This is a genomic window from Mucilaginibacter sp. (assembly GCF_039935595.1).
GTDB lineage: Bacteria > Bacteroidota > Bacteroidia > Sphingobacteriales > Sphingobacteriaceae > Mucilaginibacter.
On the sequence record NZ_JBDTJZ010000021.1, the window covers coordinates 1 to 42,634 of the forward strand.

At 41.2% G+C, this 42,634-nt stretch carries 42 protein-coding genes and 1 tRNA gene; 23 read left to right on the top strand and 20 right to left on the bottom strand.

Going from position 1 to position 42,634, the window contains the following annotated elements; all coding sequences use genetic code 11:
• From ABI367_RS01095 to ABI367_RS01105, 3 genes are all read left to right on the top strand, one after another.
• The coding region (locus ABI367_RS01095) for a DUF4270 family protein (protein ID WP_462226616.1) at positions 1–611 on the top strand (611 nt) is incomplete at its 5' end.
• An 84-nt stretch (positions 612–695) separates the two neighbouring features.
• Positions 696–2,537, top strand: coding sequence for a glutamine--fructose-6-phosphate transaminase (isomerizing) (gene glmS, locus ABI367_RS01100; RefSeq protein ID WP_462226618.1), 1,842 nt, complete (start codon positions 696–698; stop codon positions 2,535–2,537).
• Positions 2,538–2,652: 115 nt separating this feature from the next.
• On the top strand, positions 2,653–3,588 hold the full coding sequence (locus ABI367_RS01105; protein WP_462226620.1) for a LysR substrate-binding domain-containing protein: 936 nt from the start codon (positions 2,653–2,655) through the stop codon (positions 3,586–3,588).
• A 207-nt stretch (positions 3,589–3,795) separates the two neighbouring features.
• Here the strand turns inward: ABI367_RS01105 and ABI367_RS01110 are convergent, their stop codons facing one another.
• The 4 genes from ABI367_RS01110 to ABI367_RS01125 all read right to left on the bottom strand — a co-directional run bounded on the left by ABI367_RS01110 (position 3,796) and on the right by ABI367_RS01125 (position 8,208).
• Positions 3,796–4,449, bottom strand: coding sequence for an HpaII family restriction endonuclease (locus tag ABI367_RS01110; protein WP_462226622.1), 654 nt, complete (start codon positions 4,447–4,449; stop codon positions 3,796–3,798).
• Positions 4,450–4,693: 244 nt separating this feature from the next.
• Entirely contained in the window at positions 4,694–5,476 is a 783-nt protein-coding gene (locus ABI367_RS01115; RefSeq protein ID WP_462226624.1) for an HNH endonuclease, read from the bottom strand.
• Positions 5,477–6,157: 681 nt separating this feature from the next.
• On the bottom strand, positions 6,158–7,516 hold the full coding sequence (locus ABI367_RS01120) for a sensor histidine kinase (protein ID WP_462226626.1): 1,359 nt from the start codon (positions 7,514–7,516) through the stop codon (positions 6,158–6,160).
• Positions 7,513–8,208, bottom strand: coding sequence for a response regulator transcription factor (locus ABI367_RS01125; protein WP_462226628.1), 696 nt, complete (start codon positions 8,206–8,208; stop codon positions 7,513–7,515). The genes ABI367_RS01120 and ABI367_RS01125 overlap by 4 nt, the downstream gene beginning before the upstream one ends.
• A gap of 123 nt (positions 8,209–8,331) precedes the next feature.
• Between ABI367_RS01125 and ABI367_RS01130 the strand changes: the two genes are divergently transcribed.
• Positions 8,332–9,156: an N-acetylmuramoyl-L-alanine amidase family protein gene (locus tag ABI367_RS01130; protein ID WP_462226630.1), complete on the top strand. Its 825-nt coding sequence runs from the start codon at positions 8,332–8,334 to the stop codon at positions 9,154–9,156.
• Between the two features lie 61 nt (positions 9,157–9,217).
• On the opposite strand, the gene ABI367_RS01135 is transcribed toward ABI367_RS01130, so the two are convergent.
• Positions 9,218–9,460: a helix-turn-helix domain-containing protein gene (locus ABI367_RS01135; protein ID WP_462226632.1), complete on the bottom strand. Its 243-nt coding sequence runs from the start codon at positions 9,458–9,460 to the stop codon at positions 9,218–9,220.
• Between the two features lie 407 nt (positions 9,461–9,867).
• Between ABI367_RS01135 and ABI367_RS01140 the strand changes: the two genes are divergently transcribed.
• The 9 genes from ABI367_RS01140 to pgl all read left to right on the top strand — a co-directional run bounded on the left by ABI367_RS01140 (position 9,868) and on the right by pgl (position 20,689).
• Positions 9,868–11,097, top strand: a complete 1,230-nt coding sequence (locus ABI367_RS01140) for a peroxiredoxin family protein (RefSeq protein WP_462226634.1) — start codon at positions 9,868–9,870, stop codon at positions 11,095–11,097.
• Between the two features lie 334 nt (positions 11,098–11,431).
• Positions 11,432–12,214, top strand: coding sequence for an ROK family protein (locus ABI367_RS01145; protein WP_462226636.1), 783 nt, complete (start codon positions 11,432–11,434; stop codon positions 12,212–12,214).
• A 17-nt stretch (positions 12,215–12,231) separates the two neighbouring features.
• Complete coding sequence (gene tkt / locus ABI367_RS01150) at positions 12,232–14,238, top strand: transketolase (protein ID WP_462226638.1); 2,007 nt, start codon at positions 12,232–12,234, stop codon at positions 14,236–14,238.
• Between the two features lie 84 nt (positions 14,239–14,322).
• The gene (gene rpiA, locus ABI367_RS01155; RefSeq protein ID WP_462226640.1) at positions 14,323–15,021 is read left to right on the top strand and encodes a ribose 5-phosphate isomerase A; all 699 of its coding nucleotides are present in this window, start codon (positions 14,323–14,325) and stop codon (positions 15,019–15,021) included.
• A gap of 87 nt (positions 15,022–15,108) precedes the next feature.
• Positions 15,109–16,197, top strand: a complete 1,089-nt coding sequence (tal, locus tag ABI367_RS01160; RefSeq protein ID WP_462226642.1) for a transaldolase — start codon at positions 15,109–15,111, stop codon at positions 16,195–16,197.
• 7 nt (positions 16,198–16,204) lie between these two features.
• The gene (locus ABI367_RS01165) at positions 16,205–16,831 is read left to right on the top strand and encodes an HAD family hydrolase (protein WP_462226643.1); all 627 of its coding nucleotides are present in this window, start codon (positions 16,205–16,207) and stop codon (positions 16,829–16,831) included.
• A 2-nt stretch (positions 16,832–16,833) separates the two neighbouring features.
• Positions 16,834–18,258 (top strand): NADP-dependent phosphogluconate dehydrogenase, encoded by a 1,425-nt coding sequence (gene gndA, locus ABI367_RS01170; RefSeq protein WP_462226645.1) that lies wholly within the window; start codon positions 16,834–16,836, stop codon positions 18,256–18,258.
• Positions 18,259–18,282: 24 nt separating this feature from the next.
• Entirely contained in the window at positions 18,283–19,803 is a 1,521-nt protein-coding gene (gene zwf, locus ABI367_RS01175; RefSeq protein WP_462226646.1) for a glucose-6-phosphate dehydrogenase, read from the top strand.
• Between the two features lie 154 nt (positions 19,804–19,957).
• Positions 19,958–20,689 (top strand): 6-phosphogluconolactonase, encoded by a 732-nt coding sequence (gene pgl, locus ABI367_RS01180; RefSeq protein ID WP_462226648.1) that lies wholly within the window; start codon positions 19,958–19,960, stop codon positions 20,687–20,689.
• A gap of 81 nt (positions 20,690–20,770) precedes the next feature.
• Here the strand turns inward: pgl and infB are convergent, their stop codons facing one another.
• The 4 genes from infB to ABI367_RS01200 form a co-directional block, all read right to left on the bottom strand.
• On the bottom strand, positions 20,771–23,758 hold the full coding sequence (infB, locus tag ABI367_RS01185) for a translation initiation factor IF-2 (RefSeq protein ID WP_462226649.1): 2,988 nt from the start codon (positions 23,756–23,758) through the stop codon (positions 20,771–20,773).
• 63 nt (positions 23,759–23,821) lie between these two features.
• On the bottom strand, positions 23,822–25,057 hold the full coding sequence (gene nusA, locus ABI367_RS01190) for a transcription termination factor NusA (protein ID WP_462226650.1): 1,236 nt from the start codon (positions 25,055–25,057) through the stop codon (positions 23,822–23,824).
• 5 nt (positions 25,058–25,062) lie between these two features.
• Positions 25,063–25,530 carry a ribosome assembly cofactor RimP gene (locus ABI367_RS01195; protein WP_462226652.1) on the bottom strand — a complete coding sequence of 156 codons (468 nt, stop codon included), beginning with the start codon at positions 25,528–25,530 and terminating at the stop codon, positions 25,063–25,065.
• 110 nt (positions 25,531–25,640) lie between these two features.
• Positions 25,641–26,060: a hypothetical protein gene (locus tag ABI367_RS01200; protein WP_462226654.1), complete on the bottom strand. Its 420-nt coding sequence runs from the start codon at positions 26,058–26,060 to the stop codon at positions 25,641–25,643.
• A gap of 107 nt (positions 26,061–26,167) precedes the next feature.
• Here ABI367_RS01200 and ABI367_RS01205 point away from each other — a divergent pair, with 107 nt between their 5' ends.
• Complete coding sequence (locus ABI367_RS01205) at positions 26,168–27,157, top strand: hypothetical protein (RefSeq protein WP_462226655.1); 990 nt, start codon at positions 26,168–26,170, stop codon at positions 27,155–27,157.
• Here the strand turns inward: ABI367_RS01205 and ABI367_RS01210 are convergent.
• Positions 27,141–27,758 (bottom strand): rhomboid family intramembrane serine protease, encoded by a 618-nt coding sequence (locus tag ABI367_RS01210; protein WP_462226657.1) that lies wholly within the window; start codon positions 27,756–27,758, stop codon positions 27,141–27,143. The two genes, ABI367_RS01205 and ABI367_RS01210, sit on opposite strands and share 17 nt — an antisense overlap.
• Positions 27,759–27,762: 4 nt before the next feature.
• Positions 27,763–28,116 carry an MmcQ/YjbR family DNA-binding protein gene (locus ABI367_RS01215; RefSeq protein ID WP_462226658.1) on the bottom strand — a complete coding sequence of 118 codons (354 nt, stop codon included), beginning with the start codon at positions 28,114–28,116 and terminating at the stop codon, positions 27,763–27,765.
• 66 nt (positions 28,117–28,182) lie between these two features.
• Here ABI367_RS01215 and pepT point away from each other — a divergent pair, with 66 nt between their 5' ends.
• Positions 28,183–29,436, top strand: a complete 1,254-nt coding sequence (gene pepT / locus ABI367_RS01220; protein WP_462257995.1) for a peptidase T — start codon at positions 28,183–28,185, stop codon at positions 29,434–29,436.
• A 33-nt stretch (positions 29,437–29,469) separates the two neighbouring features.
• On the opposite strand, the gene ruvC is transcribed toward pepT, so the two are convergent.
• Positions 29,470–30,042: a crossover junction endodeoxyribonuclease RuvC gene (ruvC, locus tag ABI367_RS01225; protein WP_462226661.1), complete on the bottom strand. Its 573-nt coding sequence runs from the start codon at positions 30,040–30,042 to the stop codon at positions 29,470–29,472.
• A 151-nt stretch (positions 30,043–30,193) separates the two neighbouring features.
• On the opposite strand from ruvC, the gene ABI367_RS01230 reads away from it, so the two are divergent.
• Positions 30,194–30,269 (top strand) — tRNA-Leu (locus ABI367_RS01230).
• 9 nt (positions 30,270–30,278) lie between these two features.
• On the opposite strand, the gene ABI367_RS01235 is transcribed toward ABI367_RS01230, so the two are convergent.
• Positions 30,279–31,175, bottom strand: coding sequence for a DUF6263 family protein (locus tag ABI367_RS01235; RefSeq protein WP_462226663.1), 897 nt, complete (start codon positions 31,173–31,175; stop codon positions 30,279–30,281).
• Between the two features lie 24 nt (positions 31,176–31,199).
• On the opposite strand from ABI367_RS01235, the gene ABI367_RS01240 reads away from it, so the two are divergent.
• The gene (locus tag ABI367_RS01240) at positions 31,200–31,664 is read left to right on the top strand and encodes a hypothetical protein (RefSeq protein ID WP_462257997.1); all 465 of its coding nucleotides are present in this window, start codon (positions 31,200–31,202) and stop codon (positions 31,662–31,664) included.
• Here the strand turns inward: ABI367_RS01240 and ABI367_RS01245 are convergent.
• The 3 genes from ABI367_RS01245 to ABI367_RS01255 form a co-directional block, all read right to left on the bottom strand.
• On the bottom strand, positions 31,651–32,400 hold the full coding sequence (locus ABI367_RS01245) for a hypothetical protein (protein WP_462226667.1): 750 nt from the start codon (positions 32,398–32,400) through the stop codon (positions 31,651–31,653). The two genes, ABI367_RS01240 and ABI367_RS01245, sit on opposite strands and share 14 nt — an antisense overlap.
• 318 nt (positions 32,401–32,718) lie before the next feature.
• Positions 32,719–35,274 carry a non-ribosomal peptide synthetase gene (locus ABI367_RS01250; protein ID WP_462226668.1) on the bottom strand — a complete coding sequence of 852 codons (2,556 nt, stop codon included), beginning with the start codon at positions 35,272–35,274 and terminating at the stop codon, positions 32,719–32,721.
• Between the two features lie 134 nt (positions 35,275–35,408).
• Positions 35,409–36,380 carry a glycosyltransferase family 2 protein gene (locus tag ABI367_RS01255; RefSeq protein ID WP_462257999.1) on the bottom strand — a complete coding sequence of 324 codons (972 nt, stop codon included), beginning with the start codon at positions 36,378–36,380 and terminating at the stop codon, positions 35,409–35,411.
• Positions 36,381–36,485: 105 nt separating this feature from the next.
• On the opposite strand from ABI367_RS01255, the gene ABI367_RS01260 reads away from it, so the two are divergent.
• Positions 36,486–37,679, top strand: a complete 1,194-nt coding sequence (locus ABI367_RS01260; RefSeq protein ID WP_462226672.1) for a nucleotidyltransferase domain-containing protein — start codon at positions 36,486–36,488, stop codon at positions 37,677–37,679.
• Here the strand turns inward: ABI367_RS01260 and ABI367_RS01265 are convergent.
• Entirely contained in the window at positions 37,666–37,890 is a 225-nt protein-coding gene (locus ABI367_RS01265) for a hypothetical protein (RefSeq protein WP_462226673.1), read from the bottom strand. The two genes, ABI367_RS01260 and ABI367_RS01265, sit on opposite strands and share 14 nt — an antisense overlap.
• A 145-nt stretch (positions 37,891–38,035) precedes the next feature.
• Here ABI367_RS01265 and ABI367_RS01270 point away from each other — a divergent pair, with 145 nt between their 5' ends.
• Positions 38,036–38,953 (top strand): serine kinase, encoded by a 918-nt coding sequence (locus tag ABI367_RS01270; RefSeq protein WP_462226674.1) that lies wholly within the window; start codon positions 38,036–38,038, stop codon positions 38,951–38,953.
• Positions 38,946–39,842 (top strand): sulfotransferase domain-containing protein, encoded by an 897-nt coding sequence (locus tag ABI367_RS01275; protein ID WP_462226676.1) that lies wholly within the window; start codon positions 38,946–38,948, stop codon positions 39,840–39,842. Before ABI367_RS01270 ends, ABI367_RS01275 begins: the two co-directional genes overlap by 8 nt.
• Positions 39,843–39,921: 79 nt before the next feature.
• Here the strand turns inward: ABI367_RS01275 and ABI367_RS01280 are convergent, their stop codons facing one another.
• Both ABI367_RS01280 and ABI367_RS01285 read right to left on the bottom strand, forming a co-directional pair.
• The gene (locus tag ABI367_RS01280; protein WP_462226678.1) at positions 39,922–40,329 is read right to left on the bottom strand and encodes a lasso peptide biosynthesis B2 protein; all 408 of its coding nucleotides are present in this window, start codon (positions 40,327–40,329) and stop codon (positions 39,922–39,924) included.
• 38 nt (positions 40,330–40,367) lie between these two features.
• The gene (locus ABI367_RS01285) at positions 40,368–40,667 is read right to left on the bottom strand and encodes a PqqD family protein (RefSeq protein WP_462226679.1); all 300 of its coding nucleotides are present in this window, start codon (positions 40,665–40,667) and stop codon (positions 40,368–40,370) included.
• Positions 40,668–40,773: 106 nt separating this feature from the next.
• Between ABI367_RS01285 and cysC the strand changes: the two genes are divergently transcribed.
• Genes cysC through ABI367_RS01300 form a run of 3 tightly spaced genes read left to right on the top strand, consistent with a single transcriptional unit; the run spans position 40,774 to position 42,416 of the window.
• Positions 40,774–41,388 carry an adenylyl-sulfate kinase gene (gene cysC / locus ABI367_RS01290; protein ID WP_462226680.1) on the top strand — a complete coding sequence of 205 codons (615 nt, stop codon included), beginning with the start codon at positions 40,774–40,776 and terminating at the stop codon, positions 41,386–41,388.
• Positions 41,389–41,428: 40 nt separating this feature from the next.
• Positions 41,429–42,079, top strand: coding sequence for a tRNA (guanosine(46)-N7)-methyltransferase TrmB (trmB, locus tag ABI367_RS01295; RefSeq protein ID WP_462226682.1), 651 nt, complete (start codon positions 41,429–41,431; stop codon positions 42,077–42,079).
• Positions 42,080–42,083: 4 nt separating this feature from the next.
• Positions 42,084–42,416 carry an MGMT family protein gene (locus ABI367_RS01300; RefSeq protein WP_462226684.1) on the top strand — a complete coding sequence of 111 codons (333 nt, stop codon included), beginning with the start codon at positions 42,084–42,086 and terminating at the stop codon, positions 42,414–42,416.
• On the opposite strand, the gene ABI367_RS01305 is transcribed toward ABI367_RS01300, so the two are convergent.
• A partial coding sequence (locus ABI367_RS01305) for a VOC family protein (protein WP_462226686.1) occupies positions 42,417–42,634 on the bottom strand: 218 nt, incomplete at its 5' end.

Below are 42,634 nucleotides of genomic sequence, written 5' to 3' on the forward strand. Positions count from 1 at the left end.
CGGTAGATACAGCAATGGTAAGCTTACCCACCACCAGCCATGCGGTTGAGATTAAGCACACATATTCTGCAGCAGTACAAACGGAGTTAAATAACACCAACAAGTCAAGACCGGTAATTTATTTACAAGGATTGGCTGGATTGAGAGCTAAGATCAGCTTCCCATACTTAAAAAACATCCTTAAAACTATTGGATCTGATATTGTATTAAACCGCGCCGAACTGATAATAACACCTAACCCGGGTTCCGAAATACCGTTTGCACCTATACCGCAAATAAGTATGTACCGGTATGACCTCGCTCATCAGCGGGCACCTGTAGAAGATGCCTCCAGCGCAGATCCACGCGTATTAGACTATGGTTATTTTGGCGGGTTTTATTCAACAACAACTAAAAACTATCATTTTACCATAACCGCTTATATTGAGGACCTGTTAAGGGGCAGAACGGTGGATTATGGCACCTTTTTAGGCCCGGTTGATGCAGATGACAGGCAACTCTCTTATGCAGCAACGCCAACAACTGCCGCAAGGACATTTGCTATAGGGACTGATTCTACCTCACCCTACCGGATAAAACTAAATATTATTTACACCAAACTGGCCAAGTAATAAACACTAAGCCATTTCAAATTTTTTTTGTTAATTAGCAGTTATTAGCCTAACACGGCTAATAACTTATTTAATTATATTACTATGTGTGGAATAGTAGGTTATATTGGGCATAGAGACGCATACCCCATTATTATAAAAGGGTTACACAGGCTTGAATATCGGGGATATGACAGTGCCGGGGTTGCTTTAATAGATAAAGACAACGAACTAAGGGTTTATAAAAAAGCCGGCAAAGTTAGCGATTTGGAAAACTTTGTTAAAGATCTGGAACTTACCAGCACTATTGGTATGGGACATACGCGCTGGGCAACACATGGTGCGCCAAGCGACCGTAATTCGCACCCGCACTCGTCAGGCGACCGCAAACTTACTATTATACATAACGGCATTATTGAAAACTATGCCATTATTAAAGAAACCCTATTGGCCAAGGGTCACATTTTTAAAAGCGATACTGATACCGAGGTATTGATACATCTGGTTGAGGACATTAAAAAAGAAACCGGTGTTGACCTGCGCGAAGCGGTAAGGATTGCCTTAAATAAAGTTATTGGCGCATACGCAATAGTAATTATGAGCGCCGATGAGCCAGATTTGTTGATAGCTGCCCGCAAAGGCAGCCCTATGGTAATAGGCGTAGGCGAAAATGAATACTTTATAGCATCAGATGCTACGCCAATTGTTGAATACACTAAAAACGTTATTTATTTAAATGATAACGAAATAGCATACGTTGAGCGCGACAATCTGCTGATAAAAAATATCGATAATACCATTCAGATACCCTATATACATGAGCTTGACCTTAAACTGGAAATGCTTGAAAAAGGCGGCTATGAGCATTTTATGCTTAAAGAGATATATGAACAACCCCGGTCAATACGTGATTGCCTGAGGGGCCGCATATATCCACAGCAAGGCAAAGTGCAGTTAGGCGGCATTAAAGAATATGCCGAAAAACTGAAGAATGTTGACCGTATTATTATTATTGCGTGTGGTACTTCATGGCATGCAGGTTTGGTTGGCGAATATTTGATTGAAGAATATGCCCGTGTACCGGTTGAAGTAGAATATGCTTCGGAGTTCAGGTATCGTAACCCTATAATTTCTGAGCGCGACCTGGTGATAGCCATTTCGCAATCGGGCGAAACAGCCGATACCATGGCTGCCATTGAACTGGCTAAAGAAAAAGGCGCTACAATTTTTGGCATTTGTAATGTAGTAGGTTCGTCAATACCGCGCACTACACATGCGGGTGTTTATACCCATGCCGGTCCTGAAATTGGCGTAGCGTCAACCAAAGCTTTTACTGCACAGGTTACCGTACTTACATTATTGTCATTTTATATAGCACAACAACGGGGAATGATAACCCAAAGTAAACTGGTTGAATATTTAACCGAGTTAGATGCTATACCCGACTTGGTTGAGCGTGCACTAAAATCAAATGACCGCATTAAAGAAATTGCGGCTACGTTTATGGAAACAAACAATTGTTTGTTTCTGGGCCGCGGCAGTTCGTTCCCGGTTGCGCTTGAAGGTGCTTTGAAGCTTAAAGAAATATCATACATACACGCCGAGGGTTATCCTGCCGCCGAAATGAAACATGGACCTATTGCCCTAATTGACGAGGCCATGCCGGTTATATTTATTGCTACCAAAAACTCCTCGTACGAAAAAGTGATCAGCAACATCCAGGAGGTAAAAGCCCGCAAGGGTCGTGTTATCGCTATCGTGTCCGAAGGAGATGTGACTGTTAAAGAAATGGCCGATTATGTGATAGAGATACCTCAAACCCACGAAGCATTTGTGCCGCTGGTAGCTACCATCCCATTGCAATTACTGGCCTATCATATAGCGGTTATGCGCGGCTGCAATGTCGATCAGCCACGCAACCTGGCTAAATCAGTTACGGTAGAGTAATAAAGCATTATTAAAAAAACTCAAGCCGATAGGAAAACCTATCGGCTTTTTTTGTTGCAATTTATTAATATAGACAAAACTAATTTATTATTATATTTGAATAGATTTAATCTATATGACCATAGTTCAACTTGAATACATTGTAGCTGTTGATACCTATCGCAGTTTTGTAGCCGCCGCCGAAAAGTGTTTTGTAACCCAGCCTACCTTAAGTATGCAGGTGCAAAAACTGGAAGATACACTGGGCGTTAAATTATTTGACCGCAGCAAGCAGCCGGTTACACCAACAGAAATTGGCATCGATATTATAGCCCAGGCAAGGGTACTGTTATCAGAAAGCGAAAAAATAAAGGAGATCATATCCGACAGGCAAAAAGAACTATCCGGCGAATTAAAAGTGGGTATCATCCCTACCATATCGCCTTATATTTTGCCCAAAATAATTAGTGGCTTTGTAGAAAAATACCCGCATGTTAAACTGATTGTTTGGGAGCAAACCACCGAGAACATTATACAGCAATTAAAGCTGGGGATGATTGATTGCGGTATTTTATCAACCCCGCTGCATGAGAGTAGTTTAATAGAGATCCCTGTTTTTTACGAAAACTTTGTTGCCTACACCTCTAAAACCAGCAAACTGCATAAAAAGAAAAACATAAGCCCGGATGATATTGACATGGAAGAGATTTGGGTGCTTAATGAGGGGCACTGCATGCGCGAGCAGGTTTTAAATATTTGCCAGCGCCGCAAAGCTACACAGGGCTTTAAGCATTTTGAATATAATACCGGCAGTGTTGAAACCTTAAAACGAATGGTTGACCAAAATAACGGCGCCACCATTTTACCCGAGCTGGCCCTTGCCGACCTTAGCGATAAGCAACTGCACCGTGTACGCTATTTTAAATCGCCCGAGCCGGCGCGCGAGGTGAGTATTGTTATCCAAAAAAACTACCTGAAACGCCGAATGATAGACGCGCTAAAAAATGAGATACTGGAGTTTATACCCAAACGTATGCGCAGTAAAAAGAAAAAAGAAGTGATGGATATATAGCCGCATCAAACACTTTTGGCCCAAATTGGCCCGACTGACATAGTTGTGCCGCCACCATTAACGTGGTGGAGTTTTATTTTTTGCAAAATGGTGGGGAATGTGTTTTTTTATCCCGAAACGCAGGGAGAGTTCTTATACGCCTTTACGATTAGCCAAGAGACGGGGCAGGAGCTAGTGGAGGCGTATTAAAAAATGTTAACTAGTCTATTATTTAAACCTTATTTGGAGATTTAGCTTAATAAACAAATCTCCATTTTTGATAAAAAGTTGACCAAACCCGTGCCTGGTTGAACTAGGTGTTTCCATTTTTGTATTCTCCAGTAAATAATCTTCAAATAAATTACGATTAATTATATGGTAACAAATTACGTCCCCATCTTTTTTTACTATCAAATAACCTTCAGTCCCATCATATAACCCGGTCCATATTGTATTTGGCATCATACCCAGCGCCACTTCTGATAGAAAACGTTTTAATTTATGTTCGTAAAATTTGTGGTTTAAAGATTGATTATACTTCAATGGATTCAATGCAACTAATTGATTAGAAATATCCGATAATGCTACTATTCCATTTTTATAAAAAGCAATTATAGCATTAGATAGGATTTCGGGTAATAACGAGTCAATTAATATTAAATTATTTTTAAATATTTGATTATCAATATCCTGGAGTTCCAAGATGCAGCCATTAGAATAAATTGCTTTTATTCTATCGCTAATGTTGCTTGCAGAATTGATACTATTAATTTCGTTTATCTCAGAACGAGAAAGGGTTTTACCAGTTACAGCAAATGTAAAGTTTGAAGCGGCATTAGAAACAGTATGCTGTAGGTCTTCAAAGTTCTTTATAGGATGCATGATAATTTAATTTATCTGATATTATGAGACTATTAAAAGGTAACGGTATAATTAGTTTGTGCTATATCATAAAGATATAAATAACAATTGTTAAATATTCACTAAATAAAATCACCGGTTTTTAAGAAAGTGAGGGCAAATTCCATTCATTTATATAAAGCCAAAGTGTTATAAGCTTTTAATTTCTTCAGTATAAACCAATTCCGATAATCTGATATTTGCAATATCGGATATAAGTGAACTTTTAACCTACAAGTTCACCATATCTGTCATTATGAATTTTCAAAAATTCCGTATCAGGATAAAATTTCTTAGGCACTAAAAGTGAACTGCCGTCATAATCAATAAAGTTTTGCTTGATGCTTAACACATCTTTATGCTTATAAAACTTTGGAGAAATCTTTATTTTAAGGTCCTCGGTTACTGTAATTAGGTGCCGGTCAAAAGCCTTGTCATGCAAAGTATTTAAAGCCAATCCATTTTGAGGGCTTAACCTATTCCCTTGGTCTTTACTCCAAGGCACTATATGACTGGCTACAATTAATTCGGGTATGTTTATGCCAGTAATGCAGCATTGATTATTAAAATTTGATAAAACTATCTTTCTAAATTGTGATTGATTAACCCTAATCATCACCAAACGTTCTCTTTCTATGCCAATTGCAGGGGGTAAATTTTCTAAATCTATAGCATATACTTTTTCAATTGTTGTATGCTTTTTTTTCGCTAATAATTTTTCGCTTTCAAAAAATTGCTCATCCCAATTTTGCATGTATTCGTACCATACCTCAGCATCAAGTTTACTGGTATTAGGTAATCCGCCAACGCCTCTTTCTCTCAATTTAGGGTCAAAACTTGCGAAGTTCCCCAACTTACGTGCTACCGCGCTTGGACTGCGGCCTATCAATTCTGCTAACTCAATAACGTCAGCATTTCTGTTATGCATTTGCCCAAAGGGTATTTTGGAGTATAAATTTATTGCTAAAATAGATTGCTCCTTAGTCCAAAGAGTTTGGCCTTCTTTCATGATTGTTAGGTTTCTACCTCTAAAAATACTTGTTTACAATCAATATTTAAGCATTGGTTTATTTGCATTAAAAGATTAGTATGATAAAAATCGGAAATAACATCCGTTCTTGTTCCGCAAACCGGACAGGTGGTGGGTTGATCATTCATTAAATAGTAAGCTAACATACTATAAAAGTATATCGTAAAAAGTATAATATCAATCGGATATAAATGAACTATTATAAATAGCACAGCCACCGCACCGTTGCAGTGCAGCGCCTTGCTTTTCATAAGAAAATATAGGGAGGGGTATTGATGCGGAGAGCTTAAGAACGTGCTTTTAAAAATTGTATCCGGCAGTGCAGTTGCCTGCACCGCCATCTACAACCTCAAAATATTACATACATTCAGCAGTAAAGATAACCCAGGGGCTTGTTAGCCACAGCATAAAACACATTAGGATTTGATTAGAAATTGCGCGGGGCACCAGTTTAATGCCCATCCCGGGGCTGTGCAAGCTTTTGTAAAAATATTTTTCACAAACACCTGATAATCAATACATAAACGGCTAACAAAGTTCAAATTTAACTTACTATTAGGATGGTTAACACATTTATAACCCTTTTTTACATTAATGCCTTGATTATGAATATTTTAAGCCTAAAAAAATGCTGAAATGTGTTAAGTTGTGTTAAACGCTTTATCGCTTAAATTCTACCTTAACGGCGGTGCCCTGTGGCTGCGCGGCATCAATAGTTATGCTGCCATTAAACAGGCTTATAATTTTATGGGTTACATACAACCCTATGCCGTTGCCGTGGTGGCTGGCCACATTGCCGGCCCGGTAAAATGATTCAAACACTTTTTGCGCCTCGGCGGTGGGTATGCCTATGCCCTGGTCGGTAATGGTAATGGTTATTTTGGCGTTGTCAATATACAGGTCGCACTGCACGGGTTTGTTATTGCTAAACTTATAGGCGTTGCCTATAATATTATTCAGCGCAATGGTAAGCAGGGCCTTGTTGGCGGGTATGGATAACTTTTCGGGGTCCTCGGGCAGGCCCAGTATGTTTACCGTAAACATGCCCTTACCTATGCGCTTGGTCCAGTAGTCGTTTACTTCCCAAATCAGCTCGTCAATAGCTACGGGGCTTAATATGGCCTGGGTATAGTTCATATCTACCTGGGCAAGCTCCAACAAACCGGTTATGGTTTCTTTTAGGCGTTCGGCATCCGCAAGGACTGATCGTAGCAACAGGTCATACTCCTGCACGCTGCGGTCTTTATGCAGGGCCACTTCTACCTCGCCAATAATACTGGTTACGGGGGTGCGCAGCTCGTGCGAGGCATTGGTAACAAAGCTTTGCTGCAACTCAAAGGCATTTTCAAGGTGCATCAGCAGTCGGTTAAAGTTTTGGGCCAGGCGGCTTATCTCGTCCTTACCGTTACCCTCGTTTATGCGCATACTCAAGTTGCTGGCCCGTACCTGCTGCATTTGCTGCACCATATCGTCCAGCGGTTTTAATGATTTTTGGGCAAACCATCGCCCCACAAAAAACAGCAATGCTAACGAGGTTATCATAAACACGGCCATGATCTCTATCAAGTCGTCCAAACGTTTATTGCCCTGTATATCAATTGCCGAAACCAGTATCACAAAATCGCCCTGGTTATCTTTATAATAAATGCCCGCGCTTTGGTGGTCGCCCTCGGTAAATATCAGCTCATGCCGTTTGCGCACCAGGTTTATTATCTTATCGTTCCAGTGCTGGTTGTTATCATTAATAAATTTGGGGGCGTTGCGGTTATCATAAAAGCGCATCACCTCGCCGGTAAGCTGCCGCAGATAACGCTTGCGCACATTGGATAGCGAGTCGGACGATATTTCGTCGGCCTTTAAATACAACTGCGCGGCAACCTTAGCGCGGTCAAGCAGGCGGTTATCAAAATCAGTACGTACTATGGAGTTAAAGGCAAAGTATATAATAAACAGCGCGACGAACAAAATAACCGCCGTTATTAACGCAAAGTAAAGCGATAGCCGGTTCTTTATTTTCATGGCGTGGCAGTTTCTCCGCGTAAAATATAGCCGCGCCCTATTACCGTATGGATGAGCTTGCTTTTAAAACCCTTTTCAATTTTTTTACGCAGATAGTTTACATATACGTCAATAAAATTGGTGCCGGTATCAAAGCCAATATCCCAAACCTGCTGGCCAATATACTCGCGCGAGAGTATTTTATTGGGGTTGCGCAAAAAAAGCTCCAGCAGGCTGTACTCTTTGGCAGTAAGGGTAATTTGCCTGCCGCTGCGCTGTACCATGTTGTTCCAGGTGTCCAGCATAAGGTCCTCAAATTCCAGCACATGGTTTTCTTTAGCTGCCGCGACGGTTTGTCTGCGCATCAGGGCTTCTATGCGTGCCAGCAGCTCAATAAAGTGAAAGGGTTTTACAAGGTAATCGTCGGCACCGGCTTTGAGGCCGGCCACTTTGTTGTGTATTTGATCCAGCGCGGTAAGCATTAAAATAGGGGTGGTGCTGTCGGTGGTGCGTATGTCGCGGCAAAGGTCAATGCCGTTAATATCGGGCAGCATCACATCCAAAATAAACAGGTCGAAAGCATGGTTTTTAACTATTTGTTTAGCGTGTGCGCCATCCTTTGCTATAGTTATTTTATACCCATGCTCTTCCAGCCCCTTACAAATAAAGGCGGCAACTTTTTGTTCATCTTCAACCAAACAAATACTATACATGGCGTAACAATAACTATATAATTGCGAAGTTAGTATTAAGCCCTGTACAATAGCAAACGGGATATGTTAAATACCCATATTTCTTAGTAATTTCGCAGCAGATTAACGGCACCCATATCCAAAATGAATAAAACCCGCAAAGCTTTAAACCTATTTTTATTGAACTCCGTTTTACTGCTTGGCTTTATTGTTTTAAACTCGTTTACCAATCAGGATACTAGCAAAGCCACAGGCTTTAGGTTTAAAACAGTGGTTATTGATGCCGGGCACGGGGGTAAAGATCCCGGCGCGCATGGCTCGTACTCGGTCGAAAAAAATGTGACGCTATCCATCGCCAAAAAACTGCGCCGCGCTATTAACGATGAGCTAAGCAGCGTTAACGTAGTAATGACCCGCACGGATGATACGTTTATTGAGCTTGACCGCCGGTCGGAAATTGCCAATAATGCCAAGGGCAATTTGTTTATATCTATCCATTGTAATTCATCGCCCGAGGGCACGGCCGACAGGCCCAACAAACAAAAAGGGGTTATGATGCTGGTGTACCGTATTGGCAGGGTTGGAGAGCAGTTGGAGGCCATCCGTGAAAACTCGTCCATCTATATTGAAAAGGATTATAAAAAGAAGTACCAAAGCTACGCCGATAACGATCCGACCAATATTATCATTACCAACCTGTATATGCAAAAGTACCGCAAGCAAAGCATCTTGTTTGGCGGTCTGCTTAACGACGGTTTTAAAAATAACGATGGCCGCCCAAGCATCGGCGTAAAAGAGCAGGGCGTATTGGTGCTGGCGCATAGTGCCATGCCGGCAGTGCTTATTGAAACGGGCTTCATAAACAACCCACAGGAAGAAGAGTATTTAAACTCGGACGACGGCCAAAACGAAATAGTGCAAACTATATTACGGGCCATAAAAAAGTATAAAAAAGAGCTGTCTTTTTAATCGTCTTTGTACAATTACAACTACACATATCGTATATTATTACAGATTTGTTGTACAGTAATTAGTATATGCCCCTAAAAAAGCCGGTTAATGATACATCAAAATAGTAACATACCTTGCGCAGTGTTTCCAGGCGTATATCGATCTTGCCCGATTCTAAACGGGCAATGTTGATATTGGTATCGCTGTAAAACTTCTCCTGCGTTACCTCATTTTGCCGCCTTAGGCGCTTAATTTGCAGCGAAACCTTTTTTTTAAATGCCGCGTCCGAATTGTTAAGGTATTCAAAATCAGTAAATAACATAATGAGTAATCGTTTATACGTTGTGCAATTTTGCCGATGATAATAGTATTGAACCTATCTGTAAAGTTAAATTTTTATTTGCAAATTCTGACGAATAAGTCATTGCGGCAATGGATTTATGGCTTTACATTTGATAACATCACTTGATCCTACGAGTATCTTGAAAAATAAAAGTTAAATTTTGAATTCTCAGGCACCCAAGCTGGGGTTTTTTGTTCTTTGTTTTGGGTTTAATCAATAGTTTAAATTAATTAGGGGAAAGAGAGCTTCAAAAGAGCTCTCTTTTTTTTTGCCGATTTTTATGCTGCCCAATAGCGATGGGTTTTAAACCCATCGCTATGTTATTGTGCTATTATAATGACACTTAACAACCACGCCAGTATTATATTTGAGTGTAAATTTTGGCTATGAAACTTAAAACACTGCTATACCTGCCGTTAATATTACTTTGTCAAACTGCTTTTTCTCAAAAACTGGCAACCGGCATTTGGCGCGGCGCGCTAAAAACACAGAACGGTATAGACATACCCTTCAATTTTGAAGTAACCACCCATACACGCAAACCGCAGATAGCTATTATTAATGGCACAGAAAGGTTTAAGGTTGACGGGATTAGTTTTAAAAAAGACTCCGTTTTTATACAAATGCCTTTGTTTGATTCGGAGTTTAGGCTGAAAAAGGTGGCGGGTAACCTGCAAGGTAAGTGGATACGCCATTTGGGCGACCATGATGTAGCCATGAATTTTACGGCTACGCCAAACACCCCATGGCGCATGATAAAAGATCCGGGAAAGCCAGCGGTTAATATTACAGGCAGATGGTCGGCTACATTTGTGAGCAGTAATGGCAATAAAGACATTACCGTGGGCGAGTTTAAACAAACCGCCAATAAGCTAACCGGCACTATTTTAACCACCACCGGCGATTACCGTTACCTGGAAGGCGTTGTTACTGCCGGTAATATGCTTCTCCTTTCGGCGTTTGATGGCAACCATAACTATTTATTTACCGGTAAAATAAACGGTAAAAACATTATTGACGGCAAGCTATACTCGGGCTTAACCAGCGTAACCAACTGGACGGCCCACCGCGATAATAACGCCAAACTACCCGACGCGTACTCGCTTACCGCGTTAAAGCCGGGGTATAAAAAAATAAGCTTTTCTTTCCTGGATATGAACCACAAAAAGGTATCATTAACTGATGTACATTTTAAAAACAAGGTAGTTATTGTGCAGATATTAGGCTCGTGGTGCCCCAACTGTATGGACGAAACCGCCTATTTGATCAACTATTATAAAAAATACCACCGCAAAGGTGTTGAAATAGTGGGCCTTGCCTATGAGCGCACTAAGGATTATAACAAATCAAAAACATCGCTGCTGCAATTAAGGCAGCGCTTTAACATACCCTACCCTTTATTAATAACAGGCTACACCGCCAGTGGTGATGACCCGGCCAAAAGCCTGCCCATGCTGGCCAAGGTGTTAGGTTTTCCCACTACCATTATTATTGATAAAAAGGGCAATGTGCGTAAAATACATACCGGCTTTAGCGGCCCCGGTACCGGTAAATATTATACCGAATTTAAAAAGGAATTTGAAACCCTTACTGATGGTTTACTGGCTGAGCAATAGAAAAACCATAAATGGTGGTTTTTATGGTATAGATCATAAGTTTGTTAATATTTTGCGGATATAACCATTATATAAGTAGATTTGGGATATAAAGTCCTTTTTTAGTCCCTATTGGTGGTTTGATTTCCGTACAGACTAAAAAAAGATAGTGTATTTTTTACACATATTATTATTTATTTTCAAAATATAGGTTACTTTTGTTTATATATGTGGCAAAAGCTGCCGTGTATTACATTAATTTAACTTAACCAAACAACATTTTTTGCATATAACTGCATTTTTATACCAATTTTTGTTTGTATAAGATATCGATTGCAGAAAAATTATAAACGGAATGGCCCGCGGCACTACTATAAAAAAAACAATATCCCCAATAAAGATCCTTTCTATTGACGTTGGGGGCTCGCATGTTAAGGCGGTTGTTTTAAATAGCGAGGGCCAATTGCTACAGCAATATCAAAAGATAACCACGCCGTCGCCGGCAAACCCGGCTAGCCTCATCAAGGCTATAAAAACCTTAACTAAAGATTTTCCACCGTATGATTATATCTCGGTAGGTTTCCCCGGGTATGTAAAAAACGGCGTTATAAAAACCGCCCCCAATCTGGATAATACATCATGGAAAAATTTTAACCTGAGCAAAAAGCTGGGCACAGCATTGGGCAAACCGGCTAAAGTGGTTAATGATGCCGATATGCAGGGGCTGGGGGTTGTTGCCGGCAAAGGGCTTGAGATGGTATTAACGCTTGGTACGGGGTTCGGTTCGGCGTTATTGCTTGATGGCAACCTGCTGCCGCATCTTGAAATGGCGCATCATCCCTTTACCAAACACAATACCTATGACGACTACATAGGCGAGAAAGCCCTGGAGAACCTGGGCGACAAAAAATGGAACAAACGCCTTAAAAAAGTTTTAGCAGTTTTAAAAACTGTTTTCAACTACGATACTTTATATATTGGCGGGGGCAATGCCCGTAAAATAAATTTTAAGCTGAATAAGAACATAAAAATTGTAACCAACGAAGACGGCATAAAAGGCGGCGCGCGTTTATGGGCTACCCCCAACGAACAAAGCCCGGTTAAAGTGCCGGCTAAAAAAGTAAATCACCAAAACTAGTATAATACAATAAAAAAATGGAGTCAACTACAAAAAGCATTGAAGAATTAGGCATTGATACGGTACGCATCCTATCTGCAGACGCCGTACAAAAGGCTAATTCTGGTCACCCGGGTACTGCTATGGCACTTGCGCCAGTAGGTCATGTACTTTGGACAGAGTTTTTAAACTATAACCCGCAAAACCCTGATTGGGCAAACCGCGACAGGTTTATTTTATCTGCCGGTCATGCCTGTATATTACAGTACAGTTTTTTACACCTTTTAGGTTATGACCTGTCTTTAGATGATATCAAAAACTTCCGTCAGTTGCACAGCAAAACTGCGGGTCACCCCGAATATGGTTTGTGTCCGGGTATTGATGTAACTACAGGCCCGTTGGGCCAGGGTTTTGCAAATGGGGTTGGTTTTGCCATTGGTCAAAAACATTTAGCTGCCCGTTATAATAAACCCGGATTTAATGTATTTGATTATCACGTTTACGCAATATGCAGCGATGGTGATATGATGGAAGGTGTAACTTCTGAAGCGGCTTCGTTAGCGGGCCATTTAGAGTTGGGTAACATCATCTACTTATATGATGATAACAAAATATCAATTGAAGGCAGCACAGACATTGCTTTTAACGAGGATGTTGATGCACGTTTCAGAAGCTACGGCTGGCATGTACAGTCGGTAAGTGATGCAAACGATATCCACGCATTGCATCAAGCTTTAGTTAACGCTAAATCCGAAACTCAAAAACCATCATTAATTCGTGTACGTTCATTAATTGCTTACGGCAGCCCTAATAAATCAGGTACTGCAGGTTCGCACGGATCGCCACTTGGTGCTGACGAGATAAAATTGGTTAAAGAATTTTTTGGGTTTGATCCTGATAAATCATTTAACGTACCAACCGAAGTTGCTGAATACTATAAACAAGTAGGTTCACGCGGTATCGAGACCGAGAAAAAATGGAACCAATTATTTAGCGATTATAAAGCTAAATTCCCTGAACTGGCTGCCGAGTTTGAAGAGGCCTTTGCAGGTAAATTACCAAAAGGCTGGGCAGATAAATTACCGGTATTTAAAGGCTCTGATCCTAAAATGGCAACCCGCCAGGCGTCAGGCAAAGTATTAAATGCTATTGCCGGCAGCTTGCCAAACATGATAGGCGGCGCAGCAGATTTGGCTCCATCTACCGAAACTACACTTAAAGAATCATCTTCATTTACATCCGAGGACCGTACAGGCCGCAACTTCCACTTTGGTATCCGCGAGCACGCTATGGGATCAGCTTTAAATGGTATGTCATTAACCAAGGGTATTATTCCTTTTGGAGCTACTTTCCTGATGTTCTCTGAGTATATGCGCCCGCCAATACGTTTGGCTGCCATTATGAAGATAGCCCCGATATTTGTTTATACGCATGATAGTATTGGTTTGGGCGAAGATGGTACTACCCACCAGCCTATTGAGCAATTAATATCATTACGCTCTATACCAAACATTACCGTTATACGTCCGGCTGATGCCAACGAAACTGCACATGCATGGCGCGTAGCGGTTGAGAAACAAGACGGCCCGACTGTGTTGGTGTTTACCCGCCAGGGCTTGCCTATTATTGATCAGGATAAATATGCTAAGGCATCAAACCTTGAAAAAGGCGCTTATGTATTATCAGAAGCTTCAAAAACTCCGCAGGTAATATTAATGGCAACCGGATCTGAAGTGGCATTGATTATGGATGCCCAGGCTAAATTAGAAGCTGATGGCGTTGCAACCCGTGTGGTAAGTATGCCGTCATGGGAGCTGTTTGAAAAACAGGATGCCGCTTACAAAGAGTCGGTGTTCCCTAAAGCAATTAAAAAACGTTTAGCTGTTGAGATGGCTTCGCCGCTGGGATGGCATAAATACGTAACCGACGAAGGTGATACTTTATGTATGACCACATTCGGCGAATCGGCCCCGGCAGAAGAATTATACAAATACTTCGGCTTTACGGTTGATAACGTAGTTAAAAAAGCGAAAGCGTTATTATAGATATGAGTATTGAGATGTGAGATTTGAGACAGAGTTCCTGTCAATATCTCACATCTCATATCTCACTTCTCAAATCTATAAACAATGATCTGGCAAAGCGACATTATCAAAAATCTGGAGTGGGGCGACACCATCAGCAATAAGGCCGCTAAACAAAAAGTAGCCGAACAAATTGCTGCAAAAGTGAAGGATGGTGATGTGTTAGGTGTTGGCTCGGGTTCTACATCATTTATGGCTATATTAGCCATTGCGGATAAGATAAAGGGGGAGAAGCTGAATATCAAAGCCATACCAACCTCGATAGAGATAGGGATGTTTTGCAGCAAACTGGGCATACCACTTACCAGCTTGACAGAGGCCAGTCCCGACTGGTACTTTGATGGCGCTGATGAGGTGGACCCCAACAAAAATTTAATAAAGGGCCGCGGGGGCGCTATGTTTAAAGAGAAGCTTTTAATGAGCTGCAGCCCGGTTAATTATATTATTGTTGATGAAAGCAAACTGGTAAATAAGCTGGGAAGCAAGTTCCCTGTACCGATAGAAGTTTTTCCGGCAGCAGTATTGCATGTAGAAGAACAGTTAAAGGCGCTTGAAGCCGATAGCCTGGTCATCCGGCCGGCAAAAGGCAAGGATGGTCCGGTGATTACTGAGAACGGCAACCTGGTATTGGATGCAAAATTTGGTAACATTCCGTTTGATCTGGAGCAAAAAATAAAAGCCATAACCGGCGTTATTGAAAGTGGCCTGTTCATTAATTATAATGTAGAGGTACTGGTAGCTTAAAAAGTAAAGTAACGTGACAATAGGTGGTACGCTTATTGTCGCCATTAAATAGAAGTTTTAAAAAGTTAATTAATCAATCACAATACAATGAATAACGTAAAGCAAATACATAGTTTCGGCCAAAGCATCTGGCTTGATTTTATTGACCGTGCCATTATTAACAATGGTAAATTAAAAAGCCTTATTGATGTTGACGGCGTTAGAGGTGTAACTTCAAACCCTGCAATTTTTGAAAAAGCTATTACCAGCAGTTCAGATTATGATGCGGATATACGCGCTTTAAGCGGAAGCGCCTCAACTACCGAAGAGTTGTTTTTTGGCTTAGCTGTTAAAGATATACAAGCCGCTGCCGATTTATTTAAAGGTGTACACGCCGAAGATAAAATGGACGGCTATGTAAGTTTAGAAGTGTCTCCGTTTTTAGCCTTAGATACCGAAGGTACATTTGAACAAGCTAAAAAACTATGGAAACAAGTTGACCGCAAAAACGTAATGATCAAAATTCCGGGTACACAACCTGGTTTATCGGCCATCCGCCAGTCAATTGCGCAAGGTATCAACATTAACGTAACCCTGTTATTTGGGTTAGAGCGTTACCGTGCAGTAACTGAAGCCTACATTGCAGGTTTAGAAGATCATTTAGCTGCAGGTCATTCAATCGGTCATATCTCATCAGTAGCCAGTTTCTTTTTAAGTCGTATTGATGTTATTGTTGACCCATTATTAGACCAAAAAGGTTTAGGCGAATTAAAAGGCGAGGTTGCTATCGCGTCGGCTAAAAAAGCTTACGAAATTTATAAAGAAGTATTTAGCGGCCCGCGTTGGGAAAAATTAGCAGCCGCAGGTGCACAACCGCAACGTTTGTTATGGGCAAGTACCAGCAGCAAAAACCCTGCGTTTAAAGACACTAAATATGTTGAAGCTTTAATTGGCCCTGATACTGTTGATACCGTTCCGTTAGAAACTATTGAAGCTTTCCGCGATCATGGTATTGCTGCCAATACTTTAGAGCCAGGATTAGATACAGCTACCGAAATTTTAAACAGGGTAAAAGCTGCCGGCATTAATATGGATGAGATAACCCAAACTTTAGAGGATGAGGGTATTGATAAATTCAATAAGCCTTTCGAAAAACTGTTAAAATCTATCGAAGATCAGCAAGAAAAAGTAAAATAAGCTGCTGATGAAGATGCACGATATTAAAATACTTTTTTTTGACATAGGCGGCGTTGTACTAAGCAATGGCTGGGGGCAGGAGTCGCGCAAACTGGCGGCAAAAAAATTCGACCTCGACTATGAGGAAGTAAACGCCCTGCACAATTTTATATTTAATGTATATGAAATTGGCGCCATTACCTTAGATGAGTATTTAGATACCGTAATATTTAACCATCCCCGCGAGTTTACTCGCGAGGATTTTAAACAATTCATTTATTCACGTTCTGTTGAGTTGCCCGAAACTTTAGCCTGGCTAAAAAAATGGAAGAAAGACTGCGGTTTCCGTATCATATCTATTAATAACGAGGGAAAGGAACTGAACGATTACCGTGTTAAAAAATATAAACTCCACGAGTTTTTTGATGCCTTTGTATCATCGTGCGAGGTAAAAATGCGCAAACCCGACCCGGGCATATTTAAGCTGGCTATGGGCATTGCGCAGGTAAGTCCCAAACAATGCGTTTACTTTGACGACCGCATAATGTTTGTAAATGCAGCCCAGAAACTGGGCATCAGGGCATTTTTACATACCGACCTTGCATCAACCAAAGCCATATTGGAAAAACTAAAAGAAGAAAATCATCACAAATAATTATGAGTGCAACACCAGATAAATACGATTTTGGCATGATTGGCCTGGGCGTAATGGGCCGCAACCTGTTACTAAACATGGGCGACCATGGTGTAAAAGGCGCAGGCTTTGATAAGGATGCCGGTAAGGGCCAGGCTTTAGAGCAGGAAAGCACAAACGGCAATTTGAAAGGCTTTAGCGATGTAAAAGAATTTGTAGCCAGCCTGAACACCCCGCGTACCATTATGATGCTGGTGCCTGCCGGTAAAATTGTTGATGATGTTATTGAAGAACTATTACCACTAATTGATAAAGGCGATTTGATTATTGACGGCGGTAACACTTATTACACTGATACCAACCGCCGTTTTGATTACCTGAACAGCAAAGGCATCCACTTTTTTGGCATGGGTGTATCCGGTGGCGAAGAGGGCGCACGTCGCGGCCCGAGCATGATGCCGGGTGGCGATAAAGCGGCCTATGAGGTGATGAAACCCATATTAGAATCTATTGCTGCTAAGGTTGATGGTGAGCCATGTGTTACTTATTGCGGCACAGGTTCGGCAGGGCATTTTGTTAAAATGGTGCACAACGGTATCGAGTACGCCGTGATGCAGTTATTGGCCGAAACTTACGAGATATTGAAAAAAGGTCTGGGCCTTGACAATGCTGCCATAGGCGAAATATTTAAAGAGTGGAACGATGGCCGTTTAAAATCGTTTTTGATGGAAGTTACCCGTGATATTTTTCAATATAAAGCACCGGGAACCGACCATTTATTATTAGATGATATTAAAGACGAAGCCCGTGCCAAAGGTACCGGCAAATGGACATCACAGGTGGCTATGGATTTGCAGGCACCCATACCAACTATTGATACATCAGTTTCTATGCGTGATCTTTCTAAATACAAAGATCTGCGCGTAAAGGCAGAAGCTTTGTATGGTGGTGTAAAAGCGCAATTGAATGTGGATAAAGCAGCGTTTATAAAATCATTAGAAGAGGCGTTTTACTTCAACATGGTCATCAGCTATGCGCAAGGCATCCACATGTTAACCCGCGCCTCTGCCGAGTTTAACTATGGTTTAAATCTGGCCGAGATAGCCAAAATATGGAGAGGCGGCTGTATCATCCGTTCATTATTCTTACAAGATATTTACACAGCATTTAGCGCTAACCCTGGTTTAGAGCACCTGTTATTAGATAACGGCGTGGCTAACGTAGTTAAAGGTGTTGTTGGTGGTGCCCGTACGGTTGTATCGGCAGTTACCGCTGCCGGAATTGCCGCGCCTTGCTATGCTGAGTCATTAAGTTACTTTGATGCTTTCCGCAGCGGCAGGATGCCATCAAACCTGATACAAGCACAACGCGACTATTTTGGCGCGCACACCTATGAACTTATTGGTAAAGAAGGAACATTCCATACCCAATGGGTGGCAAAAAATTAATATTAACAGAAATATAGCAATATCATGTCCTCAAAAATAATATCAGAGCCTACTATATTTATCATATTCGGAGGTACCGGCGACCTTAACTCGCGTAAACTTGCCCCCGCGCTTTACAACTTATACCTTGATGGCTGGATGCCTAAACAATTTGCCTTCATTGGCACTGGTCGTACAAAATTGACGGATGAGCAATTCAGAACCAACTTATTAAACGATATCAACCAGTTTTCGCGCAGCGGCAAAACCACCAAAGCCAAATGGGACGATTTCTCAAAAAATATTTATTACCAGGTATCTGACGCTAAAGATGCCGAGACCTATAAAGAGTTTGGCAAACGTATAGAGGCGCTTAATACCGAGTGGAAAACCAAAGCCAACGTAATGTATTACCTGGCCGTTGCGCCTGAGTTTTTCCCTATCATCGCTTCAAATATCTCCAAAGCCAAGCTGGCCCAGGATCCTGACAAAACAAGGATAGTGATTGAAAAACCTTTTGGTCACGACCTGGAATCGGCCAAAGAACTGAACAAGTTGCTGGCAGGCATTTTTGATGAAAAGCAGATCTACCGTATCGACCATTATTTAGGTAAAGAAACCGTACAAAATATTATGGCGTTCCGTTTTGCCAACTCCATATTGGAGCCGATGTGGAACCGTAATTATATAGAGCACGTACAAATTTCGGTAACAGAGCAATTAGGCGTACAGGACCGCGGCCCTTATTATGAAGGTTCGGGTGCTTTACGCGATATGATTCAAAATCACTTATTGCAATTGCTTTGCTTTATAGCAATGGAGCCCCCTATCAGCTTTAACGCCGATGAGGTGCGCGACCGTAAAGTGGATGTATTAAGAGCCATGCGCAAATTTACCCCCGATGATGTACGCATGTCGGCAGTACGTGGGCAATATGGACCGGGATGGATAGAAGGGCAGGAAGTGCCGGGCTACCGCCAGGAAAACAAAGTTGACCCGGATTCAAATACCGAAACTTTTGCCGCCATGAAGTTCTTTGTAGATAACTGGCGCTGGCACGGTGTGCCTTTTTATGTACGTACCGGTAAACGCATGCACCAATCGACATCAACTATTACTATACAATTTAGGGATGTACCGCATTTGGTGTTCCCTAAAGAAGCTACCGAAAGCTGGCAGCAAAACAGACTCATCATCAGCATACAGCCCGAAATGAGCATACGCCTGCAGGTACAGGCCAAGCGCCCGGGTATTGATATGGTATTAAATACTGTTGATATGGTATTTGACTACAAAGGCACCTATACCAGTGAGGCGCCTGAAGCTTATGAAACCCTGTTGCTTGATACCATGATGGGCGACCAGACCCTGTTTATGCGCGGCGACCAGGTAGAAGAAGCATGGGATTTGATAATGCCTATATTAAGCACATGGGAAGGCAAAAAGAGCCTGAACTTCCCTAACTATTCGGCAGACTCATGGGGACCTGAACTTGCAGAGGCGTTAATTGCCCGCGATGGTTTCCATTGGTTTACCTTACCGCTTAACGCAACTAAAAAGAAATAGACACTTTTTCATTGTCATTTCGAACGAGGAACGAGGAGAAATCTTATACACCATATAGCGCGTTAAGCCTATAGTATAAGATTTCTCTTCGCCCCTTTTACACAAGGCTATACGGGCTCATCGAAATGACAGTTTTATTAATATTATACCAAAAATGAAATTAAACATATTCCATACCGCTGATGAAGTGCTAACCGCTTTAGCAGCATATTTTGTTAAAGTAGCCAACGAAGCCATTACCGCGCGCGGCAAGTTTGCTGTCGCGTTATCTGGTGGCAGTTCACCTAAAAAATTGTACGAGCTATTAGCCTCGCCTGCCTTTAAGGACCAGGTAAACTGGGAGAAGGTTTATTTCTTTTTTGGCGATGAGCGCTATGTGCCACATACCGATCCCGAGAGTAACTACCTGATGGCCCAGAAAGCTATTTTTGATACGCTGGAAATTGATCGTTTAAATATTTTCCCGGTAGATACTACGCTTAGTCCCGAAGATGCTGCTAAACAGTATTTTGAAGATATTGAACAGTTTTTTGATGAGGATGAATTAAGCTTTGACCTGGTGCTACTGGGCCTGGGTGACGATACGCATACAGCGTCATTGTTCCCGCATACGGAGGCCTTACATGATGTTACGCCTGCTGTTAAAGCCAACTTTTTAAAGGACAAACAAATTTACCGTATCACTATGAATGCGCCCTTAATTAATGACGCGCGCAACATAGCCTTTTTAGTATATGGCGAGAATAAAGCCGTAGCGGTACATCATGCATTAGAGGATGATGAAAATATTGATCTTTACCCGGCCCAGTTAATTGATTCCATTGCGGGTGAAGTGCAATGGTTTTTAGATGAAGCGGCCGCAGCTGATTTGGAAGAAGAGTATTAAAAAACTGATTGACATTGACCACTAAAACAAGAAAAGGCCTTCAAAATGAAAGCCTTTTCTTGTTTTATGATGTATAAATAATTACAACTTCCTTTTTACTTCTACGTTTTCGTAAGCTTCTACTATATCGCCTACTTCAATGTTGTTAAAGTTTTGGATATTTAAACCACACTCATAGTTAGCTGATACCTCTTTAACATCATCTTTAAAGCGTTTTAACGAAGCCAGTTCGCCGGTATAAATTACAACACCTTCGCGCACGATACGTATCTTACTGTTACGTGTTATTTTACCATCCAATACCATACAACCTGCAATGGTACCTACTTTGCTTATCTTAAAGGTTTCGCGTATCTCAACGTTAGCCACAATTTTCTCTTCAAAGGTTGGTGCAAGCATGCCTTCCATCGCAGCTTTTATCTCGTTGATGGCATCGTAAATAATAGAGTATAAACGAATATCTATTTGCTCGGCCTCGGCCAGTTTACGTGCGCTTTGTGACGGACGAACCTGGAAACCAATGATGATCGCGTCAGATGCAGAAGCCAGCAATACGTCAGATTCTGATATTTGCCCAACTGCTTTTGATATAATGTTAACCTGTATTTGCTCAGTAGATAGTTTAAGTAATGAATCTGATAGCGCTTCGATAGAGCCATCCACGTCACCTTTAACAATAATGTTCAACTCCTTAAAGTTACCAACTGCCAAACGGCGACCGATCTCATCAAGTGTAATATGTTTCTGTGTACGTAAACCTTGCTCGCGCTGTAATTGCAGGCGTTTGTTGGCAATATCACGTGCCTCAACTTCGCTTTCCAGTACATTAAATTTATCACCCGCTGTTGGTGCTCCCTGCATACCCAATACCTGTACAGGTGTTGATGGGCCGGCAACTTCTACACGCTGGCCACGCTCGTTAGTTAACGCTTTAACACGCCCACTATAACAACCGGCTAATATGGGGTCGCCTACTTTTAACTGGCCCGCTTGTACAAGTATGGTGGTTACAATACCACGGCCCTTATCCAGCATGGATTCAATTACAGTACCAACGGCACGTTTATTTGGATTGGCTTTCAGCTCTAATAACTCAGCTTCAAGCAATACTTTTTCTAATAATAGCTCTACATTTAAGCCTGTTTTGGCCGATATTTCCTGGGTTTGGTATTTACCGCCCCATTCTTCTACCAAAATGTTCATGGCAGATAGCTGCTCGCGCACCTTATCAGCATTGGCACCGGGCTTATCAATTTTATTGAAAGCGAATATAATAGGTGCACCTGCAGCCTGCGCGTGGTTTATGGCCTCGCGGGTTTGTGGCATCACGCTATCATCAGCAGCAATAACTATAATTACAATATCGGTAACCTGTGCACCCCTTGCCCGCATGGCGGTAAACGCCTCGTGGCCCGGTGTATCCAGGAAGGTTATTTTTCCTTTATTATCAGGCAATGTTACTTCATAGGCACCAATATGCTGGGTAATACCCCCGGCTTCGCCACCTATAACGTTGGTTTTGCGTATAAAGTCAAGTAATGATGTTTTACCGTGGTCAACGTGGCCCATTATGGTCACAATTGGTGCGCGTGGTACTAAATCTGCCGGATCATCAGGTTGGTCAAGGTTGGCCTCTTCATCCTGTGGTTTTACAAACTCTACCTGAAAACCAAACTCTTCGGCAACAATGCTTAAAGTTTCGGCATCCAAACGCTGATTGATGGATACAAACATACCCAGGCTCATACAGGTAGATATGATCTGCGTTACAGATACGTCCATCATTAATGCCAGTTCATTAGCGGTAACAAACTCGGTTACCTTAATTACTTTCGACATTAATTCCTGCTCCATTGCCAATTCCTCGGCGCTGGAAGCTACATCATCCCGTTTTTGACGGCGGAATTTAGCACGCTGGGCAAACTTGCCCGATTTACCGGCACCGCTTAAACGGGCCAGTGTAGCCTTAATTTGATCTTGTATATCTTTTTCAGTCGGCTCTTCTTTAGGACCTGTACTTGCCGTACGGTTCCTGAAGTCAGGGCGGTTAGCATTATTATTGTTATTGCCACCCGGTCCGGTTATTCCATTATTGGCCCTGTTCCTAAAATCAGGACGGTTAGGGTTTATATTGCCCCCTTGAGGTTGCTGCCCGGTATTGCCCGGCTGTGCGCCTTGTTGTTGGCCGCCACCACCACCATGCTGCGGATTATGCCCGCCGCCCTGGCCCTCTTTGCGCTTTCTTTTACGCTTATGGTCTGCCGAGTTGGTGTTTGATGATGAGGCTACAGGGTTGCGTTTTGACTGGTCGGCAGGTAGTTGTATCTTTCCAATAACATTTGGCCCGGTTAACCTTTCTGCTTTTGCCCTTATTACTTCCTGTGGTTGTTCCTCCTCCTCGGCAGCCGGTTCAGTTGCAACAGGCGACACAGGTGGTACTACCGGCGCAACCTGTTTCGGTGCTTCTGCCACAGGCAGTGGTTTAACTTCGGGTACTATTTCAGCAACAGGCTCGGCCTGTTTAACTTCTTCAACCTTTGGTGCAACAGGTTGTTCCTGCGCAACAGGCTCCTGTTTTACAGGTGCCACCGGCTTTTCTTCTTTCTTTTCGGCCTGCGGTGCAACAGGATTTTTAGCATTAAGGTCTATTTTACCAATAACCTTTACACCCGGCAATGTATCATTGCGTTCCTCAAGCTTTTCGGGCTCAGGCTCGGGTGCCGGTTTTGGTTTTTCAACAGCCGGTACGTTGTATTGACCTGTATTTTTTATCAGTATCTCCTCGTTCTCAAAATCTCTCGAACGGCGTGCCTCAGCCGGTTTTTCAGGAAATTGGCCGGGCTCTTCTTTTCTTATCTTACCGATACTGATCTGCTTGGCCTCCTCCTTAATACTTTTATCAACAGCAAACTCTTTCAGCAACACGTTATACATTTCGCCTTCAATTTTAGCGTTAGGTTGTTTTTCGATTTTAAACCCTTTTGACGCTAAAAAATCAACTATAGTGCCCGTGCCTATATTCAGCTCTTTTGCTGCTTTAAATAATTTTATGGATTTGTCTTCTGACATTTAATAATTCTTTCTCCTGCTTATTATTGCAAAAATACGATTTTAATTTTGGGATATAGTTATTTATTCAAACTCGGCCTGTAATACTGCTAAAACTTCTTTTACCGTTTCTTCTTCCAGATCGGTACGTTTAACCAATTCGCTAACGGTTAATGCCAGTACTGATTTTGCTGTATCTAAACCAATGCGTTTAAATTCATCCAATATCCAGCTATCAATCTCGTCAGAAAATTCTTCAATATCCACATCTTCGTCATGCTCGTCCGCTTCGCGGTAAACATCAATTTCATAACCTGTTAATTTACCGGCCAGTTTTATATTATGACCACCACGACCAATGGCTAATGATACCTGATCGGGCTTTAAATATACCGCGGCTGTTTTTTTCTCATCATCTAATTTGATAGAGGTAATTTTGGCCGGCGATAAAGCACGTTGTATATATAACTGAATATTGTTGGTATAGTTTATAACATCAATATTTTCATTTTTCAACTCACGAACGATACCATGTATACGTGATCCTTTCATGCCCACACAGGCACCTACAGGGTCAATACGGTCGTCGTATGATTCAACAGCTACTTTGGCTCTTTCGCCCGGTTCGCGAACAATTTTTTTGATCGTGATCAATCCGTCAAAAATCTCGGGCACTTCCAGTTCAAACAAACGCTGTAAAAACTCGGGCGCGGTACGTGATATGATAATTTTAGGGTTGCTATTCAGCATATCAACCTTATGTACAATGGCTTTTACGCTATCGCCTTTTTTAAAGTAATCGGCCGGTATTTGCTCGGTTTTAGGCAACAATAACTCGTTACCTTCATCGTCAAGCACCAGAGTTTCTTTTTTCCATACCTGGTAAACCTCGCCGGTAACAATTTCGCCAACGCGGTCTTTGTATTTTTTGAAGATCTCGTCTTTCTCCAGTTCTAAAATTTTAGATACCAGTGTTTGGCGGGCGGCTAAAATAGCACGACGACCAAAACTTTCTAAGGTAATTTGCTCAATATGCTCATCACCTACTTCCAAATCCGGATCCAATTTTTTAGCCTCGGCCAGTTCAATCTCCAGGTCGTCATCTTCGCTAAAACCATCTTCCATTACCGTACGGGTGCGCCAAATCTCTAAGTCACCGTTGTCGGTATTCACAATTACGTCACAGTTTTCATCAGTTCCGAATTTTTTGCGGATCATGCTCCTGAAAACGTCTTCCAGCACACTCATCATCGTAGGGCGATCAATGTTCTTAAAGTCCTTAAACTCCTGGAAAGAATCAATTAAATTAATATTGCTCATTTTTTTTACTTAAATGATATTAAAACCTTAGTTTCTGTTATTTGCTCAATGGGGATAAGGCTTTCAACCAATTGCGCCTTTTTCCCTTTTTCTTTTATTTTTTCTTCAATGGTCAGGTTGGTTTGGTTAACTGCAAGTAACCTGCCTTCCTTTTTGGCGCCATCAGCCATTTTAATAGCTAACTCGCGCCCAATGTTTTTATTATACTGCCTTTGCGATGAAAGCGGAAAATCAACCCCCGGCGATGAAACTTCTAAATTATAAGCGGTTTCTATCGTGTTTTCTTCTTCCAGTTTAAAGCCTACATACCGGCTTATTTGTGCACACTCGGCAATACCTATGCCGCTATCGCCATCAACCAGTATATTCAGTTTATTGCCGTGCATTTTCACATCAACAATAAACAGGTCGGGCCGGTTAATTTCGGCTATCTTTTCTTCAACCAGCCGCGCTACTTTTTTTTCAATACTCATCACTCAATTTCGCTGATCCGATAAAATAATAAATAAAAAGAGGGGACAAATGGTCCCCTCTTTCTTTATTGGATGCAAATATAAGTAATATTATTAATTTTTCAAGGCTTTTATTGCTTAAAAATCAAATCGGTATAGGGCGTTTTGCCGGGCTGCCGCTTGCCTTTAATAAAGCCCCATATATCAGCGGTACTGCTGTAGCGATACCAGCGCATAAAATATAGCTGGTGTTTAGCAAAAGGGGTATCCGGTTTAAATATAATGGCACTGTCTTTTATAGCATAACTACCCGGCTGCATGGGCTGATAATCCTTCATATCGGTATCGGCGGGCATACGGTAAACCTGTAGTAAATTTTGCCAGCCATTGCTGCTATCGCGGTTTACATCCTGCATTATGGCGTAGTTTAACCCGGTTATTTTTAAGGTGTTGCCGCTATCAATAAGGCTAATATGTATAGCGGGAGCATCGGTTTTAGGTGTACAACTCAAAACCATACAACTTACCAGTAAAAGCAGGCCTTTTTTCATGATAGTAATATTACTAAATTAATTTAACGGACAAGGTATTAGTAATTGTTATGTCCTATTAGCACACACAATTTTCCATAAGCGGGTACATTGCTATCTTTGCGGCTATGCCGGCACAAATTTACGCCCCTTTTGAGGTATCAAACTTTAGCAACAAAACCTGTTTTTTAAGCGGTGCGCCCTTAAACAGCGAGGAAGAAAAAATACAGGTGTTCCCACAATGGCTCATGAGCCTTTACCAGCTGGAAGACCGGCCCTTTAAGCTGTTGGACGAAAGCATGGCTACTTATAAGGACCTGAAATTGCCCTGCTCGGCAGCCATTAATGAGCAATACCTGGAGCCGCTTGAATATGAAATTGCCGGCGCCTTTGCGCAGGGTTACGATGCCGTAAAGCAACTGGACGAGTTGAAGATATTTCAATGGGCCGGCAAACTGCTTTACGGTATCATATTTAATGAGATACAATCAGGCATAAAACAGCAGTATACACAGGGTCAGGAGTTTAATATTTCGCAATCTATTATCCATAAATTTAGCCACCTGCATGTAATGCTGCAAAGCCTTAACCTGCCCGTAGTGCTTGAAGATTTTAAGCCATTTAGCCTGTTTTTATTTAAGGTTGATAATAATGAACAAGAGTTTGGCTACCGCGATGAAATAAACACGCTAACCTTTGCCCTGCGCATACGCGATTTTGGGTTGGTAATTTGTCTGCAGGATAACGGCGCCAACAAACAATACCATAAAGAGATATTTGAAAAAATAAAAGACCATACCCTGCACCCTATACAGTTTGAAGAGTTTAGCGGGCGCGTATTTTATTCGGCCTACCTGTTTAACCGCCTGCCCGAGTATACTATTATGCCGGTTGGCGAAGAGGTATATATTGAAGCCATGCCCCTGCGCGGCATGAGCAACAAACCACTGTTTGACGACTGGGTGAATAAAACCTACGGCCAGGTGCTGGAAACTTTCTGGAAAAACTGGGGCTTTCTGCTATTAGAGATCATTAAGGACCCTGAACACCCCATGAGCTTTTTGTTTGATGCCGAAGGAGTGGTTATTGATGGCCGTACTATTAAATTGCCCCGGTAATTTGCCCGATAAAAAAGTGTACTACCGAAGGGTACATTATAATAGTAATAAGCAAACCGCTTAACGCGCCAAATAAGTGGGCATCATGGTTAATGGCATCCTGCGAGTATTTGGATGCATAGGTACAGTAAAGCAAGTATAATACGCCAAATAAAATAGCCGGGATGGGTATAGGTATGGGCATGATCATCATTTTGCTCATTGGCGAAAACAGGATAAAGCTAAATATTACCGCACTTATAGCACCCGACGCACCCAGGCTATGATACCAAAAATCCTCCTTATGTTTATAAACCGAAGGAAGATCGCTTAATACCATGCTTAAAAAATACAGCAGCCCAAATTGCCAGTGCCCAATGGTCGCTTCCAGCTGAAAAGCAAAAAAATAAAAGGAAAACATATTAAAAAAAAGGTGCATCCAGTCTTTATGTATCAGTCCGCTGGTTATTAAGGTATATAAATATTTACCTTTTGATACGCTATAGGGGTGTAGCATCATTTTGCCGTACAGATCCTCATTACTAAAGGTAATAAGCGTGGTAATAATGGTAAGCACAAAAATAATTGAAGCTACGGGCGTAAGTAATAAGTATTGTTCCATCAGGTTAATTGGCAGGTATTTGTGCCTGTATTGTTTTAGGCAGGCTTTTAAAAACTAAATTATACGAATGGTCAATCATATCGCAAAGCTGTTTGCGGGTTAATGAGCCATCCATTTGTACGGTGTTCCACATTTTTTTGTTCATGTGGTAGCCGGGTTGTACTTCGGTGTAACGTTCGCGGAGGTCAATGGCCAGTTCCGGGTCGCATTTTACATTAAAGGCGGTGCCGGGTGTTAAGCCCGCCAGCAAAAATATTTTGCCGCCAACTTTAAAAACCAACGTGTCCTCGCCAAAGGGGAACCCTTCGGTAGCTCCTGATTTTAAAAGGGCATAATCGCGCAACTCTTCTATATTCAAATTGTAGTAATTATGATAAACTGTCTGAAAAAATCAGTAATTATGGCTTCTGCAAATATAAGGCTTATGAAATTTACTTCGCCCATCAATTTTACGGTTAAAGAACGTTTTTTACGTTATGTTAGTATCGATACCCAGTCAGATCCTAACTCAAATACCTATCCCTCAACCCAAAAACAAAAAAATCTGGGCAGGCTATTGGTACATGAATTATTAGCTATTGGCGTAGCCGATGCGCATATAGACGAATTTGGTTATGTATACGCCACTATACCTGCCAATACCCACAAGCCCGATGTGCCCGTTATCTGCTTTTGTTCGCACATGGATACCTCGCCCGATTGCAGCGGCGAGGGGGTAAAGCCCATAGTGCATAAGAATTATCAGGGAGAGGACCTGGTACTACCTGATGACGCGTCGCAAATATTAAAAATGAGCGAACATGCTGATCTTAAAAATCAAATTGGTAATGATATCATTACCGCCAGTGGCAGCACTTTACTGGGTGCCGATAATAAAGCAGGGGTAGCCGAAATTATGGACGCCTGTTACCAACTCATTAATCATCCCGAAATTAAACATGGGGATATCCGCATATTGTTTACCCCTGATGAAGAGATTGGCCGCGGAGTAGATAAAGTGGATATTAAAAAACTAGGTGCATACGCGGGTTATACCATGGATGGCGAAAGCGCGGGCAATATGGAGAATGAAACCTTCTCCGCAGATGGGGCAAAGCTTATCATTAATGGTATAAGCAGTCACCCTGGTTTTGCCAAAGGTAAAATGGAAAGTGCCCTTAAAATTGCGGGTAAAATAATTGCGCAATTACCGGTTGAACTATCGCCCGAGGGTACGGATAATATGCAGGGCTTTGTGCATCCGGTTGATATGGACTGGCATGTGGAGCAAGCCAGTATTGATTTTATTATCCGCGATTTTGAAGATACTAAGCTTGTACAACATGCCGATACTATCAGGAAGATAGCGGATGAAATATTAAAGGATTATCCAGGTTCAAGCTACCAACTACAGGTAAAACCCCAATACCGCAACATGAAGCAGGTACTGGACCACCACCCCAAAATTGTTGAATATGGTATGGAAGCCATTCGCCGGGCGGGACTTGAGGCCAGGCTATGCAGCATACGCGGCGGTACGGATGGATCGCGTTTATCATTTATGGGATTGCCCTGCCCCAACATTTTTGCCGGCGAGCATGCCTTTCACGGCAAGCAGGAATGGGTATCGGTACAGGACATGCAAAAAGCGGTAGAGACCATTTTGCATTTAGCGATGATTTGGGAGGAGCGGGGTTAACTAAGCTTTAGGGCGAAGGCCTCTGCCTATCTACTAAACTATCCGCTTTGCGTTATCCTTTACAAAAGTATCCCAGCCGGAATAGGATTTTTTAGTGCCGCTTTTGCCGGCCGGAAACCGTTGAAAGGCATGACAAACAGCTACGGCCAGCCCGTCGGTCGCATCTAAAAAGTCAGGCGTTTCTTTAAAGTTGAGCAGGCTTTGCAACATGGCGGCTACCTGCTCTTTAGTAGCATTACCATTACCGGTTATAGCCTGCTTTATTTTGCGCGGCGAATATTCTGTAACCTCTACATTGCGCGCCAGTGCTGCCGCCATGGCCACACCCTGCGCACGGCCCAGTTTAAGCATTACCTGTATGTTTTTACCATAAAAAGGGGCTTCAATAGCCAGGCAATCAGGTTTGTAATTATCAATAAGGGCCAGCGTTTTTTCAAAAATGCGCTGCAGTTTAAGCATGTGGTCGTCAATTTTATCCATTTTTACCACACCCAGGCTTATCAGTTCGGCTTTGGTACCTATTTCCTTTATCAGTCCATATCCCATAACTGCCGTACCCGGATCAATACCTAAAATTATACGCTCTTTTATATTGGGTGGTTGCATTGTCGTCCTTTATATTGCTAACAATAACCTATTGGTGGCAATTGTTGCAGGTAATAAACTTACAACAATTTAAGTTTTGTTACACGAAAAAATTGGTCTTTGTAAATTATTGGCGCAAAAATTATATTTGCAATCTGGCACTAAATTTCCTCGGGACGTAGCGTAGCCAGGTATCGCGTCCCGATGTAAAATCGGGAAGATCGTGGGTTCGAATCCTGCCATCCCGACAAAAAATTCTATTTAGTTACAACCATAAAAGAATCGTCAGGAGGTAGCGACGTCTTTTCATCCTTTTTGGCACAATCCTCTGACAATGATATACGCCTCGTGGTAGAATACACCACACCATTTAATATTTGATATCCTGTAGAAATACTTTGTATAAGCCTTTGTACCAATATCCCCGATTTATTATCTACAATATAGGTTCCTGTAGAATTACTGTTAACCAGATCGCCGGTAACAAAACTTTTAAATTTTATAATGGTATTGGTTGGGGTTACCTGGTCTATCCAAAACCTTGTAGTCATTTTTTGCCGGCTAAATGTGGCTGTATCTTTCCATTTGTAGCCTTTTTTAATACCCCTTTTTACCACAAAGTTTGGTATAACATTAAATTGGCTCCCCTTTATAAACGACTCGGGCTGTATCCCTGCAAAGGACAATAAGGTATCATTTGCCAGTTTATCCGAAAAATCATCGTCTGACAGGATAATACCTGTTCTGTCAACCAATACATCACTATGCTTACCAACCATATACTTTAAGGCCGTCTCTATTTTTGAAGTAGTATCGATATCCTTTTCCGAATCAAAATGCATGCTAGCGCCGGCTGCAGTTATAACTACATCCATTTTAGGAATACTAACCTTAAATGTATAAGCCTTATCAGATACATCAGTTACTTTATAAGTTTTATAAACCGATGAAGATGAGGTTACAGTTAACGCTTTAGCTCCGCGTTGAATAATAAAAGTTGAATTTAAAAAGGTACGTTTTTGGTAATTGTCGCCTTTTTCAAAAGTAAAGATGCGCTGTACGGTTTGCGCATTGCTAATGCAACTGCAAAAAACAAAAAACACAGTAAGCAAAAGCTGTGTTTTTTTTGTAACCCGGTTTATTAACGCATCCATACTATTATATAATTGCCCGATTAATTGATAGAAAGTTTTAACTCGGGAACAGGTGGAAGCGGCGATACCGGCGGCAAAGCGGGGATAGACGGTGTTATAGATAGGGTAACAGCGGTTGTACCCTGGGTAGTTACCGTTGCAGGGGCTACAACCGCAGGGGCCGCAACAGCAACAGCCGCAGCAGTAGGTGCAGGCGGAGTTACCGGAATATCAGGAACACTTGGTAAAATGCTTGCGGGTGTTACTGTAGCTGCAATGGTTGCAGTAGGTACAGTGGCCGGTGTTGCCGGCATAGCCGTCACGGCAGTAATGGCAGTTACCGCGGCTGTAGTTGTAGTAACCTGCGGTACTGTTGGAACTGCAGGTGGCGGTACGTGCCAGTCGGAATTATTATTTAACCCGGTTTGCGCATTAGCACGGGTTGCAACTATTGCAAGCGTACTTATTGTTATTATGATGGCTAATTTTTTCATGATCATAATTTATTGATTCGTCTGTTTAAAGAAAGCGGGAAGCCCATTGAAAACATCATTGATGGTTTATCTGATGTATATCTGGTTAAGTCTGAAACGCCGGCACCAATAGAAAGCGCAGAGCCACTAAAAGGCCTTATTCCCAATGAGCAACCCAGGTTCATGCCTGTCCACTCGGCATTTATATTAACATGTTTTATTAATTCGTACGATACATCCCCAAATACCGCTGTTCCATATTTTCCCCGGCCATTAAGTACATCATAAGGGCTTTTTAAATAAAACCTGCCGCTACCTATACCTATGGTATAAGTAAGCCTTGAACTGCCGGGAGTTTTTGAACGGATGCCTTGTACAGAATGACTGAATGCGAAAAAGAAAGTAGGCGCAGGTGCATCTGATACCTGCGAAGGAGCTAATACCTGTAACGCACCGGCTGATATGCTGCTTGCTCTAAATATCTTATGACTAATAGTAAAATTTGCCGACAGGTCACTTAAACTGCGCACCTTAGTAATATTTAGACTTGCTGCCACATTTACAAACTTTGCAGAATTGCCAACACAAAACCCAACAGAGCTTATCAAATCAGCCTTATGGGTGTAAACAGAAGGGTACGAACCACCTACGCCGCCAAAAATGTATGAGCCATAGCCGCCCCAACCAGAAGGTGTCATTAAATTTTGCATAGCATCATTTGGTAACAATTCTTGCCTGTCAAATTTTTCAGGTTCGTTGGCAAGCGAATCCATTCTCATTTTTATTGCCCTTTCAAATATATTTTGGCAAAAACCGCGCTGCACACCAAGCATTAAAACAAATAAAAAACATAAAAATTTTAATGCAGGTTTAGAGCTCACGCTTATCAAATATTAAATATATAGTATAAAACACTATATGTACATATATTATTATTATTTATTAACCGTACAACGCTGATTATAAATAATATAATAAACAGTAAATATAGGCATTAATACATTTGTATGCAGAAAAATGTTAATTTATACGTGCCTGCAAATCACAACGTGTGAGCGTAAAAAGAGAAAATGCCCCCCGAACCGCAGGTATTAAAAACCCGAATCTAAAACGGCCTGAAGCTTTTTACCAAAATCCCGTATGTTTGAATTATCAAATATTGAAAAATGGTGCCCCTTAATGGTTATGCTTTTTGCTTTTTTTGCAAAACGCTTCCATCCCAGGTATTTAAAATCATCCATATAAAAAGTGATCTCGCTTGCCCTGAAAACAACAATATTGCCAACATACGGGGTTAACTGATATTTTTGATAGGCTGATATATGTAAGCTAAATACATCAAAATTTTCTTCATCTACAGACATCTGGGTTATTGCCGGTGCTTTTTTGCTAAACCGATTGCCAATTGTTTTTGCTATAGCTTTAAAAACGCCATTTGTATAGTTCAATGCACGCATTGGGCCGTATTTAAGCAGGTATAAGTTTAAACCTATCATTCTTAAACCGGTTATTAAATTATACCTGGTTTTAATCAATTCCGGATCGCGCGATAGCCCATCAATTATAGCCAGCAATTTAATTTCTTTGCCCATGCTTGTTAATTGTTTCGCCATTTCAAAAGCAATTATACCTCCTAAGGAGTACCCTGCCAGACAATATGGGCCATATTCGTTTTCGGCTAATAAACTTTTAATGTAGAATGCTGCAATATCCTCAATGGTTTTAAATGGATTTCCATCACTATCAAATCCGTTTGACTGAAAACCGAATACCGGCTGATCCTCATCAAGTTCATCACTTAAATTAAAAAAACCATCGGCAACAAGGCCACCACCATTTATCATGTAAATAGGGGTTTTTGTACCATCGGGTTTAATAGGTATCAAAATGTTGGGTATTTCCAGCGTGCTGGGGTTTGCCAGCAATTTTGCCAACGATTGGATAGTAGGGTATTGATTTAACAACAAAAACGAAACATGCTTATCGGTTTCCTTTTTTAGCATGGATAACATTTTAACCGCCATAATTGAATTGCCGCCCAAATCAAAAAAGTTATCATATATGCTTATTTCATCCTTTTGAAACACTGTTCGCCAAATGCCCAATACAACCTCTTCAAGAGCGGTTTTGGGAGCTACGGGTTGATTAACAGTCTCGTTTGCAAGTTTATATACCAACGAGTCAATATCAACCTTACCATTAAACGTAAAAGGGATATTTTCAATCTGCCTAATACTTGTTGGCAACATGTATCCGGGTAGTTTGGTTACCAGATAATCCCATACGTTTTGTACACTATAATCGGGTTTAAGCGTTACATAAGCTACTATTTGCATAAAGCCACGTTCGTTTTTCCTGGTTAAAATAACCGCATGATCAACTACCCCACTGTTTTTAATAGTTGTTTCTACCGATCCTAACTCAATGCGGTAACCATTTACCTTAACCTGGTCGTCAATACGGCCAAGGTATTCAATACTCCCGTTTTGCAGGTAACGGCCAAAATCGCCGGTTTTGAATAGCCTGCTGTTATTTTCTGTATCAAAGATGTTTTCTATAAATCTTTGTGTTGTTAACAATGGACGGTTAAGGTACCCTCTTGCTACACCAAGGCCCCCTATATATATTTCGCCTATCCTGTCCCGGGGCTGCTGCTGATGTTTTTCGTCTAATATATATATATCTGTATTATCAACCGGTTTACCTATTAATATTTTCTTTATTTCGCCACCCTCTAAAGGGGCACGCCAGTAAGTAGCATGTATGGTGGCTTCTGTTGGGCCATACAAGTTATGCAGCTCTGCTCCGGGTAGTTTAACTTTAAATAAATTAGCCTGAAAAGGTGTAAGGGCTTCACCACTACTTATAACCTGCCTTAAACTGCTGCACTCGCCAGGGTTAACTGCCAATAAAAAAAGCTCAAGCATGGTAGGTACAAAATGGGTTATAGTTACCTTCTCTCTATCTATGATATCCTTTAATTTTTGAATATCCCTAACTTCATCTTTATTAAGTACTACTAATGATGCACCGCTAATTAATGCCCAGAAAATTTCCCATACTGACACGTCAAAGCAAAAGGTGGTTTTTTGCAATACAACGTCGTGCGGTGTGGTTTTTAAATACTCTTTGGACCATAGCAAATTATTTACAACGCTTTGGTGTTCAATCATAACCCCATTAGGCACACCGGTTGTACCTGATGTGTAAATTACATAGGCCAGGTTTTGAACACCAATTGCAACATCAATATCTTCGCCCGGTAACCAATCAATTACCTGCAAGTGTGTATCAAGGTCAATGATGTCCGTTGAAGGCCCACTCGCTATTTTTTTTATATGTGCGCCAGATGTTATTATAGCCTTTGCCTTACAATCATTTAATATATAACTTATACGATCTTTAGGAAATTCAGGATCAATGGGCACATAGGCACCACCCGCCTTTAAAACAGCCAATAAAGCGACAATGAGGTTGGCGCTATTATCCAAACAAACGGGTACCAGCCCTTCGGGCTCAATACCTTTTGAAATAAGTAACCGCGCCAGTTTATTAGCGCGTAAATTTAAATCCTTGTAACTGATAGATTCGCCGTTATAGATCAACGCCGTATTATGCTCATTATCTTTAAAGCTTTTATCAAGCAAGTGTTTTAATGTAGAATTTGATGGATGATAATGCACTTAACAGGTTATTGACTAATGAAAAAATGAAAATAATAGTTTAAAAACGCAGGGGAAGCGCAAATTATATTGCAAAATACAAATTAACAATTAGGAAGTTAGTTATATTTCTGCGGCAATACGTTATTTTTATAAAATTGTGAAATAATTATTAAAACATGATAAAGTCCTAAAAATAATACTGAATTTATAGATACTATTAAATATTTTAGTTTAAACGAAAAAGAAGGCCTCTTATTCATGTAGCCGGATAGCACTTTAACAATATCAGCGTAGCTATGGGTTTCAATGCCAAAACATTTGCGCCATATAAATAGCCCTTCGCCATAACTATTCAGGTACTCTTCTATTTCATTTCCCCATTTGCTTAGTAAAATTTGCTTAAAATCGGTATTACCCAGTGTATTTGAAGATAATCGGGTATCCGGGTGCATATTTATTTGCACTAATGCATCGGGTATTGATTTTACTTTCAAATCCAGTTCAATTAACCGTCGACAAAGGTCATAGTCTTCCATCCTGCGCAATTGCTCATTAAACCACAAATCGTTATCTATAAATATTTTTTTGTTGATGATAATGGATGAACATGACATCATCATTAACCCGCGCTTATGCCGTACTTTATCATATTTATAATAGCGGTACATTTTAAACGGGTAAGGGTATATTTTGGCTTGGTTACCGCAATACAACAGTGCCAGGTTGGCATCGTTCAACAGGTGTTGCAAGCGTATTGCTATACTGTTATCTAATAGTTCGTCATCATCATCAAGCAAACAAACAAATTGGCCCTTAGCTATTTTAAGCCCGTCATTACGCGCGCCCGATGCAAACTCTTTTGTGCTGTGCATGTATTGCCAGTTTATATCGGGATATGTATTTTTAAAATCCTTTACAGTTTTTTCGGCTGCATTACTAAATGCCTTATCCGGATTGTTATCAACTACCACCACTTCCAGGTTTTTAATAACATTTTTTACAACCGAAGCTAAGGTCCGTTTTAAAAGGCGAGGGCGGTTGCGGGTAGGTATAAGTACGGTTACCAATATGTTATCAGTACCGTTCATATATTTATTTTGGGCTTCCCTGTTTTGTTCATACATTTAAGCACTCAATAATACTGAATTTTTCAGGCAGGGACAAAACGTTAACGGCATTAACACTCATCTTTCATGCTGACCATTAGGCAACTTAAAAAAACCTATACTGCCGAGCAGGTAACGTTGGTTTTGTTGGCAAGGCTATACTTTAATACCGCAACAATAAATGAGGTTACAACTTTTATAACCGAAACCACCATTAATTGGCCCCTTTTATATAAAATTATCCGTGCACAAGGCCTGCGGCCCTTTGTTTACTTTATTATTAAAAAGCACACTATTGTTACCTCCCCACAGTTTGAGGCGCGGTTGCAAAACAGCTATAATAAAACAAGGCGGCAAAACTTAACAATGGCCATTGCCGCCTCAAAATTGGCTGGGGTTTTTAAGGAGCGGGGAATGGTGATAATTCCATACAAAGGTCCGGCTTTTGCCCATAACTATTATGGTGATATAGCTCTCAGAGAGAGCGCCGATCTTGACTTTTTAGTTGCGCAGAATGATGTTGATGAAATTGAAAACTATTTTATTAACAATAATTATACAGCCAAAACCGCCGTACCTAAGCCCTATTTAAAATACTATATGCGGCACTTTAAAGATATTGTGTACCGCACTCCCGGTAAAACTGATGCTTTTAGTATAGAGGTGCATTGGCGATTAATGGAAAAATTTTCAGGCGATTACCCCGCTCACGACTTTTTTCTCCCTCATTTAAAAACTTATTCAATAGGTGGGGTAGCCGTAAATAAATTATCTCCTACTTATGATATGATAGCCGTAATATCCAACCATTTTGTGAAAGACATGAGCATAAAGTTCAAATACATGGTTGATATTGCCTGCCTGATAAACCAAGAAGGCGCATTAATAGACCAGCATATACTATTCGAAACCGCAAAGAGCTACGGCTTTAAAAAGCGGTTACAAATAGGGTTGGCTCTTACTGAAAATTTACTTGGAATAAAGATGGATGACGGGGGGGAAATATTGGATGCCGCTGCTTATTTACCTATCCCACTCGCATTTCCGCTTCAGTTGCCGCGGCTGTATATTAACGAGCCTGAATTTATACGTCGTTCTTTACAACTGCAGGATAACACCCTGAACAAAGTAAAGTTTATAGGTAAAATTATACGCTACGCTTTTTTACCCACTTTTGAAGATATTAACCGGCAAAGCAGCACCTCAAATAACATACTCGTATTAATTATAACAAGGCCATTCAGGCTGTTTTCCAGGGCAATAAAACCTAAAAAATTATGATCAACGGAATTATAGTTTCAAACACAATTGGCCTATGCCCTGGGTCCAATGTTTCAAGAAATAACTTCATATAATATAAAGAAACAATAGGCAACAGCGCCTGCACGCATTGCAGTTCCATATTAATAACCGTTATTTTTTTATCAACTTTCCACAGCAAAAAAGTGGCGCGTAAAAGGTCTGTACTAAACAATGCAATTTTTTGTTTCACAATATTATAGGAATGTCAAGGCGTACAGCGTAAAATTAATACGACAACCATTTTAAGGACCAATATAGCCAACGCAATTAGCATTTTATTTAGGCACAAAGTATATGTTTGATTTTTTTTAATTTCGACTCAAATAAAAGTAATAATGTTTAAATATTGGGGCTTCGGCCTGTATATTCTGTCTGAGATAAAATTCCCCGAATTTATGCCGGCCGAGTTTGAAAAGCCGGATCTGACCATTACTCTCGGCTCGGCTCCTGAACAATTAAACGGAGAGGATGTGGTAAACAAAGTACGGGTTTCTATGAGCCCTACTGAGTACCTGCAAAAGGTGCTTAATGTAGCAACCTATTATGTAGCAAATGGCAACGAAATACGTATTGACCCGAACCCGGAAGTTGACGAAAAAAGCATCCGTTTGTTTTTACTAAGCAACGCTATGGCCGCTGCGCTGCACCAGCGCAATTTGATACCGCTCCACGCTTCTGCTGTTTATCATGAGGATGGGGTTGTTTTATTTTGCGGCCCGTCGGGTGTTGGCAAATCAACCATTGTAACCGCCTTACAGACAAAAGGATATAAAGTTTTCTCGGACGATGTTTGCGTATTACAACCCGCTGTTGATAACCCCGATATAATTATGGCCGTGCCTTCATACCCCATGATGAAGTTGTGGGTAGACAGCTTTAATAAAACAGGGATAGCAATGGCAACTGAGGAGCAACGTATAAGACCGCACCTGGCTAAATATGCCCGTTTTTATCATGATGGATATGAGATAGCCCCCCGTCCAATTAAACGAGTATTTATGCTTGATTCTGCCAGCCTGGAGCAAAAAGTCGAATTTAAGGAAATGGCATCTATAGAATCATTTAACGCGCTACAGCGCAATACCTACCGACATGTGCAAATGAATGCCATGAAAAAGCGCGATTTTCACTTCGCCATCGTTAGTAAATTAACTGCCGCAGTACCTGTGTGCCGCATTAGCAGGCCTCAGCATTTAAATACCGTTAATGAAGTTGTTGAACTGATAGAATCAACCCTACAGCTTAATGGATAATTCCGGAGAAAATATAACCTCAAAAATTGTATGGCTTGCTTCTTATCCTAAAAGCGGCAATACCTGGTTCAGGGCGTTTTTAACTGCTTTATTGGGCGATGGCGACCTGAACATTAACCAGATGCGTACCGACGGGATATTTTCGTCAAGAAATATTTTTGATGATGCTACAGATATGGATTCATCCTATTTATATGATGATGAGATAAAACAGTTATTGCCCGATGTATTTACTCAGGTAGTATCGCAATACGCTAAAGAGCGGTTATTTGTAAAAATACACGATGCTTATACCTTAAATAGTGCGGGTGTACCTATTGTACCTGCCCAACCTACACTATGCGCCCTGTATTTTATACGCAACCCGCTTGATGTAGCCGGGTCATTTGCCAACCATAACGCAGGCACTATTGACGAGGCCATACAAACCATGAATAAACCTAAGGGCACTTTGGCCAAACAAAAACGGCCCATAGGTGAGCTAAATGTAAATAACCAGTTTGCACAATTAATGCTAAGCTGGAGTGGCCATGCCGAAAGCTGGACCAGCCCTGATGTGCCTTTCCCGGTAATGGTTTTACGCTATGAGGATATGCTGCACGACCAGCTGAACACCTTTAGCAAAGCCGTAGACTTTATGGGCCTGGATAAAACCCCCGGGCAAATTGAAAAGGCCCTTTTTGAAAGCCGTTTTGAAAGGCTAAAGGAGCAGGAAAAAGAAAAAGGCTTTATGGAGAAAAATCGCAAAACCGATTCTTTTTTCCGTAAAGGCAAATCAGGTGGATGGAAAGAGGAATTAACCCCTGAACAGATCAAATCCATAGTAGACAATCACCGCAAGGTGATGGAAAAATATAACTACCCCATACCGGATATGGCCGACAATTAAATATTTTTTTTAAGTGGGTAAATAAGAGACGCGCAGATACTTTTAATGCCAATTCACGGATATTTATTGTTTTTAAAAATCACGAAAAAAAAGCATTAACCTGAAACTGCGTAAGATCCATATTGCCTGTTATCACATTATCATTGGGGGTTTTTAACCAGGCATGGCCCTCATATTTGCCTTCATTTTTTTTAAACCCAATATATAAAGTGCTGGGTATATTGCGGCGGCGCAGTAATATTTTGCCGGTAAGGGCCAGGGTATAGCACTCGGTTTTCCAAAGCGCGTATTTATCACATAGCTTTAGGATATGGTAGGTTTTTTTTATTTGTGCTATTTGGTCGGGGGTCAATTCAACTTCGGGCCGTACATTGGTTTTGCCCAGCCAGCTCATCACTTTTTTAAAAGGCAAAAAACTTAATGTAAAACGCACATAGGCCGAGGTAACCAATGCTTCAAAAAACAGCATCCTGTTTGCCGCTGGCATATTAAAGGCTGTTTTAATTTTACGCAAAAAATTCATTGCTAATTGTTAGTAACGGTAATCATATCCAGTTTAAGCATACGCTGTACAAACTCGTCTAATTCAGTTTTTAGCTGCGCGGCATCTACATCATAAATCTCATCTATTTTAGCAAGTAACTCATCAATACGCATTGGCTCGGCAAGCAAGTTCCATATATCGCTTCCTACGCTGTTTACGCCAATATAATCACCGTTATCGGTGTTCATCATTACAATTTCTTCGCCCAAGGCGCTGGCTAAAAATTTATTTTCGTTTCGCTGTATTAAAGATGTTTCGGCTAATTTTACTGTTGTACTCATCACAAATTAATTGGGCTACAAATTAATCGGGTTACAAATATTAATATTTATTTCAATATTTTAGGCGTGATCATAAATTGTTTAACTTTCTAAGCAGGTACAGCAAATGTTAAAAAATGAGATAAGCCAAAACCTATTTGTACAAACAACTAAGGTAACCCGTGCCCAACGGGAAGGGCTTAATAATAACCGTGCTTTTACATTATGGTTTACCGGGTTATCATCATCGGGAAAATCAACCATAGCGGCCGAACTGGAAGCGCAACTTTTTGCCAAAGGTTACCGCACCTATATTTTAGATGGGGATAATACCCGGCTTGGTGTTAACAGCGACCTGTCATTCTCTAAAAATGACCGTACCGAAAACATCCGCAGGGTGGCGCAAATAAGTAAACTTTTTAACGATGCCGGCATTATTGTGATAGCCTCATTTATATCGCCTTTTAAAAATGACCGCAACGGTGCCCGCAATATTATTGGCGAAGATAGTTTTATAGAGGTTTTCATTGACTCGAGCCTGGAGGTATGTAAAAAGCGTGATCCAAAAGGATTATACAAACAGGCCCTCGCCGGAAAAATTAAAGATTTTACAGGGATAGATAGTCCTTATGAAGCACCTGCTTCGCCGGATATTCATTTACATACGGATGCGACATTGCCCGATGAATGTGTTAAAACCATAATTGACTGGCTTAACGCTACCAACCGGTATCAATTATAGTTGGGGGTAATAATCAAATAACTATTTTTGCGCCTTTATTATGGGAAAAGATAAAATAAGACGCTTTGCCGAGATAGAAACATTTAGCAATGTTTTACAATTAGATGCCGGCAAGGTTTATAAAGGGCAATGGAGTAACGGTTTTTTTAAAAACAACAACCCCGTTGTTTTAGAACTGGCCTGCGGTAAAGGCGAGTACACGGTTAGCCTGGCGCAAATGTTTCCGGGTAAAAATTTTATAGGTATTGACTATAAGGGCAACCGTATTTGGCGCGGCGCTAAAACCGCTTTAGAAGAGGGTGTAAACAACGTTGCCTTTTTGCGTATGCAGATAGAGAGCCTGATTGACTATTTTGCTCCCGGCGAAGTGGATGAGATTTGGATAACCTTCCCCGACCCGCAACCACAATTAAGCCGTGAAAAGAAGCGCCTTACCTCGCTCCGGTTTTTAAACATGTATCAGCCCACATTAAAACTGGACGGTGCCGTAAATTTAAAAACGGATAATGATGGCCTGTACGTTTATACCGCTGAAAAAATAGCCGAGTTAAAGCTTAAATTACATATTAATACCGCCGACCTGTACCATTCTGAATTTGCAGACGAGGTACTATCCATCAAAACCTACTACGAAAAAAAATATTTGAAGGATAATAAAAACATTAACTACCTTAAATTTTCATTTCAATAACACAATGCCCGATTATACTTTTTATGATAATGTGTATGATGTAGTGCGGCAAATACCGCCCGGCAGGGTAACTAACTACGGCGCTATCGCCAGTTATTTGGGAACCAAAGGCTCGTCGCGTATGGTAGGTTATGCTATGCAGGCATCAACGGCGGCGCAACCGCCGGTACCGGCTCATAGGGTAGTAAACAGGCAGGGATTATTAACCGCCAAATTCCATTTTGGTGGTAATTTAATGCAGGAGCTTTTAGAGGCCGAAGGCATAACGGTTAAAGACGATCATGTACAGGATTTTAAATCTGTTTTTTGGGATCCGGCTATTGAGCTGGCACTATAGTTATATATACTGCAGCAACTCCATCCGGTTACTAAACGGATCAACAAAACTAAACCGCTGGCGACCGGAGATATTCGGTTCTTCATGAATGCTGATGCCATTTGCCATAAGGTGTTTGCGGCATTCGGCTAAATTGGTTACTTCAAACGCAGTATGGCGGTTGCTGGGTGCAACAGGTGGCTCAATGCCAATATGTAATTCAATATCGGCAATTAAAA

Coding starts and splice junctions, on each gene's coding strand:
- glmS (WP_462226618.1), top strand. CDS start 696: ATGTGTGGAATAGTAGGTTATATTGGGCATAGAGACGCATACCCCATT.
- ABI367_RS01105 (WP_462226620.1), top strand. CDS start 2,653: ATGACCATAGTTCAACTTGAATACATTGTAGCTGTTGATACCTATCGC.
- ABI367_RS01110 (WP_462226622.1), bottom strand. CDS start 4,449: ATGCATCCTATAAAGAACTTTGAAGACCTACAGCATACTGTTTCTAAT.
- ABI367_RS01115 (WP_462226624.1), bottom strand. CDS start 5,476: ATGAAAGAAGGCCAAACTCTTTGGACTAAGGAGCAATCTATTTTAGCA.
- ABI367_RS01120 (WP_462226626.1), bottom strand. CDS start 7,516: ATGAAAATAAAGAACCGGCTATCGCTTTACTTTGCGTTAATAACGGCG.
- ABI367_RS01125 (WP_462226628.1), bottom strand. CDS start 8,208: ATGTATAGTATTTGTTTGGTTGAAGATGAACAAAAAGTTGCCGCCTTT.
- ABI367_RS01130 (WP_462226630.1), top strand. CDS start 8,332: ATGAATAAAACCCGCAAAGCTTTAAACCTATTTTTATTGAACTCCGTT.
- ABI367_RS01135 (WP_462226632.1), bottom strand. CDS start 9,460: ATGTTATTTACTGATTTTGAATACCTTAACAATTCGGACGCGGCATTT.
- ABI367_RS01140 (WP_462226634.1), top strand. CDS start 9,868: ATGAAACTTAAAACACTGCTATACCTGCCGTTAATATTACTTTGTCAA.
- ABI367_RS01145 (WP_462226636.1), top strand. CDS start 11,432: ATGGCCCGCGGCACTACTATAAAAAAAACAATATCCCCAATAAAGATC.
- tkt (WP_462226638.1), top strand. CDS start 12,232: ATGGAGTCAACTACAAAAAGCATTGAAGAATTAGGCATTGATACGGTA.
- rpiA (WP_462226640.1), top strand. CDS start 14,323: ATGATCTGGCAAAGCGACATTATCAAAAATCTGGAGTGGGGCGACACC.
- tal (WP_462226642.1), top strand. CDS start 15,109: ATGAATAACGTAAAGCAAATACATAGTTTCGGCCAAAGCATCTGGCTT.
- ABI367_RS01165 (WP_462226643.1), top strand. CDS start 16,205: ATGAAGATGCACGATATTAAAATACTTTTTTTTGACATAGGCGGCGTT.
- gndA (WP_462226645.1), top strand. CDS start 16,834: ATGAGTGCAACACCAGATAAATACGATTTTGGCATGATTGGCCTGGGC.
- zwf (WP_462226646.1), top strand. CDS start 18,283: ATGTCCTCAAAAATAATATCAGAGCCTACTATATTTATCATATTCGGA.
- pgl (WP_462226648.1), top strand. CDS start 19,958: ATGAAATTAAACATATTCCATACCGCTGATGAAGTGCTAACCGCTTTA.
- infB (WP_462226649.1), bottom strand. CDS start 23,758: ATGTCAGAAGACAAATCCATAAAATTATTTAAAGCAGCAAAAGAGCTG.
- nusA (WP_462226650.1), bottom strand. CDS start 25,057: ATGAGCAATATTAATTTAATTGATTCTTTCCAGGAGTTTAAGGACTTT.
- ABI367_RS01195 (WP_462226652.1), bottom strand. CDS start 25,530: ATGAGTATTGAAAAAAAAGTAGCGCGGCTGGTTGAAGAAAAGATAGCC.
- ABI367_RS01200 (WP_462226654.1), bottom strand. CDS start 26,060: ATGAAAAAAGGCCTGCTTTTACTGGTAAGTTGTATGGTTTTGAGTTGT.
- ABI367_RS01205 (WP_462226655.1), top strand. CDS start 26,168: ATGCCGGCACAAATTTACGCCCCTTTTGAGGTATCAAACTTTAGCAAC.
- ABI367_RS01210 (WP_462226657.1), bottom strand. CDS start 27,758: ATGGAACAATACTTATTACTTACGCCCGTAGCTTCAATTATTTTTGTG.
- pepT (WP_462257995.1), top strand. CDS start 28,183: ATGAAATTTACTTCGCCCATCAATTTTACGGTTAAAGAACGTTTTTTA.
- ruvC (WP_462226661.1), bottom strand. CDS start 30,042: ATGCAACCACCCAATATAAAAGAGCGTATAATTTTAGGTATTGATCCG.
- ABI367_RS01235 (WP_462226663.1), bottom strand. CDS start 31,175: ATGGATGCGTTAATAAACCGGGTTACAAAAAAAACACAGCTTTTGCTT.
- ABI367_RS01245 (WP_462226667.1), bottom strand. CDS start 32,400: ATGGATTCGCTTGCCAACGAACCTGAAAAATTTGACAGGCAAGAATTG.
- ABI367_RS01255 (WP_462257999.1), bottom strand. CDS start 36,380: ATGAACGGTACTGATAACATATTGGTAACCGTACTTATACCTACCCGC.
- ABI367_RS01260 (WP_462226672.1), top strand. CDS start 36,486: ATGCTGACCATTAGGCAACTTAAAAAAACCTATACTGCCGAGCAGGTA.
- ABI367_RS01270 (WP_462226674.1), top strand. CDS start 38,036: ATGTTTAAATATTGGGGCTTCGGCCTGTATATTCTGTCTGAGATAAAA.
- ABI367_RS01275 (WP_462226676.1), top strand. CDS start 38,946: ATGGATAATTCCGGAGAAAATATAACCTCAAAAATTGTATGGCTTGCT.
- ABI367_RS01280 (WP_462226678.1), bottom strand. CDS start 40,329: ATGCCAGCGGCAAACAGGATGCTGTTTTTTGAAGCATTGGTTACCTCG.
- ABI367_RS01285 (WP_462226679.1), bottom strand. CDS start 40,667: ATGAGTACAACAGTAAAATTAGCCGAAACATCTTTAATACAGCGAAAC.
- cysC (WP_462226680.1), top strand. CDS start 40,774: ATGTTAAAAAATGAGATAAGCCAAAACCTATTTGTACAAACAACTAAG.
- trmB (WP_462226682.1), top strand. CDS start 41,429: ATGGGAAAAGATAAAATAAGACGCTTTGCCGAGATAGAAACATTTAGC.
- ABI367_RS01300 (WP_462226684.1), top strand. CDS start 42,084: ATGCCCGATTATACTTTTTATGATAATGTGTATGATGTAGTGCGGCAA.